This is a genomic window from Novosphingobium sp. AAP1 (assembly GCF_001295765.1).
In the GTDB taxonomy this organism is placed as follows: Bacteria; Pseudomonadota; Alphaproteobacteria; order Sphingomonadales; family Sphingomonadaceae; genus Novosphingobium; species Novosphingobium capsulatum.
Window position 1 is genome coordinate 1 of sequence record NZ_LJHO01000018.1, and the last position, 47822, is coordinate 47822.

Genomic DNA, 47822 nt, shown 5'->3' on the forward strand with positions numbered 1-47822 from the left:
GAGGGGGCTTACGTTTGCCTTATTCCACCGGCTTTTCCGGGTCATAGACCACGTAGAACTTTTGGTAGCCGGCTGAATCCCACCGGCCGAGCCAGCCCTTGGGGATCGACACTGCATCCCCGGCCTTCACCTCCAGCACGGTGCCATCGGCCGAGGTGAGGGTGACGCCGCCCGACAGGAAGACCATGAATTCGTTCACTGGATAGCCTGCGCCGGTGAAGCTGCCGTGGTTCGGGCCGGCAACGGCATAGGCGCCGCTCATGAACTTCTTGTCGGCCGAATGCAGCTGCGGCAGGTCTGATACGGCCGCGCCGCCTTCGTTGCTGTGGTGTGCGGCGCTGCTGGCGAGGGCGGCGGTGACCGCGCTGCTCGCCAGTTTGGCCGGCTTGGTGATGCTGGCGGCGCCGGTATCAGCAAGGGCGGCGGTGGCGGGCAGGGCCAGCGCCAGGCCAAGGCCCAGGGCAAAATGCCGCGCAGAGCGGATGTGGACGCGCATCGGACGGTCTCCTGTTGCAAAGTGCTGCGATCACAATTGCGGCTGGATGTCAGGGCGTCAACTGCATGTGAGGCCGGAAATGTTGTCAATTTCCGGGTGTCGGTGCATCTGGTGCACCGCTCGATTGGTGATATCATGCGATCGCACCAGCAATAAGGATGTCTGTGCCCGATCCGTTGCCTTCCGCAGACCTGAATTCCGGCGACTTCCTGTCGGGCAAGGCGATCCCGCCGTTCGCCGCGCTGCGCGCGTTCGAGGTGGTGGGCCGCGTCGGCGGGGTGCGCCGCGCTGCTGCGCTGCTGCGGCTCGATCATACGGTGGTCAGCCGCCATCTCAAGGCGCTGGAGGAATGGCTGGGGGTGATGCTGGTCGATCGTCAGGGGGGCCGCGTGACCTTGACCGAGGCTGGGCAGGCCTATCACGCGCGGGTTTCGGCCGCGATGCTCGATGTGGTGTCGGCCACGCGCGAGATCATGGCCCAGGGCCAGATCCACGACCTGCGGCTGTGGTGCGTGCCGGGCTTTGCCACGCAGTGGCTGTCTGCCCAGATTGCCGCGTTCGAGCAGACCGGGCCGGGTTTCCAGGTGGAACTGCGCCCCACCGACCGGCCGGCCAACCTGATCCAGTTCGAAGCCGATGTGGATATCCGCTACTACGGCGATGGCTGGCTGCCGCAGCCGGGCGGGCCGGGGCTGCACACGCTGGTGCTGGCACGGCCGCCGCTGCTGGTCGTGGCGAGCCCGGGCGTGGCACGGGCGATGGTGGGGATCGGCGGGGTGGACGATCTCTTGGCCGCGCCGCTGTTGCATGAGGAGCACCACGAGCAATGGCGGTTCTGGCTGCGTGGCAATGGGCTGGACCTGGGGCGCCAGCCGCTGCCCGGCGCGCTGCTGTGGCATGCGCACCTGGCACTGGCCGCGGCGCGGGCGGGACGCGGGCTGGCCCTGGCCAATCGCTATCTGGTGGCTGATGACCTGGCCAGTGGCGCGCTGGTGGAACTGGCGGTGCCGGGCGCGCAGGCCGTGGCGATCGGGTCTTATTGCATGGTGACGCGCGCCGATCGCGCCAACAATCCGGCCATCGCACAATTGCGCCGCTTCCTGCGCCAGCAGGTGGAGTGAGCCCATGTGTGGTGCGCCCCATGCACCACCGGCGATCGCTTTTCCCCCTCCCGCGCCGGCGCGCCATTTTCGAAAGGTAACCTGAAAAAGATTCACGGCATCGCCGTTTGCAGGAGCTTTCATGGCCAGCCAGACCCAGCCGCCCGCAGCGACCCCAGCGTCGATCGATTTCGCCAGCATGGATGGCGTCGATCTCGATCATTTCTGGATGCCGTTCACCAACAACCGGTTCTTCAAGCAGAACCCGCGCCTGTTCGTGGCGGCGAGCGACATGCACTATACCACCGCCGATGGACGCCAGGTGCTCGATGCCACGGCGGGGCTATGGTGCGTGAACGCCGGGCACGGGCGCGCGGCGATTACCGATGCCGTGACCCGGGCGGCGCAGACGCTCGATTTCGCGCCGACGTTCCAGTTGGGCCATCCCCTGGCGTTCCGCCTGGCCAGCGACGTGGCGCGGATCATGCCGGCGGGGATGGACCGCGTGTTCTTCACCAATTCGGGTTCGGAAAGCGCCGATACCGCGCTCAAGATGGCGCTGGCCTATCACCATGCGCGCGGCGATCACACGCGATTTCGCCTGATCGGGCGGCAGCGCGGCTATCATGGCACCAATTTCGGCGGGCTTTCGGTGGGCGGCATCGGCGGCAACCGGCGCCGCTTTGTCAGCCAGGTGTGGGGGGTGGATCACCTGTCGCACACCCATGGCCAGGCCGTGCGGTTTTGCCGGGGCATGCAGCCGGGCAATGGTGCCCTAGCCGAGGAGCTGGAAGAACTGGTGGCGCTGCATGGGCCTGAAACGATCGCGGCGGTGATCGTGGAGCCGGTGGCGGGCTCCACCGGGGTCTTGGTGCCGCCGCAGGGCTATCTCCAGGCGCTGCGCGATATCACCCGCAAGCACGGCATCCTGCTGATCTTTGACGAGGTAATCACTGGCTTTGGTCGCCTGGGCAAAGCCACGGCGGCGGAATACTTTGGCGTGACGCCCGATATCATCACCACGGCCAAGGGGCTGACCAACGGCACCGTGCCGATGGGGGCAGTGATCGCCAGCCGCGAGGTGCACGATACCGTGGTCAACGGCAGCCCCGAGGGCATCGAGTTCTATCACGGCTATACCTATTCCGGCCATCCCGTGGCGGCAGCGGCCGGGCTGGCGACGCTGGGGCTCTATCGCGAGGAAGGGCTGTTCGAGAATGCCGCCGCGCTGGCTGCGCATTGGGAAGCGGCGGCGCACGCGCTGGCTGATTGCCCGCATGTGATCGACGTGCGCAATCTGGGGCTGGTGGCCGGGATCGAACTGGCCCCGCGCGATGGGACAGTGGGCGCGCGGGCGATGGAGGCGTTCCACCGCGCGTTCGATGCCGGGCTGCTGATCCGCGTGACCGGCGATATCATCGCGCTGTCTCCGCCCTTGATGATCAGCGCCGCGCAGATCGACACGATCTTTGGCATGCTGCGCGAGATTCTTGTCGACCTGGCGTGATCGGCCATGGCGCGTGACCGGCTTCCCCCGCTCAAGTCCCTGGAAGGGTTCGAGGCTGCGGCGCGGCTGGGCAGCTTTGCCGCGGCGGCGCAAGAACTGGGGCTGACGCAATCGGCGATCAGCCACCAGGTGCGCAACCTGGAAGAGGCGCTGGGTCATGCCCTGTTCCGCCGCGTCTATCGCCAGGTGGTCCTGACCGATGCCGGCCGCGATTTTCACCGCACGGTGCGCGACATGCTCAAGGTGCTGCGCGGCGGGGTGAGCCGGCTGGCGCCTTATCGCAAGGCCAATTCGGTGATCGTCTATGCCGATGCCGGGTTTGCCGGGTGCTGGCTACAGCCGCGCCTGCCGCGCCTGATGGCGGATCTGCCGGGGATGGACCTGTGGCTCGACAGCCGCGGTCTGGCGGTGGATTTCGAGACGACCGAACTCGATATCTTCCTGACCGACGCGCCCGATGGCGGCGATACGGGCCTGCCCAGTGAAACGCTGCTGGGGCTGGACTATGCCGTCTATGCCGCGCCGGCGCTGGCCGGGGCGGCGGCTGGGTTTCTCGAAGGGCGGGGCACCGTGCCGCTGCTGCACGATGAAGGGCCGGTGGATTGGGCGGCATGGTATGCCCACTTCGGCTTGGCGATGCCGGGCGGCGACGCGCTCATCGCCGGGCCGACGTTTACCGCCGTGCCCGCCCTGCTGGGCGCGGCGGCCGATGGCCTGGGCCTGGCACTGGCGGCGCAGGGTTATGCCGCGCCATGGGTGGCGCGTGGCGAGCTGGTGCCCGTGGGTGACCGCATCTGGCTGGGTGCGGCGCACCTGACCATGGTGGTGCGGGCCAAGGGGCGGGGCGACGCGCATGTCCATGCGCTCGCTGATTGGCTGCGCGCGGCTGCCGCGTCAGGCCAGCCAATCGACCGGTGAGGCGGCCACGGCCTCTGCCATCCAGGCGCGGAAGCGGGCGATCGGTTGGGCGTCCCACATGTCAGCCCGCGCGGTGAAGTAATAGGCGCCTGGCGCGCAGGGGGAAAAGGCCGGATTGCCCGCGCCCAGTTCCACCAGGCGCCCGCTGCGCAGGTGCTCTGCCGCCAGGAAGCCATTGGTGATCGCCACCCCCTGGCCATCGGCGGCCGCAGCCAGAGTCATGTGCGCCTGCCACAACCGGGCGGCCAGTGGCGGCTGGGCTTCTTCCAGGCCTTGCGCGGCAAACCAGGCGCGCCATTCGGCGTCGGAATCCTCGTGCAGCAGGGGCAGGGCCAGGAGAGCGCGCGGGGTGGCGACGCGGGCGCCGGCCAGCCAGGGCGCATCGGCCCGCGCCACCGGAAACAGGCGTGGCCGCACGATCGCCTGGCGTGTGAGGTTGCGTGGGGTGGCCAGCGCCGGTGCCGTATCGAGATACCAGCGGATATCGCCCTGCGCCTCGCGCCGGACAAGGTCGGGCGGGCTGTCACTGGGGCGCAGATCTAGGGCCATGCCGGGGTAGCGGCGGCCAAAGCCGGGCAGGTTGGGGGTGAGCCAGAGATAGGCCAGGCCCGCCACCGACCACACATCGAGCCGCCCACCCGCCGCGCCGCCGCGCATCTGGCTGGTGGCGGTGCACAGCTGGTCGAACGCCGGGCCAATCAGCGCGTGATAGCTTTCCCCCGCCGGGGTCAGCCCGCCGCCGTGGCGATCGACCAGCATGACCCCCAGCCAGTCTTCCAACGCGCGCAGATGGCGGCTGACGATGGCATGGCTGACGCCCAGCGCAGCGGCGGTGCGGCGCACCCCACCATGGCGGCCAAACGCCTCGAACGCACGCAGCGCGGCAAAGGGCGGCAGGTGTGGACGATCTGGCATGGCAATGGTAACCTCTGGTCACCATCCGGGTAGCATTAGTGGGCTTTTGCGCGCAAGCCGATGGTGCGACAAGCATGGGCATCTGTTTCTCTTGCCCGGAGTGTGCCGCCATGGCCGATAACGCGTCTCTTCTTGCCCGCCGTGAACAGGCCGTGCCGCGCGGCGTGGCATCGTCCACCGCGGTGTTTGCCGATCGCGCGGACAATGCTGAATTGTGGGACGTGGAAGGGCGCCGCTTCGTCGATTTTGCCGGTGGCATTGCCGTGCTCAATACCGGGCACCGGCACCCCAAGGTCATGGCCGCAGTGCAGGCGCAACTGGAACGCTTTACCCACACCGCGTTCCAGGTCTGCCCTTATGAAAGCTATGTCGCGCTGGCGGAAAAATTGAACGCTGCCGCCCCATTTTCTGGCCCGGCCAAGACCCTGTTGCTCACCACCGGGGCAGAGGCCACGGAAAACGCGGTAAAAGTGGCGCGCGCGGCAACGGGGCGGTCGGCGGTGATCGCCTTTACCGGCGGTTTTCATGGCCGCACGCTGCTCGCCAGTGCGATGACCGGCAAGACCACGCCCTACAAGCGCCGCTTTGGCCCGATGCCGGGCGAGGTGTTCCATGCGCCGTTCCCCACCGGCCTCAATGGCAACACGGTGGAGCGCACGCTGGAGGCGATCCAGTACCTGTTTGCCGCCGATGTGGAGCCCGAGCGCGTGGCGGCCTTCATCGTCGAGCCAGTGCAGGGCGAAGGTGGCTTTCACGTGGCGCCGCCCGCGTTCCTGGAGGCGCTGCGCGCCCTTGCTGACCAGCACGGCATCCTGCTGATCGCCGATGAAGTACAGGCCGGGTTCGCCCGCACCGGCAAGATGTTCGGCATCGAAAATTCCGGGGTGGAACCCGATCTGGTCTGCGTGGCCAAGTCGCTCGCCGGCGGTTTTCCGCTCGCCGGGCTGATCGGCCGGGCTCCGCTCATGGATGCGCTCGATCCTGGCGGTCTGGGCGGCACCTATGGCGGATCGCCGATCGGCTGCGCCGCTGCGCTGGCCGTGCTGGAAGTGATCGAGGAAGACGGCCTCTGCGCCCGCGCCGCCGCGATTGGCCAGCGCATGCGCACGCGGGTGGAAGGCTTTGCCGCCGCCGGCCTGCCGGTGGCCAATATTCGCGGGCTCGGCGCGATGTTCGGCTTTGACGTGACCAATGCCGCCGGGGAAACCGATGGCGCCCTGGCCAAGGCGGTGACCGTTGCTGCGCTGGAACGCGGGCTGATCCTGCTGTCGTGCGGCACCAAGGGCGAAACCATTCGCGTGCTTGTACCGTTGACCGCTTCGGACGAACTGATCGACGAAGGGCTCGATCTGGTGGAACAGGCCCTGGCGACAGTGGCCGGCAAGGTGATGGCATGAGTGATATTGTGGAAGTGACCCGCCCCGCGCTCAAGCGCCCCGGCCTGTGGCGCGAACAGGCGTTCGTGGCGGGGCAATGGCGCGGCGCGGCGGCGACCATCGCGGTGGACAATCCCGCCACCGGCGCGGTGATCGGCCACGTGCCCGATCTGGGCGCGGCCGAAACGCGCGAGGCGGTGGACGCTGCGCAGGCCGCGTTCGGGCCGTGGAAGGCCAAGACCGCCAAGGAGCGTGGCGCCGTGCTCAAGCGCTGGGCCGCGCTGATGCTGGAGCATGCCGACGATCTGGCCACGATCATGACCGCCGAACAGGGCAAGCCCCTGGCCGAGGCCAAGGGCGAAGTGGGCTATGCCGCATCGTTCCTGGAATGGTTTGGCGAAGAGGCGCGGCGCGTGCGTGGCGAGGTGATCGCCCCGCACCAGGCCGATCGACGCCTGGTTGTCACCCGCCAGCCGGTGGGCGTGGTCGGCGCGGTCACGCCGTGGAATTTTCCGCTGGCGATGATCACGCGTAAGGCCGGCCCGGCGCTGGCCGTGGGCTGCCCGATCGTGATCAAGCCTTCGGAACTCACGCCGTTTTCGGCCCTGGCGCTGGCGGCGCTGGCGCAGGAAGCGGGGCTGCCCGATGGTCTGCTCAGCGTGATCACCGGGCACGCCAAGCCAATCGGCGAAGTGCTGACCGGCGATTCGCGCGTGGCCAAGTTCACGTTCACCGGATCGACCGCCGTGGGCAAGCTGCTGGCCGCGCAGTGCGCCGGCACGGTCAAGCGGGTGAGCCTGGAACTGGGCGGCAATGCGCCGTTCATCGTGTTCGAGGATGCCGATCTCGATGCGGCGGTCGAAGGGGCGCTGGCTTCCAAGTTCCGCAATACCGGGCAAACCTGCGTGTGCGCCAATCGCCTGCTGGTGCATGATGCCGTGCACGATGCCTTTGCGCAAAAGCTGGCCGCGCGCGTGGCTGCCTATCGTGTCGGGCCGGGCCTTGACGGGCCGACCGACCAGGGGCCGCTGATCGACGATCGCGCCGTGGCCAAGATCACCGCGCATGTCGCCGATGCCGTGGCCAAGGGCGGCAAGATCCTGACCGGGGGCAAGCCGGCCGAGGCGATCGGCGCGCGCTTTTTCGAACCGACGGTGATTGCCGATGTGCCGGCCGATGCTCTGCTCAACCGTGAGGAAACCTTTGGCCCGCTGGCGGGCCTGATCCGCTTTTCGAGCGAGCAGGAAGCCGTTGCCTTGGCCAACGACACCCGCGCCGGCCTGGCGGCCTATGCTTATACCGCCGATGCCGCGCGGCAATGGCGCCTGACCGAATCGCTGGAATACGGCATGGTGGGCATCAACACTGGGCTGATCTCTACCGAGGTGGCGCCGTTCGGTGGTGTAAAGGAATCGGGCCTGGGTCGCGAAGGTTCGCACCTTGGCGCGGATGACTATCTCGATGTGAAGCTGGCCTGCATCGCGGTGCCGGCGCTATAAATTGCGCAGATCGCCGGATGGTCGGGAAGAAATCCCGATATCCGGCGAGTTCGCGCCAAAAATAGGGAAAAATAGCCCAGCGTTTTCCCATATCATCCTACTGGGATCGTAATCGATCGCTTTGGGAGATCACGCATGCTTGTCGGCACCGTCAAGGAAATCAAGAACCACGAATATCGCGTCGGGCTGACCCCCGAAAGTGCGCATGAACTGGTGGCGCATGGGCACACCGTACTGGTGGAAACCGGTGCCGGCGCCGGCATTGGCGCTGCCGACGAAGCCTATGTGGCGGCCGGCGCGCAGATCGTGGGCACCGCGGCCGAAGTCTTTGCCCGCGCCGACATGGTGGTGAAGGTCAAGGAACCGCAGGCGGTGGAACGCGCCATGCTGCGCGAAGGCCAGATCCTCTATACCTATCTGCACCTTGCGCCCGATCCCGAACAGACCGCAGACCTGGTGAAGTCGGGCGCGGTGTGCATCGCCTATGAAACCGTGACCGACGCAACCGGTGGCCTGCCGCTGCTCAAGCCGATGAGCCAGGTGGCCGGGCGCATGGCGATCCAGGCCGGCGCCACCGCCCTGGAAAAGGCCCATGGCGGGCGCGGCGTGCTGCTGGGCGGCGTGCCCGGCGTGCTGCCGGCCAAGGTGGCGGTGATCGGTGGCGGCGTGGTCGGCTTCAATGCCGCGCAGATGGCGGCAGGCCTGGGTGCCGATGTCACGATCATCGATCGCAGCCCCGAAGTGCTGGAACGCCTGGCCACCCATTTCGAAAGCCGTGCCAAGACGCTCTATGCCGGCAAGGCCAACATCGCCGCCGCCGTGGCCGAGGCTGACCTGGTGATCGGCGCGGTGCTGGTGCCCGGCGCCGCTGCGCCCAAGCTGGTCACGCGCGAGATGCTGTCCACGATGAAGCCCGGCGCCGTGCTGGTGGACGTGGCGATCGACCAGGGTGGCTGCTTCGAAACCAGCCATGCCACGACCCATGCCGAGCCGACCTATGTGGTCGATGGCGTGGTGCACTATTGCGTGGCCAACATGCCGGGCGGCGTGGCGCGCACCAGCACCTATGCGCTCAACAACGTGACCCTGCCCCATGCCCTGGCCATTGCCAACCTGGGCTGGAAGGCCGCGCTGGCGCGCAACGTGCACCTCGCCAATGGCCTGAACGTGGCGTTTGGCAAGGTGACCTATGAAGCGGTGGCCAACGACCTGGGCTATGCCTATACCCCGGCGGCCGACCTGATCGGCTGACGCCAAGCCCACCTGGAGATGCGATGATCCACACCGACCATGCCGCGCTGCGGGCCGCCCATGCTGGGGGCACCGGGCTGTGCACGGTGGTGGGGATCGATGGCAGCTTTTCGCGCCGGGTGGGCGCGCAGATGGCGACCCAAGGAGTCGAGCAAGGAGCCGGCGCGGATGCATCCGTGGCCGGCTCTTTGGCCGATGTCTGCCTGGAACGGCAACTGGTCGGAGACCTGGCGCAGATGGCGCCGGGCGTGGTGCCGGCGCTGCAACGCTATGGCCGGGGTTCGCCGATCATCGATTTTCGCCTGCCCTGTGGCGGCGGGCTCGACATCCTGCTCGATCCCGCGCCCGATCGCGCCGCGCTGGCGCAGGTAGTGCAGGCACTAGACGCGCGCCAGCCGGCCAGCCTGCCGCTGCCCGTGCCGGGCGATGCGCCGCCGCACCTGCTGCGTGCGCGGCCCTACATTCCCGCGCTCTCGCTGGTCTTGCTGGGCGAGGGCGCGGAGCTGACCGCGACGGCGGCGCTGGCCCGCACGATGGGCATCGCGACACAGGTCTTTGCCAAGGAAGACACTGGCGCGCTGCGCCTGGGCGGGGTGCCGCAGGGCGCGCAGGCCGATGCCTGGACCGCCATCCTGCTGCTGTTCCACGATCACGAATGGGAACGCACGATTCTGCGCTGGGCGCTCGACACGCCCGCGTTCTACATCGGCGCGCAGGGCGGGATGCGCGCGCGGATGGCGCGGCTGGATGACCTGGCGCGCGACGGGGTGAATGAAACCCAGCTGGCGCGGGTGACCAGCCCGATCGGCCTGATCCCCCGCACGCGCGAGCCCGGCGTGCTGGCGCTGTCGGCGCTGGCGGAAATCCTGGGCGCTTACGAGGCGCTGCATCCGCTGGCGTAACGCGCCAGGCGGCGGCCCTGTTGCACACCTGCCCGATTGCCATATGATAGCGATAACAAGGGCGCCCGCCTTGGCGCACCAGAGGGGATTGAGGGCAAAGATGCTGACAAGACGGGCGTTTGCAGTTTCGCTGGCAGGAACGGGAGCATCGGTTCTGGCCGGCCGTGCCGGCGCCGCCAATTTTCGGGCCATCCCGCAAAGACCATCGGCGCGGGTGATCGTCGACAATGATTTTGCCGGCGATCCCGATGGCCTCGTCGCGCTGGCGCATCAGTTGCTGACGCCCAAGACCCGGACGGTGCTGATCACCAGCTCGGCGCTGAACCCCAAGCTTACCGATCCCGCCATTGCCGGCAAGACCGCTGCCGCCGGTAAGGATATTGCCGAAGAACTGATGCGCCAGGCTGGCCTCGCTGCGCCGCCGCCGGTCTATGCCGGGACCGAGGATCTGGGCAACAGCAAGGCACCCGCATCGAAGGCGGCGCTGGCGATCGTGGCAGAGGCAATGCGCGATGATCCCTTGCCGCTGTTCTTTACCTGTGGCGGGCCATTGACCAACCTTGCCGCGGCGCTGCGCATCGAACCGCGGATTGCCCAGCGGATGACGGTGGTGTGGATCGGCGGTGGCAGCTATCCCAATGGCAACTGGGAATACAATCTGGCAACCGATGTTGCGGCGGCGCAAGAGGTTGTTGAGCGCTCCGCCGTTCCCTTGTGGCAGATTCCACAGGCGGCCTATCGGCAGATGCAGGCCTCGGTGGCCGAACTGGGTGACCAACTCAGGCCGATCTCGCCGTTCGGGGCGTGGCTCTATGATCGATTTACCACGCCGCCTGCCTTTATCAACGTGGGGGGCAGTTGGCCGCTGGGAGACAGCCCTACGGTGTTGCTGACGGCGATCTCGCCCGAGAGCAGCACTTTTGTTGATCGGACTGCGCGCCGGATCAATGCCGATGGCACATACGGGGCAGAAATCGCGGGACGAACCGTGCGCGTCTATGAGACGCTCGATGCACGGCTGACGTTTGCGGATTTCTATGCCTTGATGCGGCAGCATGCGCAGGGGCACTGATGCCCCCACCGACGGCCTGCGGCCGCCACCTCCCCCGGTGGGGGAGGATCTGACGGTGTTATCCTCCCCCCTCGGGGGAGGTGGCAGCCCGTAGGGCTGGCGGAGGGGGAAGCAGCGCTTGTGCGCGTGCCAGGTCTTCGGGCGTATCGATGTCCAGTGCCTGCTCGGCCGTCAGCGCCAGCGCGGGCGCATCGCGCAACAAGGCGCCTGCGCCGCGATCTCCCGTCAGCGCCAGCAACGCGGGGAAGTGCTGCGCGCCGAGCAGGGCCGGCGGCAGCGGCTGGCGGTTACAACTGCTGGTCAGGCGATCGCCATCGAATGCGGCCAGCATCGCGGCAAAGTGTGCCGCCGGCACCAGTGGCATATCGGCGAGCGCGATCAGCACGGCGTCTGCCCCCGGCGCGGCGGCAATGCCTAGCGCAAGCGAGCGGGATTGCGGCGCCTGGGGCGGATCGAGTGCCACGCGGGTAAAGCCTGGCAGGGCTGGCACATCGGGCGCGGCGACGAGGATGCGTTGCGCCAGGGGCAGGGCGGCGGTGGCAGCGGCGACGTGTTCGATTACCGGTTTGCCGGCCAGCAGGGCCGCGAGCTTGCCCCCGCCGAAGCGGCTGGCGCGCCCGGCGGCGAGCAGGACCAGGGCGATGTTCCGGCTCATCGCGCGCGCCGGATGCGGCTTTCGCTGATCAGCGGGGCCGGGCGGTTGATGAATGTCTTGAGCGCAAAGCTGCTTTGCACATGGGCGACGCCCTCGATCTGCGTCAGCCGTTCGAGCAGTTCGCGGTAGTGATCAAGATCGCGCACCACGCAGCGCAGCAGGAAGTCTGACCCGCCCGACATCAGAAAGCCGCTCATGATTTCGGGCAGCTGCGCCACTTGCGCCTCGAACCGGTCGAGCGCCTCGCGCTGCTGGCGTTCCAGCGTGACCGAGACGAACACGCTCATCTTGCCGGCCAGCGCGCGTTCGTCGAGCCGGGCGAAATAGCCGGTGATCAGGCCGGCTGCCTCCAACTGGCGCACGCGGCGAATCGTGGGAGTGAGCGAGAGGCCGATTTCCTCGGCCAGGTCGCGCCAGCTCATCCGGCCATCGCGGGTGAGGCATTGCAGGATGCGGATATCCCAGGAGTCGAGTTCGGGCGGTGCGGTGGTTTCCGACATGCGAGCGTGAATGCACTACATTTTGCCAAGCCGGTAGTGCAAAGTGCACTCCTGTGCTTTTACCTGCCCCGCAATTGGCAACCCTTTCCAACCCTTTCGCGTTATGCTGCCAGGGAAACCGAAAGGCCTGGGAAAGGATAATCGTGGCAGAATTCGCCAACCAGCAGCCCCTTGCGCTGCATGTGCCCGAGCCCAAGGCGCGGCCCGGCGCCGAGCCGGACTGGAGCGGCCTCAACCTGCCGCCAGTGGGCGCGCAGCCCCGCCCGGACGAGGCCTGCGCCGCTGCCGATACCTGGCCCTTGTGCACCGACCTGATCCGCGTGCTCGATGAAAGCGGGCAGGCCTTGGGCCCGTGGAATCCGCGGCTCGATCCCGAAACCCTGCGCGCCATGCTGCGCAACATGGCGCTGACCCGCGCGTTCGACGAGCGCATGTTTCGCGGCCAGCGCCAGGGCAAGACCAGCTTCTACATGAAGTGCACCGGCGAAGAGGCGACCTCGGTGGCCCCGGCCATGGCTCTGGCGGCCGATGACATGGTGTTTCCCAGCTATCGCCAGCAGGGCATCCTGATCACGCGCGGCTATCCGCTGATCGAGATGATCAACCAGATCTACTCCAACAAGGCCGACAAGCTGAAAGGCCGCCAGCTGCCGATCATGTATTCGGCGCGTGACTATGGCTTTTTCACCATTTCGGGCAACCTGGCCACGCAGCTGCCGCAGGCGGTGGGCTGGGCCATGGCCAGCGCCATTTCGGCCGATACCCGTATTGCCGCTGCCTGGGTGGGCGAGGGATCGACCGCCGAGGGCGATTTCCATTCGGCGATGACCTTTGCCACCGTCTACAACGCGCCGGTGGTGCTCAACGTGGTCAACAACCAGTGGGCCATTTCCAGCTTTTCGGGCTTTGCCGGGGGCGAACGCCAGACCTTTGCCGCGCGCGCGATCGGCTATGGCGTGGCCGGGCTGCGCGTCGATGGCAACGATCCGCTGGCGGTCTATGCCGCCACGCGCTGGGCGGCCAACCGCGCCCGCAGCAATGCCGGGCCGACGCTGATCGAGCATTTCACCTATCGCGCCGAGGGGCATTCGACCTCTGACGATCCCTCGCAATACCGCAGCGCGCAGGAGCGGAGCACCTGGCCGCTGGGCGACCCGATCGTCCGGCTGAAGAACCACCTTATCGCGCTCGGCGAATGGGACGAGGATCGCCAGGCAGCGATGGACCAGGAACTGGCCGAGGCGGTGAAGGCCGCCACGCGCGCGGCCGAGGCCAACGGCGTGCTGGGCCACGGCCTGCACCATCCGTTCCACACGATGTTCGAAGACGTGTTCGAGACGCTGCCCTGGCACCTGCAGGAGCAGAGCGAGCAGGCCATGCGCGAGCGGCGGATCAAGTGGCCCGACTGGCGGCCCGAAGATGGAGACGATATGCCATGACGGACCAGGGAACGAGCCGTCGCATGACGATGATCGAGGCGATCAACGACGCCCTCGACGTGATGATGGAGCGCGACCCCGCCGTGGTGATCATGGGCGAGGACGTGGGCTATTTCGGTGGGGTGTTCCGCGCCACGGCGGGCCTGCAGAAGAAGTATGGCAAGACCCGCGTGTTCGATACCCCGATCAGCGAATGCGGGATTATCGGCGTGGCGGTGGGCATGGGCGCCTATGGCCTGCGCCCAGTGCCGGAAATCCAGTTTGCCGACTATATCTATCCGGGCCTGGATCAGCTGGTGTCGGAAGCGGCGCGGCTGCGCTATCGCTCGGCCGGGGAATTCATCGCGCCGCTGACGGTGCGCTCGCCGTTTGGTGGTGGCATCTTTGGCGGGCAGACCCACAGCCAGAGCCCGGAAGCACTGTTCACCCATGTCGCCGGCCTCAAGACGGTGATCCCGTCAAACCCGCACGATGCCAAGGGGCTGCTGATTGCCGCGATCGAAGACAACGATCCGGTGGTCTTCTTCGAGCCCAAGCGCATCTACAACGGGCCGTTCACCGGCGCCTATGACAAGCCGGTTGAACCGTGGAGCAAGCACCCCGACAGCGAGGTGCCCGAAGGCCATTACACCGTGCCGCTGGGCAAGGCGCGCGTGGTGCGCGAAGGCGAGGCGGTGACGGTGCTGGCCTATGGCACGATGGTCCACGTCGCGCATGCCGTATGCATCGACAAGGGCGTGGATGCCGAAGTGATCGACCTGCGCACGCTGGTGCCGCTGGATATCGCCACGATCCGCGAATCGGTGCGCAAGACCGGGCGCTGCATGATCGTGCATGAGGCGACCCGCACCGGCGGGTTTGGCGCAGAGCTTTCCGCCCTGGTGCAGGAGCATTGCTTCTACGAGCTGGAAGTGCCGATCGAGCGCGTGACCGGTTTCGACACGCCCTATCCGCACAGCCTGGAATGGGCCTATTTCCCGGGGGCCGTACGCATCGGCGAAGCCCTCGACCGTATCTGCAAGGATTGATCCCATGGCGCTTTACACCTTCCGCCTGCCCGACATCGGCGAAGGCATTGCCGAGGCCGAGATCGTTGCCTGGCACGTGCAACCCGGCGACACGGTGGGCGAGGACAGCCCGCTGGCCGACATGATGACCGACAAGGCCACCGTGGAAATGGAAAGCCCCGTGGCGGGCCGCGTGGTTTCGATCGCCGGCGAAGTGGGTGATCGCATTCCGATCGGCTCCATGCTGGTGGAGATCGAGGTGGCCGGCGAGGTTGGGGAAGCGCAGGGGGCTTCAACAGGCTCAGCCCGAACGGAACCTGAGCACGACGAACCCGCACCCGTTCGCCCTGAGCCTGTCGAAGGGCGCTTGCCGGACGTGGAGGTTGCGCAGGGGGCTTCGACAAGCTCAGCCCGAACGGAGGTGGTGCAAGAACAGCCTGCTGCCGTTCGCGCAGAACCTGCCGCCGGGCACCAGAGCGCCCGCGTGCTTGCCAGCCCGGCGGTGCGCCAGCGCGCCCGGGAATTGGGGATCGACCTGGCCCAGGTGCGCCCGTCGCAGGATGGGCGCCTGCGCCATGGCGATCTCGACCAGTTCCTCGCCTATAATCGCAGCTATGCCCCCAGCGCGGCGGCGCGGGCGGACGAGCAGGTCAAGGTGATCGGCCTGCGCCGCCGCATTGCCGAGAACATGGCCGCGTCCAAGCGCGCGATCCCGCATTTTTCCTATGTCGAGGAATGCGATGTCACCGCGCTGGAGGAACTGCGTGCGCAGCTCAATGCCGGCGGCCTTGATCGTCCGCGCCTGACCATGCTGCCGCTGTTGATCGTGGCGATCTGCCGCACGCTGCCGCAGTTTCCCATGCTCAACGCGCGCTATGACGATGAAGCCGGTGTGGTGACGCGTCACGGCGCGGTGCACCTGGGCATGGCGACGCAGACCCCGGCGGGCCTGATGGTGCCGGTGATCCGCAATGCCCAGGCGATGAACCCCTGGGCCCTGGCGCGGGAAATCGCCCGCCTGGCCGATGCCGCGCGCAACGGCACGGCCAAGCCGGACGAGCTTTCCGGCTCTACCTTCACTATCACCTCGCTCGGCCCGCTGGGCGGCGTGGCGACGACGCCGGTGATCAACCGGCCGGAAGTGGCGATCATTGGCCCCAACCGCATTGTCGAGCGGCCGATGTTCGTGCCCGATGGCCTCGGCGGCGAACGCATCGCCAAGCGCAAGCTGATGAACATCTCGATCAGTTGCGACCACCGCGTGGTCGATGGCTGGGATGCGGCCAGCTTTGTCCAGGCGGTGAAGAAGCTGATCGAAACGCCGGCGCTTATTTTGGCGTGATGCTTGGGGGAGCGCTCGAAGCGCTCCCCAGCTTTTCAAAAATCCGACGCGCGCGAGGCGGCGCGGGCCTTGGCGAACGAGTCGCGGCGGAACGCCTCGAACGCCACGCGCTGGTCGTGCCCGGCATCCTTGGGATAGTCGCGGTATTCGGCGATGATCTCGTCAAAGATCTCACGCATCTCTTCCTTGTGATCGGGGTGCGAGAAAATGTGCAGGCGGTTTTCGCGCATGGCGTCGAGCGTGCGCTGCGCGATCACGTCGGGCTCCATGCCGAATTCGTGGACGCCCGCCAGGCGCTCCACGGCTTCCTGGTTCACCGGCTTGGCGCCACCCTTCAGGCTGTCAGGGCGGATCGCGTCGCTGGCATAGATATAGCTTTTGACCAGGCCTGGGCACAGCACCGAAACGCCGATGCCATATTGCAGCAGCGAATAGTGCAGCGATTCCGACAGGCCGCGCACGGCGAACTTGGTGGTGTTGTAGATCCCCGGCGTGCCGGCGGCGAGGAAGGCCGCCATCGAGGCGGTGTTGGTAATGTGCCCGCCCTTTTGCGTGCCGGTCTTTACCCGTTCCACCATGCGCGGCACGAAAGTCATCACCCCGTTGATCACACCGTGGAGATTGACGCCGAGCAGCCAGTCCCAATCGTCATAGCTCGATTCCTCGATCGGCTGGAAAAGGTTGACCCCGGCGTTGTTGAACAACAGCGAGACCGGGCCGAATTCGGCTTCCACGCGGTCAGCCGCCTCGCGAAACGCTTCGCGGCTCGACACGTCGAGTTGGACGCCCATGACTTCGCGGTTGTCGAGGCTGGCCAGGGCCTGGTCGATCGAATCCTGGCGAATGTCGGCAATCGCCACTTTGCAGCCTTCGTTGAGCAACTGGCGGACGAGGCCGATGCCGACGCCGTTGGCGCCACCGGTGACGAAGGCCGTGCGGCCGGCAAAATCCTTCATGCGGTTACTCCCATCCGGGTGGCCTTGAGTGCGTTCTGCCGCTCGATCTCGGCGGTGATCGCCGGGTTGCGGAACAGCATGGCGAACGTCTGCTTGTATTCGGGGTTTTCCGGCAGGTGGGTCTGCACCGCGGCGGTGGTCGCCTCGCCGCGTTCCTTCACGCCCACCAGGAATTCGGAGTGGGTGAGGATATAGAGTTCATCGTTGAGGATGCCTTCGAGCACGCGCTGCCCGACCTGCTCCTTGGTCTGGTAGAGGTGCGAGAAATTGCCGCCGGCCTGGCGGCGCTTGTCGGCTTCGGCATAGCCGGTTTCCGCCAGCTCTGCCGGGCGGGTCTTGCCGGCTTCGGCAATGTTGGATTGCACCGCGCCGGGGCAGAACGCCGAACAGATCACCCCGCGCGATTCCAGTTCGGGGCGCATGCATTCCATCATCGAAGTGACGGCCGCCTTGCCCGAGGAATAGATCGTGGTCGCCGCCGCCGGCACGAGGGCCGACATCGAGGCGGTGTTGACGATATGGCCGCCTTCGCCATGGGACAGGATGCGCGGCAGCACGGTGACGATGCCGTTGATGGTGCCGCCCAGGTTCACGCCCATGACCCAGTCCCAATCGGCGAACGTGGCGAGGTCGGTTGGGCCGACCACGGCGACGCCGGCATTGTTGACCAGGATGTGGATCTTGCCAAAGCGCGCCTCGATCGCATCGGCCACCGCGGCATAGTTGGCGCGGTCGGTCACATCGAGCTTGAGGGCGAGGATGCGGTCGGTCGCCCCACCGGCCACGTCGGCCAGTTCGGCGCTACCCTGCGCCAGGTGATCGTCGCGAATATCGGCAATCGCCACGTTCATGCCCGCACCCAGCAGCGCCTTGGCGATTCCCAGGCCGATTCCGCTGGCCCCTCCGGTGACGAGTGCTGTTTTGCCCGGCAGATTCTGCATGGTTCCTCTCCGTTTTTGCAAGATAACGTTTGTTATGGTGGCGCGCGTTGATCGCAGCCCGTCATTTGTTTTTGTGCCTACCCTATTCACTACCTGAGAATTGTATGCAAGACTAACAATGATCCGGATGAAAATGGCCCGATTCCAAGAAAGGCCGGCCGGGAGAGGAGAGACGCGATGGCAGGTGCAATGGCACCGACGATCCCCGATGACGGGGTAGCCGCCCTTCAGGCAGAGGCAGCGTTCGACAGCGAATCGGCCGTGCCGACAACGCAGCCCTGGCCAGCGGCGGGCGCGGCGTGGTTCGCGCTGTTCGCCATCGTGCTGGCCACGTTCCTCAACTTCTTTGACCAGACCGTGTTTGGCATGCTGGCCCAGCGCATCAAGCAGGATTTCGCGTTGAGCGACGAGGCACTCGGGTTCCTGGGTGGGCCGGCCAGCGTGATTTTCTTCGTGGTGGTGGGCATCCCGCTGGCGCGGTTGGCCGATATCTATCCGCGCCGCCTGGTGCTGGCCGGCGGCATGCTGGCGACGGCCACGATCATGGCGCTGGGCGGCATGGCGCAAAGCTTTGGCCAGTTCGTGGGCAGCCGCATGTTCCTGGGCGCGGGCGGATCTGCCCATGCGCCGGCGTCCTATTCGCTGCTCGCCGATTTCTTCCCGCCCAAGAAGATCACGCGCGCCTTTGCCGTGCTGCAACTGGGTTTCATCGGCGGCACCACGGTGGGCGTGGCGCTGGGCGGCAAGTTGATCATGTGGCTGGCGGGCCGGCCCGATCCGGTACTGCTGGGCCTGCGCATCCATTCCTGGCAGCTGATCCTGCTGGGCGAGGCGGTGGCGGGCCTGCTGGCGGCCCTGCTGCTGCTGGCGATCCGTGAACCGGCACGACGCGGCCATCAACCGGCCGCGCGCCAGGGCGGCGTGGCGGCTGAAACCAGCCTGGGCCGGCGCGTTGTGGCGTTCACCGGATTGGACGCGGTGCGTGCCATCCATGCGCGTGGCCGCGTCTATTATCCGCTGTTCCTGGGGCTGGCGCTGGCCGCGATCGAAACCTTTGGCCTGGCGTTCTGGCGGGTGCCGTTCATGATCCGCACTTATGGCTGGGACGAGGGACGCATCGGCATGGTCATGGCGCCGATGCTGCTGGTCAGTTCGCTGCTGGGCATTTTCCTGGGCGGCGTTTTCGTGGAATGGATGGCCAAGCGGCACAAGGACGCCAACGTGCGCTGTGCCGCGATCCTGTTTGCGCTGGTCACGATCTGCGCGATTACCGCGCCGCTGATGCCGACCGGCGAGACCAGCCTGGCGGTCATGGCGCTGGGCGGGATGTTCGGCCTGGCCGGCGCCGTGCCGCAGAACGCGGCGATCCAGCGCATCGCACCCAACGAGATGCGCGGTCAGGTCACCGCGATCTATCTGTTCATGTTCACTTTCTTTGGGGCGATGGGCAGCTTTGTGGTGGGCGTGGTGGCGCAGCGCATCGTGGGGGTGGAAGCGCAGCTGTGGAAGGCGCTGGTGATCACCGCCGGCGCGCTGCTGCCGATCGCCACGGTGTCGATGATCCTGGCGATCCGGCCCTATCGGGAAGAAGTGGCGCGTCTGGAAGCGCAAGGGCGTTGACAGCCGCTTGCTGATCCGCAATTTGTTAGTGACACATACAAAATGGAGAGAGCGATGACGGGCGAAGCGGCAGGCGATCGTATTGCGCTGCTTGAACAAAAGCTGGCCCAGGTGGAAGCCCGCCTGACCGTGCGCGAGGACGAGCTGGACGTGCGCAAGCTCCAGCATCTCTATGGTTATCTGATCGACAAGTGCCTCTATAACGAAACGGTCGACCTGTTCACCGACGATGGCGAAGTGCGCTTTTTCGGCGGTGTGTGGAAAGGCAAGGAAGGCATTCGCCGCCTCTATGTCGAGCGGTTCCAGAAGCGCTTCACCTATGGCAACAACGGCCCGATCGATGGCTTCCTGCTCGATCACCCGCAGTTGCAGGATATCATCGATATCCAGCCCGATGGCGTCACCGCGCTGGCGCGCGCGCGCTCAATGATGCAGGCCGGGCGACACAAGGATTTCGAGGGCGACGCGCCGCACCTCAAGGCCCGGCAATGGTGGGAAGGCGGCATTTACGAAAACACCTACAAGAAGGTGGACGGCAAATGGCGCATGCATATCCTGAACTACATGCCGATCTGGCACGGTGATTTCGAAAAGGGCTGGGCGCACACGCCGCCCGAGTACGTGCCGTTCCCCAAGGTGACCTATCCCACCGATCCCAGCGGGCCGGATGAACTGCTCGAAGGCCACTGGCTGTGGCCCACGCACAAGATCACCCCGTTCCACATGAACCACCCGATCACCGGCAAGCCGATCGAGGCGCAGCGCCTGCAGCGCGACCTCGATCACGATGCCGCGATCGCTGCGAAGTAAGCCCCAGCCCATGACCACGACGACCTATCCCTCGCTTTGCATGATCATCAACGGCCAGCGCGTGAGCGGGGGTGGGCGGCGCACCCACGCCGTGGTCAACCCGGCGACGGGCGCGGTGCTGGGCGAACTGCCGCTGGCCGATGTCGCAGACCTTGACGCCGCCCTCGATGTGGCGGCGCAAGGCTTTGCGCTGTGGCGCAAGTCCACCCCGCAGCAGCGTGCCGCCGTGCTCAATGGCGCGGCCCGGCTGATGCTGGAGCGGCAGGAAGACCTGGCGCGGATCGCCACGCTGGAGCAGGGCAAGACCCTGCCCGAGGCGCGGATCGAGGTTCTGATGAACGTCGGGCTGTTCCAATTCTATGCCGGCGAGGTGCAGCGCATCTATGGCCGCGCGCTGGTGCGGCCCACCGGCATGCGCTCTACCGTCACGCACGAGCCGGTTGGCCCGGTGGCGGCCTTTGCGCCATGGAATTTCCCGCTCGGCAATCCCGGGCGCAAGCTGGGGGCACCGATCGCCGCAGGCTGTTCGGTGATCCTCAAGGCGGCCGAGGAAACCCCGGCCAGCGCGCTGGGCGTGCTGCAATGCCTGCTCGATGCCGGGTTGCCGCCGCAAGTGGCGCAGGCCGTGTTCGGCGTGCCCGACGAGGTCAGCCGGCATCTGCTCGGCAGCCCGGTGATCCGCAAGCTGTCGTTCACCGGATCGACCCAGGTGGGCCAGCACCTGGCCAAGCTGGCGGCCGACGACATGAAGCGCACGACGATGGAATTGGGCGGCCATGGCCCGGTGCTGGTCTTTGCCGATGCCGACCTTGATCGCGCGATCGAAACGGCGGTGGCGCACAAGTATCGCAACGCCGGGCAGGTCTGTGTCAGCCCGACGCGGTTCATCGTGGAAGAGCCGGTGTTCGAGGCTTTCCGCGATGGCTTTGCCGCCCGCGCGGCGCAGGTGCGCGTGGGCAACGGGCTGGAGGATGGCGTGCAGATGGGCCCGATGGCCAATCCGCGCCGGCCTGAGGCGATGGAGCGCCTGATCGGCGACGCCTTGGCGCGCGGCGCACGCCTGCACACCGGTGGTGAGCGGGTGGGCAATGCCGGGTTCTTCTTTGCGCCCAGCGTGCTGTCTGACATTCCCCTGGATGCCGCGATCATGAACGAGGAGCCGTTCGGGCCGGTGGCGCTGATCAACCGCTTTGCCGATGCCGATGCGATGATCGCCGAGGCCAATCGCCTGCCCTATGGCCTGGCAGCCTATGCCTGGTGCCAGGGCCATGCCACCCGCGCCCGCGTGGCGGCCGAGGTGGAAACCGGCATGCTGGGCATCAACACGACGATGATCGGCGGCGCCGATGCGCCATTTGGCGGGGTGAAATGGTCGGGCCACGGGCACGAGGATGGCCCCGAAGGCCTGATGGCGTGCCTGGTGACCAAGACCGTGCACGAAGCCTGATGCGCAACGTTATGGGCGGGCAACATTCGGGAAAAGCAAGCGGCATAGCGGGGCAGGCTTGTCTGCTGCCTGCCGGAGTGCCCGATGCGCCGAATGCTTTTTCCTGCCCTGGTCCTTGCCGCCACTCCCGCTCTGGCGGCGGAGGACGACGCGCAGGTGTGGCTGGCGCAGCAATCGTTCCTCAACCTCAACCAGGACCTCGTGCTGTTCACCGACGTGCAGCTGCGCCTGACCGACGATGCGCAGCGCGCCGGGCAAGCGATCGTGCGCGGGGCGCTTGGGGTCAAGCTCGACCGGTCGACCACAGTCTGGGGCGGCTATGGCTATATCCGCAGCGATCCGCTGGGCGGGCGGGTGAGCCACGAACACCGCGTGTTCGAGCAGGTGACCTGGCGCGCGTTTGGCGACGGGGCGGGCAATGGCACCACGCGCCCGACGCTGACCGGGCGCACCCGGCTGGAACAACGCCTGGTCGACGGGCAGGGCGGAACGGGTTGGCGCCTGCGCCAGCTGGTGCGGCTCGACGTGCCGCTGGGCAAGCCGGGCACGCCGCAGGCGGTGGTCTGGGCCGAACCGTTCGTGGGCCTCAACCGCACCGGCTGGGGCCAGAAATCGGGTTTCGACCAGCTGCGCGGCTTTGCCGGCGTGGCCTTGCCGGTGGGCCGCGGCATCAGCGTGGAGGCGGGCTATTCCGGCCAGTATGTCTCGCGCCCGGCGCGCGAGGATCGCATGAATCACATTGCCAGTCTGTCGCTCATGATCCGCAGGTGATCGCGCGCGGGCCGGCCCATAACCAGGAGAGGCCCGCATGACCCAGGATCTGAAAACCGGCGGCGCGCAAGGATATTTGCGCATCGCCACCGAGGAAGCCTTTGCCACCCAGGAACAGGTCGATGCCTATCTGCGCATGATCCGCGATGGCGAGGCGGACATGGGGCTAGTCTCGCTTTGGGGGTTTTACGCCCAATCGCCGTCGGAGCGCGCGGTGCAGATCATGGAGCGCCTGCTCGACCTGGGCGAGCGGCGCATTGCCGACATGGATGCGACCGGCATCGACAAGGCGATCCTGGCGCTGACCTCGCCCGGGGTGCAGCCGCTGACCAACCTCGACGAAGCCAAGGCGATTGCCACCCGCGCCAACGATCGGCTGGCGAGCGCCTGTGAAGCCTATCCCGACCGCTTCATCGGGCTTGGCACCGTGGCCCCGCAGGACCCGGAATGGTCTGCCCGTGAAATCCATCGCGGCGCCAAGGAACTGGGCTTCAAGGGCATCCAGATCAACAGCCACACGCAAGGGCGCTATCTCGACGAGGAATTCTTCGATCCGATCTTCCGTGCCCTGGTCGAGGTGGACCAGCCGCTTTATATCCATCCCTGCACGCCCCCCGATGCGATGATCGGGCCGATGCTGGAGGCAGGCCTGGATGGCGCCATCTTTGGCTTTGGCGTGGAAACCGGCATGCACCTGCTGCGGCTCATCACGATCGGCATCTTTGACAAGTATCCCAGCTTGCAGATCATGGTCGGCCATATGGGCGAGGCGCTGCCCTATTGGCTCTATCGCCTTGATTTCATGCACCAGGCCGGCGTGCGGTCACAGCGCTATGCCCGGATGAAGCCGCTCAAGAAGACCATTGCCGAATACCTGCGCTCCAACGTGCTGGTGACCAATTCCGGCATGGCGTGGGAGCCGGCGATCAAGTTCTGCCAGGAGGTGATGGGCGCGGACCGCGTGATGTATGCGATGGACTATCCCTATCAGTATGTGGCCGATGAAGTGCGCGCGATGGACGCGATGGACATCACGCCCGAAACGAAGAAGAAGTTCTTCCAGACCAACGCGGAACGCTGGTTCAAGCTGTAATCTTGTCGATCACGCAGGCCGAAGGAGAATGAGCATGTACGCTGTTGCGGGTGCATCGGGCCAACTGGGGCGTCTGGTGCTGGCTGAACTGGTGGCCAAGGTGGGCGCTGGCAATGTCGTGGCGCTGGCGCGCGATCCGGCCAAGCTGGAAGGCAGCGGCGTGGCCGTGCGCGTGGCCGATTACGACAAGCCCGAAACGCTGGCGCCGGCGCTGTCCGGGGTGGAGCGGCTGCTGCTGATCTCGGGCAATGCCGTGGGCGCACGCGTGCCGCAGCACGCCGCCGTGATCGACGCGGCCAAGGCGGCCCGCGTCGGCCTGATCGCCTATACCTCGATCCTCCATGCCGACACCTCGACCATCGGCCTGGCGCAGGAGCATCGCGAGACCGAGGCGCTGCTGCGCGCCAGCGGCGTGCCTTTCGTGCTGCTGCGCAATGGCTGGTACAACGAAAACTACACCGGCGCCCTGGCGCCGGCGATTGCCCACGGCGCCATTCTGGGCGCGGCCGGGCAGGGCCGCATCGCCAGCGCCACCCGGGCCGATTATGCCGCGGCTGCGGCCCAGGCGCTGATCGGCGCCAAGGGCGGCGAAGTCTATGAATTGGCGGGCGATACCGCCTTTACCATGGCGGAATTCGCGGCCGAAGTGGCGCGGCAGGCGGGCAAGCCGGTGGCCTATGTCGATATGTCCAAGGCCGATTATGCCGCCGCGCTCGAAGGGGTGGGATTGCCTGGCTTCCTGGCGCAGATGCTGGCCAATTCCAGCTTTGAATCGAGCAAGGACCAACTGTTTGACGACAGCCGCACGTTGAGCGCGCTGATCGGCCGGCCCACCACACCGATCGCCCAGACCATCGCTGCGGCATTGGCCTGAGCATGACAGAGAGCAATAGCGCAGCCGGCCCATCGCGCACGATCGCGCGCGGGGGCTGGTATGCCCTGGTGCTGGTGGCGCTGACCAATGCGATGAGCCTGCTCGATCGCCAGATCCTGGCGATCCTGGCCCCGGCGATCAAGCACGACCTGGGCGTGGGCGATGCCGAGATGGGGCTGCTCTATGGCACTGTCTTTGCGCTGTTCTATGCCTTGTTCTCGCTGCCGGTAGGGCGCCTGGCCGATGGCTGGACGCGCACCCGGCTGCTGGGCATCAGCCTGGTGCTGTGGTCGGCGGCGACCGGGCTGGGGGGCCTGGCCACCAGTTTTGGCCTGCTGGCGCTGTCTAGGCTGGGCGTGGGCATTGGCGAGGCGGCTACCCAGCCGGCGGGCACGTCGCTGATCTATGATTTCTGGCCCAAGCACCGGCGCGGTTTCGTCATGGCGGTGATGGCCTCGGCGATTGCGCTGGGGCTGGGCGGCTCGTTGATTCTGGGTGGCGTTGCCGCGCAAGCCTGGACCGAGCATTGGGCGGGGGGCAGCGCGCCGCTCGGCCTCAAAGGCTGGCAGTTTGCGTTTCTGGTGGCGGCGGCGCCTGGTTTCGTCCTTGCCGCATTCGTCGGCACCATGAAGGAACCGGCACGCGGGGCGATGGATGGCATACCCGCGCCGGTCGATCCGCATCCGTTTCGCGCCAGTATCGCGCTGCTCGGTGGGGTGACGCCGGGGTTGCACTGGATCGCCATGGCGCTGCGCCGCGCCAAGGCTGCGGCTTTTGCCACCAACCTGGCGGCGCTGGCCGGGATCGCGGCGGTCATGGCCGTGCTGGCGGTGATCTGCCGGGGCCTGTCGGCCCGGCCGCCGCTGCCGCTGGGGCCGATCACGGTCGATGCGCATAGCCTGCAATGGGGCGTGATCGGTTTTGGCCTGTTCGTGCTGGTCAACCTGATGCAGCGCATGCGCGCCGATGATGCCCAGGCCTTTCGCGTGATTGCCGGATCGCCCACGCTGATCATGGCGATCGCGGTGGGCACACTGCAATCGGCGATCAACTATGGGATGATGGCGTTCAACCCCAGCTTCCTGATCAAGACCTATCACCTTTCGATGAAGGACACCGCGCTGCAGTTCGGGCTGCTGTCAGCGGCGATGGGCATTGTCGGCCCGCTGATCTGGGGGCCGCTGGCCGATCTGCTGCACCGCCGCCTGCCGTCTTCGGGCCGGGCGCTGGTCGCGCTGTTTGCCATGGGGGTTTCGCCGCTGCTGTCGTTCTGGACGTACCTTTCGCCCGATCCGACCACGTTCTATTGGCACTTTGCGATCTACAGCCTGGTGCTGACCGGGTGGATGCCACCGCTCTATGCCATCATGTATGACCAGGTGCTGCCGCGCATGCGGGGGATCACCGCCAGCCTCTATCTGCTGACGATGACCATCGTGGGCATGGGTATCGGCCCCTATGCCGTGGGCCTGATTTCCGATGCCACGGGCAACCTGACCCACGCCATGCTGACGATGAATGCCGTGGCCATTCCCATCGTGGTCTTGATGCTGCTGATCGCACGGCGCAGCGCGCGGGACGAGGCCGGGTTGCGCGCGCGGGCGTGAGGGGGGCGGCGTTGTGACAGGCTTCGTACCACCCCCCGACCCCCTCCTCTTCAGAGGAGGGGGTCGGGGGGTGGTGGAAACCACAAGCAACCTTACAGAACGCGCCACACCCACAGCTTGATGCCCAGGGGATAGCGCGCGCCGCTGCATACGAAGATCGAGCGGTTCATCCATTCATACTTGCCCACCGGCGCGATGAATTCGGGCACGGTGCGGAAATAGTATTCGGCCGGATCGACTTCCTCGCCGGCGGCAAGCCGGGCCATGACATCGGGCGGGCCGTGGCGCAGGCCCTTGTTGCGGATCTGGATCAGCACGCCATCGTCGGTTTCGATCGCATAGAGCGCATCGGCCACGGTTACCCCGTCGGCGCGGGTGAGCTGCCAATCGGCGGAATTGCCGACCAGTTGTCCCTGGATCAGCGGCCCTTCAACCCGCCCGCCGCCGACGATGGGAATGATGCGGCGGGCGCCGTCATAGGTCTGGCCGATCTGGCGCGGCGGCTCCAGATCGCCGCTCGCCTCATAGACGAATTCCAGTTCGGGCTTGATCATGCATGCTCTCCCATCGGCCAGATCGTTATGCGTCATAGCATGGCGCGGTCATGCCGCCAGGCCGATGTCGGCCGCATCGGCCCAGTTGCCGTGCAGGCCAAAGCGCAGGCGAATGGGGATGTGCACGGTGGCAAGCGGCCCCTGGGCGATCGCCTGCGCATCGAAGATCAACAGGTCGCTGCGGGCCTCTTCCAGGCGGTTGCACACCTGCACGATCCAGCCATCGCCTTCGGGCGCGTCCTTGCTGCGCGGGATGAAGCACGGCTCTTGCAGGCTGCTGACCGGGCCGCACCACCAGTGCTGCTCTTCGCCTGTGGCAAAGTTCTTGTGGAACAGGCAATTCATCAACAGCCCGCCGGCGCTGCCGCCGCGCAGCTCGACCGGGCGCTGCATGTCCATTTCCAGGAACCAGCCGTGGTGCGTATGCTGCCCGGCAAAGCGATCGTCGATGCGCGGAAATTCGCAGGCAGTGTTCGACAGGCGCTTGATCGCGGTAAAGGCATCGCCGTTGCTGGCCATGTCCACCACCCAATCGGTGGGATAGCTCATCGCTTCGCGTCCGTTGAACGGGGCGCCGTGCACATCGGGGAAGAACGGGAACATGTTGTTCTTCGCCTCGCAGGTGACGAAGTGGATCTTGCTGCCCTCTTGCCAGGCGTTGAGCACGTGGCTGGCAAAGCAGTTGTCACGCGTGAACCAGCGAATGTCTTCCTGGGTCACGCCGTCGCGACGCGGGATCACGCCCAGGTGAACGGGCTTGGTGGTGTCAAAGCCGAAGTGCGGCAGGCCCGCCTCCAGCCGCTCCCAACTGCCGATCGAGGGCACGATGTGCAGCAGCAGATAGTCCTGCGTGATGCCGAAGTCGTGCATCATGCAGTAATAGGGCACCTTGAACCACACCTCGCGCACCAGTTCGCCGGTCGGGCTTACTTCCATGTAGGTCACGTCATCGGTGCACAGGCCGCTGGCGGCATAGCCGATCGCCACCATGTTGCCGGTGGCCGGATCGACCTTGGGATGGGCGGTAAAGGTTTGGCCGGTCATGCGGCCACCGAACTTTTCAAAGCCGATGGTTTCCATGCTGGCCGGGTCCATCAGCAGGGCGGGGCTGTCTTCCTTCATTGCCCACAGCTTGCCGGCGTGGATGAAGGCATTGGTATTGGCGGTGGAGCGGATCTGCCCTTGCACGCTCTCGTCATCGGTCAGCGGGTTGCGATAGGCGCCGAACAGGCCCTTGCCGGCGGCCTTTTCCAGTTTCCACTTGTCGGTGTGGGCCCAGCGCTGGCGGAAATCCACCTGCCCATCGTGGATGTGGAACCGGGTGATCATGCCATCGCCGTTGAAGGCAATATCGTCACCCAGGCGCGGGGGGAATTGCGGGTCTGGCTGAACGCGGTAAAACGCCCCGTTCAGTTCGCGGGGAATTTCCCCATCGTGGGCCAGGTCGGCAATGTCGGCCTCGACCCGCGACGGGGTGTTGAAGCCGGTAAAGCTGGGCGAGGCGGGAAAGTGAGACACTGGCATCCTCCTGCTAGTTTTGTATGGTTGGCTAACAATTGCGCTTATCTGATGCGCAAGGCAATGGGGAGCAGGCATTGATCAAGGACAAGTTTGCCGATGTGGTGACCCCGCCACCGGGCGAAGAGGCCGATATCGGCGAAATCAACGGCATCCTGGGCTTTCATATCCGCCTGGCCCATGGCGCCTGCCTGCGCCATTTTACCGAGACCTTCACCGAGCTGGACCTGACGCAGAAGCAGGTTTCGGTGCTGTGGCTGGTCGACGATCACCCCGGCATTGCCCAGACCGACCTGGCCCAGCGCCTGCGGATGGACCGCGCCACCACCATGGCGATCATCAACCGCCTTCAGGCCAAGCACTATCTGCGGCGCGACCGATCGGCCGAGGACGGGCGCAAGCAGGCGCTGTTCCTGGAACCTGAAGGCCAGGCCATGCTCTCGCGCGCCAAGTTCGCGATTGGCGAGCATGAGGCCTGGGTGAAGCGCCACTTTTCCGACAAGGAAGTGAAACTGTTGCTGGAATTGCTGGCGCGCATTCACGAGTAGCCAGATCGCTCCGGCATGTTATAAACCATAGCAATAACGCGTCAGCCGGGCGCGGACGGGAGAGATACGATGTTGCACGATCCGCGCGAGGTGATTCGCCAATCCCCGATGGGAACGCGGCAGTGGATCGCCGTGGCGCTGATGATCGCCCTCAATGCGCTCGACGGGTTCGACGTGCTGTCGAGCGCCTTTGCCGCGCCGGGCATTTCCAAGGAATGGGGCATCGGGCGCGATGCGCTGGGCGTGGTCCTGTCGATGGAACTGATCGGGATGGGCTTTGGGTCGATCCTGCTGGGCGGCGCGGCAGACCGGTTCGGCCGGCGTCCCACCGTATTGGGCTGCCTGGTGGTGATGGCCGTGGGCATGGGCCTGGCGACCACTGCGGCCAATCCCTATTCGCTGGGGGTGTGGCGCCTGCTGACCGGCCTCGGCATCGGCGGCATGCTGGCGGCGATCAACGCGGTCACGGCCGAAATCTGCAGCAACAAGGGCCGCAGCCTGGCGATGTCGTTGATGGTGATCGGCTATCCCATCGGCGCCACGGTGGGTGGCACGATCGCGGCGCTGCTGCTGAAAAGCGGCGATTGGCGCGTGGTATTCGAATTCGGCGCCATCGCCACGCTGGTGTTCATTCCGCTGGTGTTCTTCCTGGTGCCGGAAACTCCGGCCTGGTTCCTGGTCAGCCGCCCGGCCGATGCCCTGGCGCGGGCCAACCGCTCGCTCGCCGCGCTACGCCTGCCGGCAGCGCAGGCACTGCCGCCGGTGGAAACCGGTGCGCCGCGGGCCAGCCTGCTCGATATCCTGCGGCCCGGCCTGGTCGGCACCACGCTGCTGCTGACGCTGGGCTATTCGCTGCATTGCATCACGTTCTACTACATCCTCAAGTGGAGCCCCAAGATCGTGGCCGATTTCGGCTATACCCAGCCGCAGGCTGCCAGCGTGCTGGTGTGGGCCAACATCGGTGGTGCGATCGGTGGCGGGATGTTCGGCTTCCTGATGCACCGCTTTGGCATCAAGTGGCCCACGATCGCCATGCTGGTGGCCGGCACCGTGGCGGTGTCGCTGTTCGGGCTGGGGGCGCAGAGCCTGGCCGGTTGGCGCCTGGCGGTGTTCTTCACCGGGTTCACTACCAATGCCGCGATCGTCGGGTTCTATTCCGCCTTTGCCCATGGCTTTCCGGCCAAGGTGCGCGCCACCGGCACTGGCTTTGCCATCGGTGCGGGCCGCATCGGTGCGGCCGGTTCGCCGATCCTGGCGGGCGAGTTGTTCCACACCGCCGGCCTGCCGCTGCTGACCGTGTCGGTCATCATGGCGTTGGGGTCGCTCGGCGCGGCCGCGACGCTGCTGGCGCTGCGGCTGCGCGCGGCGGATTGATGGGAGTGAGCGCGCGGGCGTGGCACCTTGGGTGCCGCGCCTGCCGCGTTCAGCGCAGAAGGCCGGGCGCCAAAAGGGTGAGGATCTTCACGTCCACCGCCATGCCTTCGGCCCGGCGCGCGGCGATATAGTCGGCCATGCCATCCAGCGGCACGTGGTGCACAGTGATGCCTTCGCCTTCCACGCCGCCACCGGCCGAAACACGCGCCAGGCCATGGGCGCGGAACAGGGTGAAGCTTTCCGAGACCATGCCGGGGCTGGACCAGAACTCGCCCAGCGGTTCCATGCGCGTGGCGCGATAGCCGGTTTCCTCTTCTAGTTCACGCAGGGCGGCCAAGCCAGCATCTTCGCCGGCGCTGCTGTCATCGTCGCCGATCAGGCCGGCGGGCAATTCGATGCACGGGCGGCCCAGCGGCACGCGGAACTGTTCGACCAGGATAACCTCGCGCGCGTCGGTGATCGCCAGGATCACGGCGGCGCGAATGTTGCGCGCCCGGCCGACATATTCCCAGCGGCCGCGCGTCTTGGCGGTGATGAAGCGGCCTTCCCAGCGGGTTTCTTCGGGATTGTCGCGGTATTCGTCTTCGAGACTCATAGCAGGATAGGTCCGTCGGGCAGTTCATTGTGATCGTGCGCCCGCGCCGGGGAAGCTTGGCGCAGCACGGCGCCGATCTGGGCGAGGGCGGCCTCCATGCCTTCGGCGAGGTTCCCTTCGCGCAAGGGGCCGAGCAGCGCGGCCATCGCCTCGCCCCAGACATCGGGGCTGACGCGATCGGCGATGGCGCTGTCGGCAATGATTTCGGCCTTGCGTTCGGCCAGCGAGACATAGAGCACCACGCCGGTGCGCCCTGTGGTGCGGCTTTCCGCGCTCAGGCGGAAGGCAGTCAGCGCGCGGGCATGGACCCGTGCCCGCTTGATCGGCGTCGGGGTGAGCCACAGGCGCAAGGCGCGCCATTGCAGCAGCGCCAGCATGGCGGTGAACTTGAGCAGGGCCACGCTCAGCGCCAGGCCGAAATAGGCGCGCGCGGTCCATTCCGTGGCCCACAGGCCCAGCACGCGATCGACCAGCGCGACATAGAATGCCGGCGCCGTTTCCAGCGCGGCGAGGGCGAGGAACGCGATGAACACCGCCCAAGCCAGCGCAACGTCGGCATAGGGATCGGACGCCGGCGTGATCACCGGGACGATCTCGCCCGCGGTTTCGGCCTCGGCCCGGGCCACGGCTGCGGCAATGCGGGCCTGTTCCGCCTCGGTCAGGATCATGTCACCAACTCCCCGAGGCGCCACCGCCGCCAAAGCTGCCACCGCCGCCGGAAAATCCGCCGCCACCGCCCCAGTCGGAGCCGCCGCCCCCGCCACCACCGCTCCAGCCACCGCTGGGGAAGATGAACACGCCCGGCCCACCACCGCCATAGCGGCGACCGCCGCCGCGCATGGCGCGGATGAACGGCAGGACGAAGAACAGGCCGAAGATCACCAGGAATACCACGGTGCCGGCATCGAAATGCGGTTCGCGCGCCTGTTTCTGCGCCTGCTCGGCCTTCGCCGCTACCTGGCGGGCCTGGTCTTCGGGCAGCTTGAGCTGGGCGATCAATTGATCGGTGGCGGCGTTGATGCCACCGGCATAATCGCCGGCCTTGAAGCGGGGCACGATCTCGCGCTGGATGATAATTTCAGACAAGGCATCGGTCAGGATACCCTCCAGGCCATAGCCGACCTCGATCCGCACCTTGCGCTCTTTGGGAGCAACCAGCAGAATCGCGCCGTCGTTGCGCTGCTTGTCGCCCAGACCCCAGGTGCGGCCCAGGCGATAGCCATAGTCCTCTATCTCGTACCCTTGAAGATCGGGCACGGTGGCCACCACCAGTTGGCGCTGCGATTGCTGTTCCAGCGCGGCCAGCTTGGCATCGAGGGCCTGGACCTGCTGCGGGTTGAGCAGATGGGCATCATCCACCACGCGCCCGGTGAGTTGCGGGAACGTCTGCGCCCAGGCTGGCGTGGCGAAGATCGCCAGCACCAGCAGGGCAAGGGCGGCCAGCCGCTGCGCCGCGCTCTGTTTCATCGGCTTAATTGAAATTGACCTTGGGCGCGGTATCGGCGCCCGGCGTCGTCGCCTGGAACGGCACCATCGGCTTGGCACCATAGATCACCTTGGCCCCGATCACTGCCGGGAACGTGCGGATCGTGGTGTTGTAGGACTGTACCGCGTCGTTGTAATCGCGGCGGGCCACGGCGATACGGTTTTCCGTACCTTCCAGTTGGCTTTGCAGGGCCAGGAAGTTTTCGTTCGACTTGAGGTCGGGATAGGCTTCGACATTGGCCATCAGCCGGCCCAGGCCCTGCGACAGCTGGCCCTGGGCGTTCTGGTAGGCGGCCACCTTGGCCGGATCGGTAAGATCGGCGGCGGTGATCTGGACCGAGGTGGCCTTGGCGCGGGCCTCGGTCACCTTGACCAGGGTATCCTGTTCCTGCTTGGCATAGCCTTTCACCGTGGCGACCAGGTTGGGCACCAGATCGGCGCGGCGCTGGTACTGGTTCTGCACTTCGGCCCATTTGGCCTTGGCGTTTTCCTCGGCCGTGGGGATCGTGTTGACGCCGCAGCCGGCAAGGCTGCCGGCCGCCACGGCGACCAAGGCAAAGCGGGGCAGGAAGCGGTTGAAAGCGCGGGACATGGATCGATCCTCGTTGCAGATGCGCAAGAGACATAGCGCGGCATGGTTGCGGATCAAGGGCAGTGCCTTGTCGTTGATCGAACTGTAAACGATTTGCCTGCGCGCTTGCCGCCGGCTGGCGGTGGTGGCAATCATTTGCGATTGTGTGGTTAAGAAGGGGAAATGCGCCGTGGCCATTCTCGAAGAGTTCAAGACGTTCATCGCGCGTGGCAACGTGCTCGACCTGGCGGTCGGTGTGATCATCGGCGGTGCCTTTGGCAAGATCGTCACCTCCCTCACCGAAAGCGTGATCATGCCAGTGGTCGGCTATGTCACGGGCGGGGTCGATTTCACCAAGTATTTCGTGCGGCTGGGGCCGATCCCCGCAACGTTCAAGGGCGATGTCGGCAACTATGCCCAGCTCAAGGCGGCGGGCGTGCCGATGATCGGCTATGGCGATTTCATCACCCAGGCGGTGAATTTCCTGATCGTGGCGTTCATCATCTTCCTGATCGTGAAGGCCGCCAATTCGCTGATCCGCAAGGAAGAAGCCAAGCCCGCCGCGCCCAAGGGGCCGAGCGAGGTGGACCTGCTGATCGAGATCAGGGACGCGCTCAAGGCGAAGGACTGACGCTGGCTGGCGCGCGCCATCTCATGCTCCCCTCCTCTTCAGAGGAGGGGCTGGGGGTGGTGCGAAGCCTTGCGCTATCTTTCCACCACCCCCCGACCCCCTCCTCTGAAGAGGATGGGGAGAGAATGCGGCCGATCCTGGCGCGATTTTTTGCACAGGCTGCGCCGGGCACAGCACCCCCTTCCCAACGCCGCAGGAATCCCTATATGGGGTCGTGCCGGGTTTGACCCGGCTATGGCGATAAACTGCGGCGTGCAATAGACGCAGCGGACCCGGGGGCGGTACCCGGCGGCTCCACCACCTCTCTCGTTCCGGCTTTTTGGGCCAGGCGGGAAAGATGACGGGGCCGAACTAGGATCGACGTGTGTTGAAAAGCGTTGTTTTCGCCCGGGCTGAGTAACCCGTTCAAGGCTCAAAACCAACAAGTGCCAACGACAACGAAGCACTTGCTCTCGCCGCGTAACCTGACGGCCTAACGGCCTGATCTTACAAAGCGAAAGCGCGGCTGGACACGCCGGTCAACAGAAGTGATACCAGCGGCCCGGGGGGTGCCGGGCAACAGAAATCCCCCCACCTCTTTCCGTTTTCCAGCGTTCAGCGGCAGCCCCGCACCGGCTTCAGGCCGGCACGCTTTCGGCTGTGCATTCGGCGGCCGCTTCGCTTTCCTGCCGACGCGCCTGGCTGACCACCCGCGCCTTTTCGCGCCAGCCGGGCCGGGCATAGGCGATCGCCGCCATGGCCACGGCCGCGAGCGAGCCAACCGGGAAGGCGAGCCACAGCGCATCGGCCCCGAGCGAGGGATAGGCGAAGGAATAGAACCCCAGCCGCGCCGGGAACATGGCGATGGCCAGCACAATCAGTGGCGCAATCACCACGCCGCCCGCGCGCATCGTGCCGAACAGCATGATCGTCATCCCGAACAGGATGTAGCTCCAGCTGGCGAGCAACTGGATATGGCGCGCCATGTCTACCGCGGGGCTGGTCGAGCCCAGGAACAGCACCAGGACCGGGCGGTCGAACGCCAGCAGCAGCGCGGTCATCAGGCCGGTGACGGCGAAATTGAGGATCAGGCCAGCGCGCGTGATCCGACCCAGCCGATCGATCAGGCCGGCGCCGATCGCCTGCGCGGCCATGGCGCTGAGCGCGGCGGAAATGGCCATGGCCGGCATCTGCAGATAGGTCCACACCTGCAGCGAGGCGCCATAGGCGGCGCTGACGATCGAGCCTTCGCGGTTGACCAGGCCGAGCATGATGATGCCCGCGCCCGACACGATCAGCATTTGCGCGCCCATCGGCAGGCCCTTGGTGACAATGTAGCGCAGCTCGTCCATGCGCGGCACCAGATAGCCCAGTTCCGCCCCGCGCAGGCGCAGCGGCAGGTTGCGGGCATAGGCATAGATCACCAGCACCAGCATCGAGACATAGGACGAGATCGCCGTGGCCAGCGCCGAACCGGCGATGCCGAGCGCCGGGATCGGCCCCAAGCCGGCGATGAACACCGGGTTGAGCCCGCAATCGAGCACCACCGACACGATCATGAAATAGAGACTGGTCTTGGCGTCGCCCGCGCCGCGCAGGCCCATCGAGATCATCACCGAGATCATCGTTGCCGGCAGCGCCACGAAGATCACGCGCAGATAGGCCAGGGCAAAGCCGAAGATATCGGCCGGGGTCGACATGATGCGCAGCAGCGCCGGGGCGGAGATCCAGCCCACGGTGGCCACGATCATCGCCAGCCCCACGCAAAAGCCCACGGCCGTGCCGAACGTGCGCCGCGCGGCATCGACATTGCCCGCACCGAACGACTGGCCGACCTTGACCGTGGCGGCCATGCCGAACCCGAACACGGCAGCAAAGACCAGGAACATCACCACGTTGGCATTGGCCGTGGCCGCAAGCGCCGAATCGCCCAGCAGGCGCCCGACCCAGATCGCGTTGATCGACCCGTTGAGCGATTGCAGGATATTGCCCACCAGTGTGGGCATCGAAAACAGCAGCAGCGTTTTCAGGATCGGCCCACGCGTGAGATCGCGCGCGCCGGGCCCGCCGGGGGCGGTGTTGCCTTGCGGTCTGGCCATGTGCCTTATTCCTTGCCGCGCAGAGCAGCCAGGGCGGCGAACGGCCCGCTGGCCTCGTCGCCGGCCAGGTTGTGTTCCGCCCGGGCCTTGTCGGCCAGGGGGCCTTCGGCAAAGGGATCGATCGCCAGCGCGAGGCTTTGCGCCACCGCTTCGCCCAGGTCGAACGTCAGCCCGGTATAGGGGATTTCGTCGCAATCGTCGGCAGACAGCTCGATCTCTTCATCCGGTTCGGCCGCGATCTGTGTTTCGGGCACGAAGCGCAGGTGCAGCGGCTCGTCGATCTTGACCGGGAAATCCTCGCCGGAAATCGCGCAGGCCTGGATGATCGCGGCGGTCAGGCGGCCATCGGCGCGCACCACCGGGCCATCGGCGATCAGCTTGACCTGCACTCGCGCAGCATCGATTGCGGTAATGCCAAAGCGCCCGGCCAGACGCCGGCGCGCATCGGCATCGGGTTCCAGCACCAGGGGCGCGTCGCCGATCTGGCGCAGATCGACGATGTAGGAGTATTCGGGGGTATCGCTCATCGTCCAATCTCCGCAGCCAGGACCCGGTCTGCCGGCGCCAGCGCCAGGCCGGCGGCAAAGGCGCGTGCACGGCGGGCAAGGGGCAGGGGGTCTGTGCCCTCGGTCAATGTCATGTTGCGGGCAAGCGCGGCGGCAAAGGCGTCTTCACCCGCTTCCAGCCCGTCGCGATAGGCGCCCAGGCGACCGCCCAGCGTGCTCATCAGCTTGCCCACATGCTTGCCAACCACCAGATCGCCCACGCCGCTTTCGCGCAGCTGGCCGTCCATGTCTTCCACGAAGAGTTCGGTCAACCACACCGATGCCGGGATCAGCCCAGGATCGCGTTCCATGCGCACCAGTACGATGCTGAGCACCAGGGTGATCATGTCGAACCGCCCGGCCACGGTATCGGCCACGCCGCAATCGGCATACCATTCCTTTTCGCGCGCGATTTCCACCACGCGGTGCCACAGCGGGCGGGCGGCATCGCGATCATCGCGGGTCTGGCCCAGCAGACGGGCAAGAAGGGACATGGGGCGGGCATCCTTTGCAAGCGTGGTGGCAGCGCCAGGGCGCGGCCAATTTCAACCGGACGGCGCAAACCGGCACGCCGCCATTGCGGACAACCCGTTTCGCCCCTAAGGCTTGCGCGGATATAGGGCGCTGTGGCGCGAAGGCAAAGTGTGCCTTTGTGCGTGGTGCCAGTGGGGATCGGGCCCATCAGACAGCCCGCATGTCCCGCAAGGGTCGAATTTGGAGTGATCGAATGCGCGAGAATCGGATGGCCCTGAACGGTGCGGCGCGGGTGGCAAAGGCGACGGCGCTGGCTGGTCTGGTCGTGCTGGTCAGCGGCTGCGCCAGTATCCGCGACCATCGCGGGTTCCAGATGGACAAGGCGCTGACCGATTCGGTGCAGCCGGGCGTGGACAACCGCCTGTCGGTGGAACGCGCGCTGGGCCAGGCCACGTTCAAGAGCCAGTTCGGCCCGCAGAGCTGGTACTACGTGTCGATCGATACCCGCCAGAAGCCGTTCAAGCGCCCGCGCACCAGCAGCGAGCAGGTGCTCAAGGTCAATTTCGATCCCGCCGGCAACGTCAGCACGATCGACCGCGTCACGTTGACCCGCGTGCCCACGATCCATCCGGTGCGCGAAGCGACGCCGACGCTGGGCCGCAACCGCAGCTTCTTCCAGGATCTGTTCGGCAATATCGGCTCGGTCGGCGCCATGCCGGGCGGCACCACCGGCCAGGGCCGTGGCCCCGCCGGCTCGGGCCCGAACGGCAGCTGAGCCAGGGCGGCGGCTTGAAAGCCATGCCGGCGATCCCATATCGCCGGCATGGACGATAGCAAGGCGAGCCACGGCCTGGTCCAGTGGCACGGCACCACGATCATCGGGGTGAAGAAGAACGGCCGTACCGTGATTGCGGGTGACGGCCAGGTTTCCATGGGCAACACGGTGATGAAGCCGAATGCGCGCAAGGTGCGGCGCATCGGCGATGGATCGGTGATCGCCGGCTTTGCCGGAGCCACGGCCGATGCCTTTACCCTGTTCGAGCGGCTGGAGCGCAAGCTGGAGCAGCATCGCGGCCAGCTGATGCGCGCGGCGGTGGAACTGGCCAAGGACTGGCGCACCGACAAATACCTGCGCAATCTCGAAGCACTGATGATCGTGGCCGATGCCAGCACGCTGCTGGTCTTGACCGGCAACGGCGATGTGCTGGAACCCGAAGGCGGGATTACCGCGATCGGATCGGGTGGCAACTATGCCCTGGCCGCCGCGCGGGCGGTGGATGCCTATGAAGACGATCCCGAAAAGATTGCCCGCCGCGCCATGCAGGTGGCGGCCGAAATCTGCGTGTTCACCAATGACCGCGTGACGCTGGAAGAAATCTGATGCTCGACAGTCTAACCCCCAAGGCCATCGTCCGCGCGCTGGACGAACATATCGTTGGCCAGGCCGATGCCAAGCGCGCCGTCGCCGTGGCCCTGCGCAACCGCTGGCGCCGGCAGCGCCTCTCGCCCGATCTGCGCGACGAGGTGAGCCCCAAGAACATCCTGATGATCGGGCCGACCGGCTGCGGCAAGACCGAGATCAGCCGCCGTCTGGCCCGCCTGGCCGATGCGCCGTTCGTGAAAGTGGAAGCGACCAAGTTCACCGAAGTGGGCTATGTCGGCCGCGACGTCGAGCAGATCGCCCGCGACCTGGCCGAAGAAGCGATCCGCCTGGAAAAGGACCGCCGCCGCGAAGCCGTACGCGAGGCGGCCAGCAAGGCAGCGATGGACCGCCTGCTCAAGGCCCTGGTGGGCGATGGTGCCAGCGAAGCGACGCGCGAAAGCTTTCGCCAACGCCTGAGCGAAGGCGCGATGAACGACGTGGAAGTGGAAATCGAGGTGGAGGATGCCCCCGCCGCCCCGATGGAAATTCCAGGGCTTGGCGGCAACGTTGGCATGATCAACCTGTCGGACATGATGGGCAAGGCGTTTGGCCGCCAGCCTTTGAAGCGCCGCAAGATGCGCGTGGCCGATGCCTGGGACAAGCTGGTGGACGAAGAGTCCGAAAAGCGCATGGACCAGGATGACGTGGCTCGGGTGGCGCTGCAGAACGCGGAAACCAACGGCATCGTGTTCATCGACGAGATCGACAAGATCGCCGTGTCGGACGTGCGCGGTGGCAGTGTCAGCCGCGAAGGCGTGCAGCGCGATCTGCTGCCGCTGATCGAGGGCACGACGGTTGCCACCAAGTATGGCCCGATGAAGACCGACCATGTGCTGTTCATCGCCTCGGGCGCGTTTCACGTGGCCAAGCCTTCGGACATGCTGCCCGAATTGCAGGGGCGCCTGCCGATCCGCGTGGAACTGAAGGCGCTGAGCGAGGATGACTTTGTGCGCATCCTGGCTGAAACCCGCGCCAACCTGGTGGAACAGTATCGTGCCTTGCTCGGCACGGAGCAGGTCACGCTGGACTTCACGCCCGAAGCGGTGCGCGCGATTGCCCGCACCGCCGCGCAAGTGAACGAGAGCGTGGAGAACATCGGCGCCCGGCGGCTGCAGACGGTGATGGAAAAGCTGCTGGAAGAAGTGAGCTTTGACGCCGAGGATCGCGTCGGCACCACGGTGACGGTGGATGAGGCCTATGTCGCCGATCGCCTGGCGGGCCTAGCCGGTAATGCGGATCTGTCGAAGTATATCCTGTAACGGCGTGGGGGCGGTGGGTTAGTGACCCGCCGCCCCAGCTTCGTTTTTCACCAGCGTGTCGGGGCCGCCGAACACCCGCAACGGATGGCGCAGGGCCAGGAGCAGGACGCCGGCAATCGCCGGGATCGCTGCCGTCACCAGCCAGAACACCGGCGGGCTGACCTGGGTGTACCATCCGCCCATCGGCCCGCTGATCAGGCTGGCCACGGCCACCGAAAGCATTTCCACCCCGATCAGCGTCCCGCGCCAGCGTTCCGGCGCGCGGGTGGCGAAATAGGCGTGCATCACCGGGGCAAAGAACATCGCGCCCAGGTTCGACAGCAGGTGAAACGCCAATGGCAGCCAGATCGGCCCGCGCGTCGCCGTGGGCGACAGGGCAAGCAGAAGCGTGGAAGCGGCAAAGATCAGGCAGCCTGTGGCCAGCTTGGTCAGGCTGTCAGGCTCGGCCTTGCGCGTGGCCTGCCAGCGCCACAGCAGGATGAGCAGCGGCGCTTCGACCGCCGGGGCCAGCCCATCGAGCGATTGTAGCCAGGGGATCGGCACGGCAAACGTGCCCACGGTCATGGCGATATGGTCGCGCACCCACAGGCTGTAGACGTTCCACACCTGCGCCTGCGCGGTCCAGAATGCGACGCTGAACGGCCAGACCATGGCGAGCAGCCAGACATTGCGCTTTTCCGGCCCGGTGAGCGGCACCGCCGGGCCGGAAAAGCGCGGCGGCACCTGCGGCGGCAGGTGGCGCGATCCGGCCAGATACCAGATCAGGCCGGCCAGCATGCCCCCGCCCGCCACGGCAAACCCGGCATGCCAGCCATAGTACTTGGCCATCGTGCCGCTGGCGATTGGGGCAATGAACGCACCGACATTGATGCAGAACGTATAGACCTGGAAGGCATCGCCCAGCCGCCGGTCGCCCGCTGCATAGAGCGCGCGGATCTGCGGCATCAGGTTGCCGCGCAGCAGGCCGGCACCGATCACCAGCAGGACCAGCGCCACCAGGAACGTGGCATCGAACGCCATGGCGAAATGCCCGGCCGTCATCGTCAGGGCGCCCAGGCTGACCGCAGCACGGCGGGTCATCACCTTGTCACCGATCCAGCCGCCGACCAGCGGCAGGAACGTGATCGCCGAGAAATAGAGCGCGAAAGTCTGCGTGGCGAGTTGCGTCACGCTCATCGGGCCGAACACATGCTCCAATCCGGCGCGATAGCTGGCAAAGCCGACGACATGCTCCACCCGTCCGGGCAGCAGCAGTTCGCCGGTCATGTAGAGCACCAGCATGGCGACCATGCCATGCCAGGAAATGCGGTCCCACAACTCTGTGCCGGCCAGCACCCACAGCCCGCGCGGGTGATCGAGCCAGTTGCGCCTTGCGGTCTCGGGAGAAGGGATGGCGTCGGGACTGGCGATGGGTTCCATGGCCGCCGGTGGTGCCGCCAAACACGCGGGCTGGCAAGCGGCGGCGGCCATGGTAAAACCCGGCCATGCATGAAACGCCCGACAACCGCCCGATCTATCGCCTGCTCACCGGCAAGGACGACCGCGCCTTTTGCGAGCGCGTGTCAGAGGCCCTGTCCCAGGGCTGGCGCCTCTATGGCTCACCGTCGATGACCTATGACGGCGGCATGGACTGCATCAAGGTGGCGCAGGCCGTGGTGTGGCACGGGGCCGATGTGGTGAAGTGACGGATTCGCTTGAGGTAAAAGAAAACTTTGTAAAATCAGCTCTATACTCCCCTCCTCTTTAGAGGAGGGGCTGGGGGTGGTGAGAAGCCTTGCGCTGCGCATCCACCACCCCCAGACCCCCTCCTCTGAAGAGGAGGGGGAGAAAAGAGCCTTACTCTGCCGCCTCGCCCAGTTCCTCGCTTTCGGCGGCCTGGCGCGCCCACATTTCGGCGTAGAGCCCGGCGCGGCGCAGCAGATCGGCGTGGCTGCCCTGTTCGGCCAGGCGGCCCTGGTCGATCACCAGGATCGTGTCGCTATCGGCGATGGTCGACAGGCGGTGTGCGATCGACAGCGTGGTGCGATTGGTGGCTACGTCGCGCAGCGTGCCGAGGATATCCTGTTCGGTGCGGGTATCGAGCGCGCTGGTCGCTTCATCGAACAGCAGGATCGGCGGGTTTTTCACCAGCGTGCGGGCAATCGCCACGCGCTGCTTTTCCCCGCCTGACAGCTTGAGCCCGCGTTCGCCCACCTCGGTATCCAGCCCCTGGGGCAGGCGGGCGATGAAATCGCCGATCGCCGCACCGCGCGCCGCTGCGGCCACATCATCGGGCGTGGCGCCTTCGCGGCCATAGGCGATGTTGTAACCGATGGTATCGTTGAACAGCACCGAATCCTGCGGCACGATGCCGATCGCCGCGCGCAAGCTGGCCTGCGTGACCGTGGCGATATCCTGCCCATCGATCAGGATGCGGCCCGACAGCGGATCGTAAAAGCGGAACAGCAGGCGGCCGATAGTGGACTTGCCCGCGCCCGAAGGCCCGACGATGGCCACGCGGCTGCCGGCCGGAACTTCGAACGAGAGGCCATGCAGGATGGTGCGATCGGGATCATAGCCGAACACGACATTGTCGAACGTGAGCGATGGCCGGCGCACGACCAGTGCCGGGGCGCCGGGCTTGTCGGCCACTTCCACGTCGGTATCGATCAGTCGGAACATCTCGGCCATGTCGATCAGCCCCTGGCGGATCGTGCGATAGACCATGCCCAGCATGTCGAGCGGGCGGAACAGCTGCGTCAGGTAGGTCTGCACGAACACCAGCTGGCCAGCGGTGAACTGGCCATGCCACCAGCCCCACACGGTGTAGGCCAGCGCACCGGCCATTAGCAGGTTGACCACCAGCGCCTGCGCGATGTTGAGCAGGCCAAGGCTGTTTTCGCTGGCAACGGCCGCATCGGCATAGGCGCGCGCGGCCTGGCCATAGCGGGCTTCCTCGCGCTTTTCGGCGCCGAAATACTTGACCGTTTCGTAGTTGAGCAGCGAATCCACCGCGCGCGACAGCGCCTGCCCATCGAGCCGGTTCATCCGCTCGCGCAAGTGGCTGCGCCATTCGGTGATCGTGCGCGTGACCCAGATATAGGCCGCCACCGCCACGGCCGTTGCTGCCACCAGCCCCCAGCCAAAGGTGATCCAGAAGATCACCGCGACAACGATCAGTTGCAGGATTGTGGGGGCGATGTTGAACAGCATGAAATAGAGCATCGTATCGATGCTCTTGGTGCCGCGCTCGATCGTCTTGGTCACCTCGCCGGTGCGGCGTGCCAGGTGAAAGCGCAGCGACAGGCGGTGCAACTGGGCAAAGACATGCTCTGCCAGCGAACGCGTGGCATCCTGGCCCACGCGTTCGAATACGATGTTGCGCAGGTTGTCGAACGCCACCCCGGCAAAGCGCCCGGCGGCATAGCCCAGCACCGTCCACATGGCCAACATGCCCAGGCGCGGCCCGGACGTGTTCATGGCGTCGACCGCCCATTTCAGCAGATAGGGCAGGTAAAGCTGCACCCCGGTGGAGGCGAGGATGAACACGCACGCCACCACGATGCGCCAGCGCAGGCCGGGATTATCGGCCGGCCAGAGATAGGGAAGAAAGCGCTTGAGCGTGTGCCAGCCATCGTGACGGGCACCGGGGGCATTTGGTTTTTCGGGCGGCATCGCCTTCACATAGGCATTTTGCCGGCAGATGCCACCTGCTGTTTGCCAGCAATCAGCGCGCGGCCAGCGCCTGTGGCGCGGCTGGCGTGAAATCGAACATCACCCGGCGCCGGGCAAAATCGATCCCCACCTTCTGGAACGCGCTCAAATCGCGCATGCCCAGCAAAAGCGCGGGGCGGCGGCTAAGCTTGAGGTGGGCAAAGGCGGGGGCATCGGCAAACGCGAAGGTCAGGTTGCGGATATCCATGCCGCCGATCCGCATCACGCGCGCCTGGCCGACGTCGGCCGTGATGACCTGTCCGGTCACCGCGATCAGGCGGGCCTGTTGCTCGCCCTGCCGGCGGTTGAGCGCGCGCTGCAGGGCGCGGTTGCCGATCGAGGTATCCGATCCGGTATCGATCATCACATCGGTGCGCACGCCATCGACCATGGCTTCGGTCATGATCAACTGACCCGAACGGCGGCGCGCGGTAACGACGATGTCATAGCTGTCGGCATGCGGCGCATCGGGCGCGGCATTGCCGATCATCATGCGGTGCGCGGCAAAATCGATCGTCACGCGCTGGTCCTGCAGCCCATCGAGGCCGACAATGCCCTCAGCCTCCAGGTCGTGCCCGTCCACCAACGGTGCTTCCAGCCCGGAAAAGCGCCGGGTGCCAAGCGACATTTCGGCCACGGTGACCAGGTCCACGTCTTCCAGGCCAGCGACGCTCACCAGCGTGGCGCGGCCACTGGGCGCCAGGCCGAGCGCCTGTGCTGTCTGCCGCGTCAACACCGTGCGTTCTGCGCCGGTATCGACCATGAAGGCAAAGGGCCCGGCACTGCCGATCGTGACCGGCACGGTGAGTCGGGTGCGCGCATCCTGGCCGAGGTGGATTTCTTCCATCGGGGGTAGGCCATCGGCCGTGGCAGGTTTCGGTGCGGCAACCAGGGGCGCCGCAGTCAGCGGGGTGGTTTGCGCAGGTTGCGCGGACACCGGCAGGGCCGCCGCCATCAAGGCCAGCGGGCCCAGCGTGCCGGCAACCTTTTGGGCCAGCATCAACATCGTCAGGTTCCTCTCCGCCCAGCAGGTTACGCCTGGTTGGACGGCAGCGCCATTGCTATTTTCAACTGCGCAGGCCCGGATCGAACGGAAACGGGATATTCACCACCGTATCACGGCGAAACCGGTTGCTTTCGCCAAGGCAGCGCCGCGACGATTTCACCCAGCAGGCCCAGCACTTCGTCAAGCAGGGGGTGGCGCGTCAGCCGCATGACGACAAGCCAGCACAGGATGCCTGCTGCCACCATGGCAAAGACCTGGCCCAGCCCGCACGCGCCTGGCCCGGCCCATAGCGCATAGCTTGCCAGCAGCGGCGCCACCGCAGCCAGGGTGACTGCCAGGCTCTGGCCATAGATGCGCGCCAGACTCGACCAGGAAAAATCCAGCATCGCCCGCATGAACGGGGCATAGATCACCATCCAGATCAGCCCATGGACAAAGCGTGAGATCGCCACCGCCACCAGGCCAAACGGCGCGGCGGCAATGATCAGGCCCACCGACAGCACGGTTTCCACGATGTTGCGGTGGATCAGCCCGCGCTTGCGCCCCAGCAGCAGCGGCAGATCGGCATTGAGCGGCAGCGAGATATAGCACAGCTGTGCCAGCGCCACCCACAGCAGCAGTGGCGCGGCGGCCAGCCAGCGCTCGCCATAGAGCGCCTGGATCAGTGGCTGCGCCAGCGTGGCGATGCCGGCCATGGCCGGCCAGGTCACGCCGGTATAGGCGGCGACCACGCGCAGATAGGGCGGCCCCAGCGGATCGCCCTGGTCGCGCACCCGGCGGAACGCGGGATAGAACACGCCGGTCACCGCGCCCGCCACCAGCATGCGCAGTTGCAGGGCCAGGCCCGAAGCGCGCGCGAACAGCCCGACGGCGGTGTTGTCGATCAGCCGCCCGATCACCAGTTCGGGCGCCCGCGCGGTGATCGAATAGCAGGTGGACAGCACCGAATTGGTGCCGCCCAGTTCCAGCACCGGCCGTGCCCCCTTCAGCCGCAGCGGCCAGGGCACCATCACGCCGGCGCGCCACTGGCTCACCACCAGGCGCGCGCCCTGCTGGGCAAAGGCGCCCCAGGCCAGTGCCAGCGCGCCATGACCGAGCACCGCCAAAGTCACCGCCGTGGCGGCGTTGGCGATCGACGATCCCACCTCGATCATGGTGTTGGACTTGTAGTCCATGCGCCGCTGGCAGGTCGCCTGCGGCACGATCGACAAGGGCACCAAGAGATAGGACGATGCCACCACCAGCAGCACCGGCAGAAGCGCAGGATCGTTGTAGAACCGCGCCACCGGCACGGCGCTGGCAAGCGCCAGCAGTGCGATGCCCCAGGCAAAGACCACCGAGATGGTAAACGCGGTCTGCAGCTTTTCCGGCGTCAGGTCGCGCTCGCCATTGACATAGCGCGCCACCCCGAAGTCCTGCAGGAAGGCGACGATCGTGACCGCGGCAAAGGCGATCGAAAACAGCCCCAACTGCGCCGGCGTGATGAACCACCGGGCCAGAACAACGCTGGTGGCGAACTGAATCGCGAAAGAGGCGTATTGCGACACCAGCGCCCAGGCCGCCGCCGTGCGCACCGACATTTCGGGCGCCGGGCTGCCGGTGGCCGGATGGGGCCGCCGGGGCGTGTCGCGCTTCGCCGTCATGCTGCTTGCCGCGCCAGGGCGATCGCGGTCTGCACGGCACGCAGCGGATGCCCGGCTTTCAGCAGGCGGATCGCGGTGCGCCACAACCGTGCCCTGGGGGCGCCATCGGCGATATGGCCCAACAGCACGGGCCAGGCCTCGCCTGCCAGGCGCTCGGGCGCATAGAGCAAGCGATCGATCATCCGCTGCCGCACATAGGCGGCGCTGCCTGCGCCAAACAAGGTATCGAGTTCGCCCATCTCGGGTAGGGCGGAAAGCTCCGCGATCGGGTCGCTTCCGGTTCGCGCCCGCGCGCCATGCGCCAGCCAGGCAATCGCGGCATTGCGCGCCTGGGCCACGACATGGCGCGAACTCACCTGGCCGGGCGTGATGCGATAGGCCAGCAGGCACTCTGCCAGGTTGGCCATGCGCGTCTCGCTCGCCAGGCGCAGCCACAGGTCATAGTCTTCCGCGTGGATGAACACTTCGCGATAGCCGCCTGCCGCGCGCACCAGATCGGTGCGCACCATGACGGCGCTGTGGCACAGGATCGGCCCGTGCTCCAGCGCGGCCAGAATGGCGGCATGATCGTGCGGGCGCTGGATCGGCGGGTTCGGCGCCGGGGCGCCGGTCTCGTCGATGAACGTAGTCTCGCAAGCGACCAGCCCGTGGTCGGGATGCTCTGCCAGGAACGCCACCTGACGCGCCAGGCGTTCCGGCATGCAGATATCGTCGGCATCGAAGCGGGCGACCAGCGGGGCGCGGGCCTGCGCGAACAACTGGTTGAGGCTGCGCACCAGGCCCTGGCGCGGCATCGCGATCGGCCGCACGCGCGGATCGCGCGCAGCATAGGCCTGGGCAATCGCCAGGCTATCGTCGGTCGATCCATCATCCAGGATCAGGAATTCGAAATCGCCAAAGGTCTGCGCCAGCACGCTCTCGATCGCCGGGCCCAGGGTTTGCGCCGCGTTGTACACGCTGGTGGCCACGGTGACGGCCGGTGCGGAAGAGGGGGAGGCAGGAATGGCGGGCATCTTTGCAAAAGGAGTAGGGGATGGTGGGGCAAGCAGGCCGGGCATGGTCACTGCTCGCTATCGAGATAGCTGGGAGACGCTGCGCCGCGCGTGCCGCCACGGCGATGGGCGCGGCGGCGCCAGCGCAGCATAGGCGCGGCCAGCCCCGGCAGCCAGTGCCACAGCGCTAGGGCCAACTGCCACATCGGGCCACCCATATGGCCGTTCAGCCGCGTGCCGATCTGGCGCAGGTCCGCCAAGCCCGAACGCGCCTGGCCGGCGACGATGCGATCGATGGCTTCCTCGAATGCCAATGCATCGCGCGTGTCGTTCATCAAGCGCTCGACCGTGGCAATGTCCGGCGCGCCAGGCGGTAGGCTGGCGCGGGCCTTGCTCTGCACTTTCAAGCTTCCGCGCAGCAGGCGAAGCGCCTGGGCGGATGCGGAACCGGCGCGAACGCGGTATTCGCATAGCACCGCGTCGACATAATGCGCTTCGCCGCCCAGCGCCATGAGCCGCACCCACAGGTCGAGATCTTCGGCATGGGTCATGGTTTCGTCAAAGCCACCCACGGCCAGGCAATCGGCGCGGCGAAAGACCGAGCCGATATAGACATTGAACGAGCGGTCGAGCACGCCAAGCCAGGTGCCGCGCGTGCTCTGGAGGTGCTCCACGCAATAACGCTCTCCTGCCACGGCGCCGAACATGCGGGCATTGCAGGTGGCGAGGCGCAGGCCAGGATCGGCCTCCAGCAACGGCACCATGGTTGCGAGGTAAGCCGGTCGGAACAGGTCATCACCATCGAGCAGGGCAATCAGCGGCGCGGTACTGGCGGCAATCGCGGTGTTGCGCGCGGCCGAGACGCCGCGGTTTTCGGTGCGGCACAGGCGGATGCGCGGATCGGACCGGAACGGCGCGAGCGCACCGGCCACCGCCGGATCGCCATCATCCACCACGATCGCTTCCCACGCGGTCATGTCCTGGCGCTGCAGCGATGTCAGTGCCTCGCCCAGGAACGCCGCCACGCCAAAGCCCGGCAAGATCACGCTGACGCGCGCGGGCGTGCCATCAGGCGGAAGAGGCGGGGCGAGTGGGGCGACCATTGATGCGGGCTTATTCCGTGCGGGTTTAAGGATTGGCTTACAATGGCCCAAAGAATCAGGAGAATCACGGAATGTCGGCGCCATCTGGCCACAAGGGCAGGCTAACGCGATCGAGGGGCACCAACGTGCGTGAAAAAACGCGTTCTTTTCCAATGGGTTCCAAAGATTTTGAAACAAAATTGCAAAACGTCGTTGACGCCTGCGCTGCCCGTCCATATATGCCGCTTCACCG

At 66.4% G+C, this 47822-nt stretch carries 46 protein-coding genes and 1 other RNA gene; 26 read left to right on the forward strand and 21 right to left on the reverse strand.

What is annotated here, in order from left to right:
- Positions 1–19 precede the first annotated feature (19 nt).
- Positions 20–496 (reverse strand): cupin domain-containing protein, encoded by a 477-nt coding sequence (locus IP65_RS18875; RefSeq protein ID WP_054132660.1) that lies wholly within the window; start codon positions 494–496, stop codon positions 20–22.
- A gap of 164 nt (positions 497–660) precedes the next feature.
- Here IP65_RS18875 and IP65_RS18880 point away from each other — a divergent pair, with 164 nt between their 5' ends.
- The 3 genes from IP65_RS18880 to IP65_RS18890 all read left to right on the forward strand — a co-directional run bounded on the left by IP65_RS18880 (position 661) and on the right by IP65_RS18890 (position 4021).
- The gene (locus IP65_RS18880) at positions 661–1617 is read left to right on the forward strand and encodes a LysR substrate-binding domain-containing protein (protein ID WP_054132678.1); all 957 of its coding nucleotides are present in this window, start codon (positions 661–663) and stop codon (positions 1615–1617) included.
- Positions 1618–1738: 121 nt separating this feature from the next.
- Positions 1739–3103, forward strand: a complete 1365-nt coding sequence (locus IP65_RS18885; RefSeq protein ID WP_022676891.1) for an aminotransferase class III-fold pyridoxal phosphate-dependent enzyme — start codon at positions 1739–1741, stop codon at positions 3101–3103.
- A gap of 6 nt (positions 3104–3109) precedes the next feature.
- On the forward strand, positions 3110–4021 hold the full coding sequence (locus IP65_RS18890) for a LysR family transcriptional regulator (RefSeq protein ID WP_054132661.1): 912 nt from the start codon (positions 3110–3112) through the stop codon (positions 4019–4021).
- Here the strand turns inward: IP65_RS18890 and IP65_RS18895 are convergent.
- The gene (locus tag IP65_RS18895) at positions 3998–4936 is read right to left on the reverse strand and encodes a LysR substrate-binding domain-containing protein (protein WP_082350261.1); all 939 of its coding nucleotides are present in this window, start codon (positions 4934–4936) and stop codon (positions 3998–4000) included. The genes IP65_RS18890 and IP65_RS18895 overlap by 24 nt on opposite strands.
- Before the next feature lie 110 nt (positions 4937–5046).
- Between IP65_RS18895 and gabT the strand changes: the two genes are divergently transcribed.
- The 5 genes from gabT to IP65_RS18920 all read left to right on the forward strand — a co-directional run bounded on the left by gabT (position 5047) and on the right by IP65_RS18920 (position 11036).
- The gene (gabT, locus tag IP65_RS18900) at positions 5047–6333 is read left to right on the forward strand and encodes a 4-aminobutyrate--2-oxoglutarate transaminase (protein ID WP_054132662.1); all 1287 of its coding nucleotides are present in this window, start codon (positions 5047–5049) and stop codon (positions 6331–6333) included.
- Positions 6330–7811 carry an NAD-dependent succinate-semialdehyde dehydrogenase gene (locus IP65_RS18905; RefSeq protein WP_054132663.1) on the forward strand — a complete coding sequence of 494 codons (1482 nt, stop codon included), beginning with the start codon at positions 6330–6332 and terminating at the stop codon, positions 7809–7811. The genes gabT and IP65_RS18905 overlap by 4 nt, the downstream gene beginning before the upstream one ends.
- A gap of 135 nt (positions 7812–7946) precedes the next feature.
- Positions 7947–9062 (forward strand): alanine dehydrogenase, encoded by a 1116-nt coding sequence (gene ald, locus IP65_RS18910; protein WP_054132664.1) that lies wholly within the window; start codon positions 7947–7949, stop codon positions 9060–9062.
- 23 nt (positions 9063–9085) lie between these two features.
- Positions 9086–9964 carry an XdhC family protein gene (locus IP65_RS18915; RefSeq protein WP_054132665.1) on the forward strand — a complete coding sequence of 293 codons (879 nt, stop codon included), beginning with the start codon at positions 9086–9088 and terminating at the stop codon, positions 9962–9964.
- Between the two features lie 100 nt (positions 9965–10064).
- Positions 10065–11036, forward strand: a complete 972-nt coding sequence (locus tag IP65_RS18920; protein WP_022676898.1) for a nucleoside hydrolase — start codon at positions 10065–10067, stop codon at positions 11034–11036.
- Between the two features lie 58 nt (positions 11037–11094).
- On the opposite strand, the gene IP65_RS18925 is transcribed toward IP65_RS18920, so the two are convergent.
- Positions 11095–11691, reverse strand: a complete 597-nt coding sequence (locus IP65_RS18925) for an NTP transferase domain-containing protein (protein WP_054132666.1) — start codon at positions 11689–11691, stop codon at positions 11095–11097.
- Positions 11688–12191 carry an Lrp/AsnC family transcriptional regulator gene (locus IP65_RS18930; RefSeq protein WP_022676900.1) on the reverse strand — a complete coding sequence of 168 codons (504 nt, stop codon included), beginning with the start codon at positions 12189–12191 and terminating at the stop codon, positions 11688–11690. Before IP65_RS18930 ends, IP65_RS18925 begins: the two co-directional genes overlap by 4 nt.
- 143 nt (positions 12192–12334) lie before the next feature.
- Here IP65_RS18930 and IP65_RS18935 point away from each other — a divergent pair, with 143 nt between their 5' ends.
- Genes IP65_RS18935 through IP65_RS18945 form a run of 3 tightly spaced genes read left to right on the forward strand, consistent with a single transcriptional unit; the run spans position 12335 to position 15979 of the window.
- Positions 12335–13630 carry a thiamine pyrophosphate-dependent enzyme gene (locus IP65_RS18935; protein ID WP_231627797.1) on the forward strand — a complete coding sequence of 432 codons (1296 nt, stop codon included), beginning with the start codon at positions 12335–12337 and terminating at the stop codon, positions 13628–13630.
- Entirely contained in the window at positions 13627–14658 is a 1032-nt protein-coding gene (locus IP65_RS18940; RefSeq protein WP_231627798.1) for an alpha-ketoacid dehydrogenase subunit beta, read from the forward strand. The genes IP65_RS18935 and IP65_RS18940 overlap by 4 nt, the downstream gene beginning before the upstream one ends.
- A 4-nt stretch (positions 14659–14662) precedes the next feature.
- On the forward strand, positions 14663–15979 hold the full coding sequence (locus IP65_RS18945; RefSeq protein WP_054132668.1) for a dihydrolipoamide acetyltransferase family protein: 1317 nt from the start codon (positions 14663–14665) through the stop codon (positions 15977–15979).
- Positions 15980–16014: 35 nt separating this feature from the next.
- Here IP65_RS18945 and IP65_RS18950 read toward each other — a convergent pair whose 3' ends face one another.
- The gene (locus tag IP65_RS18950; protein ID WP_054132669.1) at positions 16015–16935 is read right to left on the reverse strand and encodes an SDR family NAD(P)-dependent oxidoreductase; all 921 of its coding nucleotides are present in this window, start codon (positions 16933–16935) and stop codon (positions 16015–16017) included.
- Positions 16932–17876: an SDR family NAD(P)-dependent oxidoreductase gene (locus IP65_RS18955; RefSeq protein WP_054132670.1), complete on the reverse strand. Its 945-nt coding sequence runs from the start codon at positions 17874–17876 to the stop codon at positions 16932–16934. Before IP65_RS18955 ends, IP65_RS18950 begins: the two co-directional genes overlap by 4 nt.
- 177 nt (positions 17877–18053) lie before the next feature.
- Here IP65_RS18955 and IP65_RS18960 point away from each other — a divergent pair, with 177 nt between their 5' ends.
- The 7 genes from IP65_RS18960 to IP65_RS18990 all read left to right on the forward strand — a co-directional run bounded on the left by IP65_RS18960 (position 18054) and on the right by IP65_RS18990 (position 26098).
- Positions 18054–19496 carry an MFS transporter gene (locus IP65_RS18960; RefSeq protein WP_022676906.1) on the forward strand — a complete coding sequence of 481 codons (1443 nt, stop codon included), beginning with the start codon at positions 18054–18056 and terminating at the stop codon, positions 19494–19496.
- 54 nt (positions 19497–19550) lie between these two features.
- Positions 19551–20306 (forward strand): nuclear transport factor 2 family protein, encoded by a 756-nt coding sequence (locus tag IP65_RS18965; RefSeq protein WP_022676907.1) that lies wholly within the window; start codon positions 19551–19553, stop codon positions 20304–20306.
- Between the two features lie 10 nt (positions 20307–20316).
- Positions 20317–21753 (forward strand): NAD-dependent succinate-semialdehyde dehydrogenase, encoded by a 1437-nt coding sequence (locus tag IP65_RS18970; protein WP_022676908.1) that lies wholly within the window; start codon positions 20317–20319, stop codon positions 21751–21753.
- A gap of 93 nt (positions 21754–21846) precedes the next feature.
- Positions 21847–22524: a DUF2490 domain-containing protein gene (locus IP65_RS18975; protein ID WP_022676909.1), complete on the forward strand. Its 678-nt coding sequence runs from the start codon at positions 21847–21849 to the stop codon at positions 22522–22524.
- 37 nt (positions 22525–22561) lie between these two features.
- Positions 22562–23617, forward strand: coding sequence for an amidohydrolase family protein (locus IP65_RS18980; protein WP_022676910.1), 1056 nt, complete (start codon positions 22562–22564; stop codon positions 23615–23617).
- Positions 23618–23651: 34 nt separating this feature from the next.
- Positions 23652–24491: an NAD(P)H-binding protein gene (locus IP65_RS18985; RefSeq protein ID WP_054132671.1), complete on the forward strand. Its 840-nt coding sequence runs from the start codon at positions 23652–23654 to the stop codon at positions 24489–24491.
- 2 nt (positions 24492–24493) lie between these two features.
- The gene (locus tag IP65_RS18990; RefSeq protein ID WP_022676911.1) at positions 24494–26098 is read left to right on the forward strand and encodes an MFS transporter; all 1605 of its coding nucleotides are present in this window, start codon (positions 24494–24496) and stop codon (positions 26096–26098) included.
- Positions 26099–26190: 92 nt separating this feature from the next.
- Here IP65_RS18990 and IP65_RS18995 read toward each other — a convergent pair whose 3' ends face one another.
- Both IP65_RS18995 and IP65_RS19000 read right to left on the reverse strand, forming a co-directional pair.
- Positions 26191–26652 carry a DUF3237 domain-containing protein gene (locus IP65_RS18995; RefSeq protein WP_022676912.1) on the reverse strand — a complete coding sequence of 154 codons (462 nt, stop codon included), beginning with the start codon at positions 26650–26652 and terminating at the stop codon, positions 26191–26193.
- Between the two features lie 48 nt (positions 26653–26700).
- The gene (locus tag IP65_RS19000; RefSeq protein ID WP_054132680.1) at positions 26701–28170 is read right to left on the reverse strand and encodes a carotenoid oxygenase family protein; all 1470 of its coding nucleotides are present in this window, start codon (positions 28168–28170) and stop codon (positions 26701–26703) included.
- 77 nt (positions 28171–28247) lie between these two features.
- Between IP65_RS19000 and IP65_RS19005 the strand changes: the two genes are divergently transcribed.
- Both IP65_RS19005 and IP65_RS19010 read left to right on the forward strand, forming a co-directional pair.
- Positions 28248–28718: a MarR family winged helix-turn-helix transcriptional regulator gene (locus tag IP65_RS19005; protein ID WP_022676914.1), complete on the forward strand. Its 471-nt coding sequence runs from the start codon at positions 28248–28250 to the stop codon at positions 28716–28718.
- A 69-nt stretch (positions 28719–28787) separates the two neighbouring features.
- On the forward strand, positions 28788–30092 hold the full coding sequence (locus IP65_RS19010; RefSeq protein ID WP_169041914.1) for an MFS transporter: 1305 nt from the start codon (positions 28788–28790) through the stop codon (positions 30090–30092).
- A 49-nt stretch (positions 30093–30141) separates the two neighbouring features.
- On the opposite strand, the gene IP65_RS19015 is transcribed toward IP65_RS19010, so the two are convergent.
- Genes IP65_RS19015 through IP65_RS19030 form a run of 4 tightly spaced genes read right to left on the reverse strand, consistent with a single transcriptional unit; the run spans position 30142 to position 32764 of the window.
- Positions 30142–30687 (reverse strand): NUDIX hydrolase, encoded by a 546-nt coding sequence (locus IP65_RS19015; RefSeq protein WP_022676915.1) that lies wholly within the window; start codon positions 30685–30687, stop codon positions 30142–30144.
- Complete coding sequence (locus tag IP65_RS19020; RefSeq protein WP_022676916.1) at positions 30684–31355, reverse strand: TPM domain-containing protein; 672 nt, start codon at positions 31353–31355, stop codon at positions 30684–30686. The genes IP65_RS19015 and IP65_RS19020 overlap by 4 nt, the downstream gene beginning before the upstream one ends.
- A gap of 1 nt (position 31356) precedes the next feature.
- On the reverse strand, positions 31357–32154 hold the full coding sequence (locus IP65_RS19025; RefSeq protein WP_022676917.1) for a YgcG family protein: 798 nt from the start codon (positions 32152–32154) through the stop codon (positions 31357–31359).
- A 4-nt stretch (positions 32155–32158) separates the two neighbouring features.
- Entirely contained in the window at positions 32159–32764 is a 606-nt protein-coding gene (locus IP65_RS19030; RefSeq protein WP_043609664.1) for a LemA family protein, read from the reverse strand.
- Positions 32765–32939: 175 nt separating this feature from the next.
- Between IP65_RS19030 and mscL the strand changes: the two genes are divergently transcribed.
- Entirely contained in the window at positions 32940–33374 is a 435-nt protein-coding gene (mscL, locus tag IP65_RS19035; RefSeq protein ID WP_171794979.1) for a large conductance mechanosensitive channel protein MscL, read from the forward strand.
- Between the two features lie 177 nt (positions 33375–33551).
- Positions 33552–33949, forward strand: a transfer-messenger RNA (tmRNA) gene (gene ssrA, locus IP65_RS21030).
- A 42-nt stretch (positions 33950–33991) separates the two neighbouring features.
- Here ssrA and IP65_RS19040 read toward each other — a convergent pair.
- Genes IP65_RS19040 through IP65_RS19050 form a run of 3 tightly spaced genes read right to left on the reverse strand, consistent with a single transcriptional unit; the run spans position 33992 to position 36491 of the window.
- Positions 33992–35452 (reverse strand): MATE family efflux transporter, encoded by a 1461-nt coding sequence (locus IP65_RS19040; RefSeq protein ID WP_022676920.1) that lies wholly within the window; start codon positions 35450–35452, stop codon positions 33992–33994.
- 5 nt (positions 35453–35457) lie between these two features.
- Positions 35458–35979: a DUF177 domain-containing protein gene (locus tag IP65_RS19045; protein ID WP_022676921.1), complete on the reverse strand. Its 522-nt coding sequence runs from the start codon at positions 35977–35979 to the stop codon at positions 35458–35460.
- Positions 35976–36491 (reverse strand): ubiquinol-cytochrome C chaperone family protein, encoded by a 516-nt coding sequence (locus IP65_RS19050; protein WP_022676922.1) that lies wholly within the window; start codon positions 36489–36491, stop codon positions 35976–35978. The genes IP65_RS19045 and IP65_RS19050 overlap by 4 nt, the downstream gene beginning before the upstream one ends.
- A 233-nt stretch (positions 36492–36724) precedes the next feature.
- Between IP65_RS19050 and IP65_RS19055 the strand changes: the two genes are divergently transcribed.
- Genes IP65_RS19055 through hslU form a run of 3 tightly spaced genes read left to right on the forward strand, consistent with a single transcriptional unit; the run spans position 36725 to position 39153 of the window.
- Entirely contained in the window at positions 36725–37246 is a 522-nt protein-coding gene (locus IP65_RS19055; RefSeq protein WP_054132673.1) for an outer membrane protein assembly factor BamE, read from the forward strand.
- 48 nt (positions 37247–37294) lie between these two features.
- Complete coding sequence (gene hslV, locus IP65_RS19060) at positions 37295–37852, forward strand: ATP-dependent protease subunit HslV (protein WP_022676924.1); 558 nt, start codon at positions 37295–37297, stop codon at positions 37850–37852.
- The gene (gene hslU, locus IP65_RS19065; protein ID WP_022676925.1) at positions 37852–39153 is read left to right on the forward strand and encodes an ATP-dependent protease ATPase subunit HslU; all 1302 of its coding nucleotides are present in this window, start codon (positions 37852–37854) and stop codon (positions 39151–39153) included. The genes hslV and hslU overlap by 1 nt, the downstream gene beginning before the upstream one ends.
- An 18-nt stretch (positions 39154–39171) precedes the next feature.
- Here the strand turns inward: hslU and IP65_RS19070 are convergent, their stop codons facing one another.
- A complete protein-coding gene (locus IP65_RS19070) occupies positions 39172–40572 on the reverse strand; it encodes a peptide MFS transporter (RefSeq protein WP_082350262.1) in 1401 nt (466 codons plus the stop codon).
- A 65-nt stretch (positions 40573–40637) separates the two neighbouring features.
- Here IP65_RS19070 and IP65_RS19075 point away from each other — a divergent pair, with 65 nt between their 5' ends.
- Positions 40638–40838: a DUF1737 domain-containing protein gene (locus tag IP65_RS19075; RefSeq protein WP_054132674.1), complete on the forward strand. Its 201-nt coding sequence runs from the start codon at positions 40638–40640 to the stop codon at positions 40836–40838.
- Positions 40839–40989: 151 nt separating this feature from the next.
- Here the strand turns inward: IP65_RS19075 and IP65_RS19080 are convergent, their stop codons facing one another.
- The 5 genes from IP65_RS19080 to IP65_RS19100 all read right to left on the reverse strand — a co-directional run bounded on the left by IP65_RS19080 (position 40990) and on the right by IP65_RS19100 (position 47590).
- Entirely contained in the window at positions 40990–42807 is a 1818-nt protein-coding gene (locus tag IP65_RS19080; RefSeq protein ID WP_054132681.1) for an ABC transporter ATP-binding protein/permease, read from the reverse strand.
- 52 nt (positions 42808–42859) lie between these two features.
- Entirely contained in the window at positions 42860–43852 is a 993-nt protein-coding gene (locus IP65_RS19085; protein ID WP_231627800.1) for an aspartyl protease family protein, read from the reverse strand.
- A 110-nt stretch (positions 43853–43962) separates the two neighbouring features.
- Positions 43963–45495: a lipopolysaccharide biosynthesis protein gene (locus tag IP65_RS19090; protein ID WP_054132675.1), complete on the reverse strand. Its 1533-nt coding sequence runs from the start codon at positions 45493–45495 to the stop codon at positions 43963–43965.
- Positions 45492–46508 (reverse strand): glycosyltransferase family A protein, encoded by a 1017-nt coding sequence (locus IP65_RS19095; protein ID WP_054132676.1) that lies wholly within the window; start codon positions 46506–46508, stop codon positions 45492–45494. The genes IP65_RS19090 and IP65_RS19095 overlap by 4 nt, the downstream gene beginning before the upstream one ends.
- Positions 46509–46555: 47 nt before the next feature.
- Entirely contained in the window at positions 46556–47590 is a 1035-nt protein-coding gene (locus IP65_RS19100) for a glycosyltransferase family A protein (protein WP_054132677.1), read from the reverse strand.
- Between the last annotated feature and the right edge of the window lie 232 nt (positions 47591–47822).

Coding starts and splice junctions, on each gene's coding strand:
- IP65_RS18875 (WP_054132660.1), bottom strand. CDS start 496: ATGCGCGTCCACATCCGCTCTGCGCGGCATTTTGCCCTGGGCCTTGGC.
- IP65_RS18885 (WP_022676891.1), top strand. CDS start 1,739: ATGGCCAGCCAGACCCAGCCGCCCGCAGCGACCCCAGCGTCGATCGAT.
- IP65_RS18890 (WP_054132661.1), top strand. CDS start 3,110: ATGGCGCGTGACCGGCTTCCCCCGCTCAAGTCCCTGGAAGGGTTCGAG.
- IP65_RS18895 (WP_082350261.1), bottom strand. CDS start 4,936: ATGCCAGATCGTCCACACCTGCCGCCCTTTGCCGCGCTGCGTGCGTTC.
- gabT (WP_054132662.1), top strand. CDS start 5,047: ATGGCCGATAACGCGTCTCTTCTTGCCCGCCGTGAACAGGCCGTGCCG.
- IP65_RS18905 (WP_054132663.1), top strand. CDS start 6,330: ATGAGTGATATTGTGGAAGTGACCCGCCCCGCGCTCAAGCGCCCCGGC.
- ald (WP_054132664.1), top strand. CDS start 7,947: ATGCTTGTCGGCACCGTCAAGGAAATCAAGAACCACGAATATCGCGTC.
- IP65_RS18915 (WP_054132665.1), top strand. CDS start 9,086: ATGATCCACACCGACCATGCCGCGCTGCGGGCCGCCCATGCTGGGGGC.
- IP65_RS18920 (WP_022676898.1), top strand. CDS start 10,065: ATGCTGACAAGACGGGCGTTTGCAGTTTCGCTGGCAGGAACGGGAGCA.
- IP65_RS18925 (WP_054132666.1), bottom strand. CDS start 11,691: ATGAGCCGGAACATCGCCCTGGTCCTGCTCGCCGCCGGGCGCGCCAGC.
- IP65_RS18930 (WP_022676900.1), bottom strand. CDS start 12,191: ATGTCGGAAACCACCGCACCGCCCGAACTCGACTCCTGGGATATCCGC.
- IP65_RS18940 (WP_231627798.1), top strand. CDS start 13,627: ATGACGGACCAGGGAACGAGCCGTCGCATGACGATGATCGAGGCGATC.
- IP65_RS18945 (WP_054132668.1), top strand. CDS start 14,663: ATGGCGCTTTACACCTTCCGCCTGCCCGACATCGGCGAAGGCATTGCC.
- IP65_RS18950 (WP_054132669.1), bottom strand. CDS start 16,935: ATGAAGGATTTTGCCGGCCGCACGGCCTTCGTCACCGGTGGCGCCAAC.
- IP65_RS18955 (WP_054132670.1), bottom strand. CDS start 17,876: ATGCAGAATCTGCCGGGCAAAACAGCACTCGTCACCGGAGGGGCCAGC.
- IP65_RS18960 (WP_022676906.1), top strand. CDS start 18,054: ATGGCAGGTGCAATGGCACCGACGATCCCCGATGACGGGGTAGCCGCC.
- IP65_RS18965 (WP_022676907.1), top strand. CDS start 19,551: ATGACGGGCGAAGCGGCAGGCGATCGTATTGCGCTGCTTGAACAAAAG.
- IP65_RS18970 (WP_022676908.1), top strand. CDS start 20,317: ATGACCACGACGACCTATCCCTCGCTTTGCATGATCATCAACGGCCAG.
- IP65_RS18975 (WP_022676909.1), top strand. CDS start 21,847: ATGCTTTTTCCTGCCCTGGTCCTTGCCGCCACTCCCGCTCTGGCGGCG.
- IP65_RS18980 (WP_022676910.1), top strand. CDS start 22,562: ATGACCCAGGATCTGAAAACCGGCGGCGCGCAAGGATATTTGCGCATC.
- IP65_RS18985 (WP_054132671.1), top strand. CDS start 23,652: ATGTACGCTGTTGCGGGTGCATCGGGCCAACTGGGGCGTCTGGTGCTG.
- IP65_RS18990 (WP_022676911.1), top strand. CDS start 24,494: ATGACAGAGAGCAATAGCGCAGCCGGCCCATCGCGCACGATCGCGCGC.
- IP65_RS18995 (WP_022676912.1), bottom strand. CDS start 26,652: ATGATCAAGCCCGAACTGGAATTCGTCTATGAGGCGAGCGGCGATCTG.
- IP65_RS19010 (WP_169041914.1), top strand. CDS start 28,788: ATGTTGCACGATCCGCGCGAGGTGATTCGCCAATCCCCGATGGGAACG.
- IP65_RS19015 (WP_022676915.1), bottom strand. CDS start 30,687: ATGAGTCTCGAAGACGAATACCGCGACAATCCCGAAGAAACCCGCTGG.
- IP65_RS19020 (WP_022676916.1), bottom strand. CDS start 31,355: ATGATCCTGACCGAGGCGGAACAGGCCCGCATTGCCGCAGCCGTGGCC.
- IP65_RS19025 (WP_022676917.1), bottom strand. CDS start 32,154: ATGAAACAGAGCGCGGCGCAGCGGCTGGCCGCCCTTGCCCTGCTGGTG.
- IP65_RS19030 (WP_043609664.1), bottom strand. CDS start 32,764: ATGTCCCGCGCTTTCAACCGCTTCCTGCCCCGCTTTGCCTTGGTCGCC.
- IP65_RS19040 (WP_022676920.1), bottom strand. CDS start 35,452: ATGGCCAGACCGCAAGGCAACACCGCCCCCGGCGGGCCCGGCGCGCGC.
- IP65_RS19045 (WP_022676921.1), bottom strand. CDS start 35,979: ATGAGCGATACCCCCGAATACTCCTACATCGTCGATCTGCGCCAGATC.
- IP65_RS19050 (WP_022676922.1), bottom strand. CDS start 36,491: ATGTCCCTTCTTGCCCGTCTGCTGGGCCAGACCCGCGATGATCGCGAT.
- IP65_RS19055 (WP_054132673.1), top strand. CDS start 36,725: ATGCGCGAGAATCGGATGGCCCTGAACGGTGCGGCGCGGGTGGCAAAG.
- hslV (WP_022676924.1), top strand. CDS start 37,295: ATGGACGATAGCAAGGCGAGCCACGGCCTGGTCCAGTGGCACGGCACC.
- hslU (WP_022676925.1), top strand. CDS start 37,852: ATGCTCGACAGTCTAACCCCCAAGGCCATCGTCCGCGCGCTGGACGAA.
- IP65_RS19070 (WP_082350262.1), bottom strand. CDS start 40,572: ATGGAACCCATCGCCAGTCCCGACGCCATCCCTTCTCCCGAGACCGCA.
- IP65_RS19075 (WP_054132674.1), top strand. CDS start 40,638: ATGCATGAAACGCCCGACAACCGCCCGATCTATCGCCTGCTCACCGGC.
- IP65_RS19080 (WP_054132681.1), bottom strand. CDS start 42,807: ATGCCGCCCGAAAAACCAAATGCCCCCGGTGCCCGTCACGATGGCTGG.
- IP65_RS19085 (WP_231627800.1), bottom strand. CDS start 43,852: ATGTTGATGCTGGCCCAAAAGGTTGCCGGCACGCTGGGCCCGCTGGCC.
- IP65_RS19090 (WP_054132675.1), bottom strand. CDS start 45,495: ATGACGGCGAAGCGCGACACGCCCCGGCGGCCCCATCCGGCCACCGGC.
- IP65_RS19095 (WP_054132676.1), bottom strand. CDS start 46,508: ATGCCCGCCATTCCTGCCTCCCCCTCTTCCGCACCGGCCGTCACCGTG.
- IP65_RS19100 (WP_054132677.1), bottom strand. CDS start 47,590: ATGGTCGCCCCACTCGCCCCGCCTCTTCCGCCTGATGGCACGCCCGCG.